The sequence below is a fragment of the Marinobacter sp. genome (assembly GCF_040882185.1).
Lineage (GTDB): Bacteria > Pseudomonadota > Gammaproteobacteria > Pseudomonadales > Oleiphilaceae > Marinobacter.
Genome location: NZ_JBBEBW010000013.1, coordinates 1 through 57671 on the forward strand (window position 1 = coordinate 1; position 57671 = coordinate 57671).

Genomic DNA, 57671 nt, shown 5'->3' on the forward strand with positions numbered 1-57671 from the left:
TGAGCCACTGTGCAGTAAACATAGGAACTCGAGTCAAGTTTTGGCGAGAGCTGCTTGATCAAATCCTGGAGAAACTGTGTTCGCTTCATGTTTGGGTGTCCTGTGGCCGAATGTCGGGGGCATCTGCTGGGGGAGTTTCAAATTAACCTTCAGAAGGATAACCAATTGCGGACAATGTCGTCACTCCACTTAACATGATAAGCAAACAAAGATTGCAGGCAGGGCCCTAAGAATTTTTCCACCCGAGGTGAAGGGAGGTTTCATCAGACTCACCCCCCCTGGTGTCCATCACAGAAAAATCCACCTCGTCCATAGATTCAGCCAAATAGTCCAACATTGCCCTTACCGCCGGAAGCAATCCACGACGTGAAGGATAAACCGCATGGAGAATTCCGCCTCTGGGCTGCCAACCGGGCAAAACATTGATTAAGCGCCCTTCAATCAGGTCCCGGCCACCAACGATCAGCGGCATCCGTACTACTCCAAGCCCTTCAAATGCAGCTTGCCTTAGAGTGAAAACATCGTCAGTCACCAGCCTCGGTGAGTGTTGCACCTGGGCCACCGAGCTATCGGGGCCGTCCAGGCACCATACGTGTTTCCCGTCTGCTTGCTCAAAATCGAGGCTGGGTAAATTGGCCAGCTCGGAAGGACTTTCTGGCTTGGCTCGGTTATCAAAGAAATCTCTCGATGCCATCAGGCGTTGTGGACTCCGGGACAACACCTTCATCGTAAGTCCGCTGTCCTCCAGGGGCGGAAACCGGACCCGCAAGGCGATGTCGAAACGCTCCTTAAGTACATCGACGCGTCGACTGGTCGCGTCAATTTCGACTTTTACCTCCGGGTATTGGGCCATAAACCGAACGAGCAACTGACCGACGTGAAAGTAAATTAAACCGGGTGGACAACTTACCCGCACCACTCCCCTTGGCTCCGCGCGCGAACGATCAATCACTTCCTGCGCTGCCTCAGCTTCGGTCAGCATGGCAACGCAATGATGGTAAAATTCCTGTCCTAACTCGGTCACGGTGAATCTTCTGGTAGAGCGATTAACGAGCCGTGTGTCCAGACGATCTTCAAGCACCGCAAGCCTGCGGCTCAGCTTCGATTTGGGCACTCCTAGTGCCCTGCCCGCCGGTGCGAAACCACCATGATTGACCACTTGCACGAAGTAATAAAGATCGTTCAGGTCCTGCATTGTTTATCGTCCTGAAAATAGAACTCTGAGTATAAGTTTCACAATCTACCGGTGCCATAAAGTTCTGGCTATGCTGATGTTGTATCGTCGAAACGTTGCTCAAATGCTGCCGTTGCTGGCATGGCCTTTTTGTCATGAATAAGGCCCGAAGATATCCAGCAAGCCATCTTTGACTTCCAGAACGGAAAGTTCAGCACCCGGAATTCCCAGCCGCTAAACTTACTGGTAGGCCCCGGCCGTCGCAGCCGGATGCCTCAACATCAACGTGAAAAGGAAAATTGACATGGCTTTTAAATACAATCGCTTGGACAAGGATAATGTGGCACTACTAATGGTAGATCATCAGTCCGGACTGCTATCCCTGGTACGAGATTTCTCACCAGATGATTTCAAGAACAACGTGCTGGCTCTGGCGGATATCGCCAAGTTCTTCAACATCCCGACAATCCTGACCACTAGCTTTGAGGACGGTCCAAATGGGCCGATGGTACCGAAGCTGAAGGAAATGTTTCCCGATGCACCGTATTTCGCTCGCCCGGGTCAGATCAACGCCTGGGATAACGAGGACTTCCTGAAAGCAGTCAAGGCGACCGGCAAAAAACAGTTGCTGATCGCCGGTGTAGTGACCGACGTCTGTGTAGCCTTCCCCACGCTATCCGCTCTGGAAGAAGGCTACGAAGTCTTCGTAGTAGCCGATGCCTCCGGTACCTTCAACCAGACCACCCGTGACGCCGCATGGAGCCGTATGGAACAGGCCGGTGCTCAGTTGATGAACTGGTTCAGTGTCGGCTGTGAACTGCATCGCGACTGGCGCAATGACATTGAGGGATTCGGTGGTATCCTGGCCAAGCACCTGCCCCACTACGCAAACCTGATTCAAAGCTACAGCGCCCGAGAAGGCTAGTTTTTAATCATCCTGCCTACGACACTGTGGGCAGGACATGACTACGAATGTGCAGTCGTTCCAATTCTCTGCTGATGTGTAAGGTGACGCTACATTGAGCCCCGATTTAGCGCTGAATCAGCTTATTCTGCTGCAAACTAACCGTTCCAAGCTTACTATGTGCTTCTCAGTTTCCGGACAAACCCAACTTATCGACTTACAGTTCCAGCAATTTAGTAGTTTTTTGGTTGTCCATCCTTCAGGGTCGCCATCGAATCGGGTGACTTTGTTTGAGCAGACCATCCTCATCCCAATCTTCCCAGCCAGTAAACGGAATGGGAGATTCCTCAAAAAGCGTGGTTAGCCGGGCCGCCCAAATAGCTTTTTTCTCCTCAATCTGTTTTCGGAATACAGCCTCTTTCTGATACAGAATACCTCCACCCTGAATGCCATAACTAACCTGGGGTGCCAGTACATCGAACCCCACATAATAAAGCGAGGAGTGAATCGGCCACAGCCATTCCACTATATTTCCCGCGCGGCCAAAAGGCATAAATGCTTGTTCTGGCGAGCCAGTTGTAACGGAACATATCGCCTTTTTGCCCCGGAAATGGCCTCTGTTGTATCGCCGACTGCCGGAATAGAGCCCTCCATAAACTAACACCCGGTCAAACCAGCCTTTCAATATCGCCGGTTGAGCATGCCACCACAACGGGAACTGGAAGATCACCAGGTCTGCCCATTCAAGACGGGCGATCTCATGCTGAACCTCAGTTGGCAGTGCCCCGCGTTCATAATGCGCGCGTTGTTCGGTCAAGGGTGCAAAGTAATCAGCGTCGACCCTATCGGCATAGTTACCAGCACGTTCAACCGCTACACACCAAACCCCTCTGGAGAGGACCTTGCTGCAGTCGCAAGAAGGGTAGAAGCTGATATTCTGGGTGCAGAACGCCGACTGGCATGTCAAGACCTGAAACTTTCCGGAAACATTCGGCTGACGACCACTGATACCCTGTTTACCGGCCTGCTGGCCTGATTTTCGATGATATTCGTGAATCCGGTACCGCGGGCACGGCGAAGACCCCGGTAGAAAGTCCTTCCATCTTATCCACCGATGAGACTGCCAGATTTAGTGATCCCGTCCTTATCAAGAAACCGTATGCTGATTCAGGGCAATACAGTTAAATAAACCACGGTTGCTGCTCTTCGGGCAGCGCTCATAGTGGATTTCATTCTGCCGTGGACCGGATTATCCCCAACTGCTTGTTAACCGCATCGCGAATCTCCCGGTACCTATCAGGATGATTGATCAATGTATCCAGAGTGTCCTCAGGGAAAATCTCTTTCTTCTTTTGCTTTGCTTTCTCATTGGAAAAAATAGCTGGCAATAACTTTTCCAGGCAGCGCAACATCACCTCGGGCGATACCGAAGCCCCAGGGGATGCTCCCAGCAATGTGCCGTAAGTTTTATCTTTGGAAACGAGAATTTCCGTGCCCATCTGCAAATCTCCGTCTTTGATGATTTGCACTCGCTGGCCGGCCTCAATTGGTTTCCAGTCAAACTTTTTACTCAGGCCCGGAGCAAAGCTCTCAAGCTCTTCAAGCATGCTCTTTTCGCCTTTAAAGGTCTCCGAAACCAGATATTTGACCAACGGGAAATGCTCAAGGGCGACGTTCAGCAAGCCCGGGATGTCATGCAGACGGATCGATCTGAGATAATCAAAGAAGCTTCGGCCTTTCTCAAGGACAGGTTTAAAGGATGCGAAAGGACCGAACAGTAAGTAGTGCTTACCATCCACAACCCGTAAATCAAGATGCGGCACGGACATGGGAGGTGCGCCCACTTTGGCTTTGCCATAGGTTTTAGCCCGGTAATCCCCAGCCTGTTCTTTAGTGATGGGAGCCTGCAGAAAACGACCGCCCACAGGAAAGCCAGTGAAGCGCTTCCGAAACGGCAAATGGCTTTTTTTCAAAAGTGGAAATGCGCCCCCACCAGCCCCTACGAAAAGCACATCGGCTTTATGCTGAACTGCGGTCCCTCTGCTATCGGCCTCGATAATCCATCGCCCGCTCGGGCTCCTGTGCACGCGCTTTACATGGGTGCCATATTCAATTTTTACACCCAGGTCTTGTACGGCATAGGCCGCCATTTGCTCCGTTAAAGCACCGAAGTTTACGTCCGTGCCTGTTTCGATGACGGTGGCCGCCATTTTTTCATCGCGCGGGCGCCCTTCCATGGTGTAGGGAATCCAACTTTTTATCTCATCAAAGTCTTCCGAGTAACGCATGTGCTCGAAAAAATGATGAGCCGACATTTCCCTGAATCGCAGTTGCAATTCTTCGATGGCAGATTCGGAAACAATCGTGCAGTGCTTGGTCTGGTTTATGAACGTTTTCGGGTCTTTGATGGTTCCTTTTTTAATTAAATAAGCCCAGAACTGTTTAGCAACATTGAACTGAGCATGGATTTTCAGAGCTTTTTCAACCGATATGACTTCTTCATCCACCGGGGTGTAGTTCAGCTCACAGTTCGCCTCGTGGCCCGTACCGGCATTCCAGAACGCCGAGGAGTTTCCGGCCCCGGCACCTTCAAGTCTCTCTAAGATGGTGATGTCCAATTCCGGAGCGATCTCTTTTGCCAATGTGGCAAAAGTAGTCCCCATGATCCCTGCGCCTATGATAATTACGTTCATAAAGTCTGCTCGCCAAACTGAATTTCAATTAGGGTAGTAAGCAAAGTTTTCTCGATCGAAGGTATCATGCTTACGGTATAGCCTGAACATCTGGCTAGCGCTGATTTACGGCCATATGATTCAGTAACGCAGCGGTTTATATTTCGATGAGTGTCCGCCCTCTCCTTATACGTACGATGTCCGCCATAATAGCCAGCGCGATCTCCGCTGGCGTTTTACTGCCAAGGTCCAGCCCTACCGGCATGTGAATCCGTTCAATTTCAGCGTCACTCAGCCCACCTGTACGACGGAGGCGGTCTGCGCGGGCCTGAGACGTTCGCCGGGAACCCATTACGCCAATGTAGCTGGCCGAGGTTTTAACGGCGGTCATCATGGCGAGGTCATCAATGCGGGGATCGTGGGTGACTGCAACGACGGCCGTGGACGGCGTGCAGGCACCGGGGGAGGCAATGTATAACGAGGGAAACTGCGGGATGAATTCGACTCCCTGCGGCAGGGTGAGGCCTCGCATTACCTCTTCCCTTGGGTCACAGAGCACTACTTGATAGCCAAGGTTGATAGCAAAATTCGCGCAGGCCTCCGCCACCGTTGAATAGCCCGCAAGAATCAGTTTCGCTACCGGGCCTATGCGAATCCGAACCACTTCTGCGCCATCTTCCCAAAGCACTTTTGGGCCGGTCGGCCCTGCCGGCTCAAGCCAGGCCCCTCCATCTATCAGGGTAACGGAGCGCAGTTGTTCATCCTGACCCGCCAAGGCACTCAAAACCTGTTGCAGATGCACCTGGTTGTCGGAATTCACGAGCAACCGTTCCACCAGGACGTCAAGAATACCGCCACATGGAAGGCGAACGTGTGCGTTGTCTGACTTTTCTCCAGGCTCGCCGTACCTCACGATCACGGCAGGCAGCTCATACTCACCGGCAACGAGGCGATCCAGAAAGTCGTCCTCAATACAGCCACCCGAGAGCGAGCCCATATGATCACCATTTGACGTGGCGACCATGAGTGAACCTGGCTCTCTTGGCGATGAGCCGAAGGTGGACAGAACGGTGCAAAGCCAGACGGTCTTGCCATCCGCAAGCCAATTGACGGCCTGCTCGATTACCCGGTAATCCAGACTCTGCATGGTCATCAGCTCAACTGGTTGCCAATGGGCAGGCGTCGTATCCGCTTGCCTGTCGCGGCAAACACCGCATTGCACAATGCTGGCGCAACCGGCGGCAGGCCGGGTTCACCCACACCCCCCATCGGTGCATCTTTGCCACTATTGACCAGATGCACATGAACTTCCCGGGGCGCATTGACCATACGGGGAATCTGGTAGCGATCAAAGTTGGTTTGCTCGGTATCGCCATCTTTGAAAGAAACTTCACTGTGCAGGGCAATACCGATGCCCATAACGCAGGCACCTTCAAGCTGCGAGCGAATTCGCTCCGGATTAACGGTTTGACCGCAATCGAAGGCGATGTCGGCCCGGTGAACGATGACCTCACCGCTGTCGTCTACCTCCACATCCAGCACAATAGCGGTGTAGGAAACAAAGCTGTGATGCATGGCCAACCCCAAACCCCGGCCCTTAGCACTTTCCTTGCCCCAGTCGGCTTCCTTGGTGGCTCTTTCCACCACGGCCCGCATACGGCCAATGTCGATGGGGTAGATGTCGGGATTCTCACCGTAATTCCAACCGTCTTCGAACTTCTCGGGATTGATCTGACGTGGCTCGCCCAGCAACTCCAGCAGGTAATCCCTGTGGTCCTTGCCGGCCGCCTCGGCCATTTCCGCAGCGAAACTCTGGATGGCGTATGCGTGGGGCAGATTGTAAACCGCCCGGAACCAGCCAATTCGGGTATGGGCAGCAGCCTTCGGGTTTTCCAGGCGGATCGAAGGAATGTCGAATGGCATGGTGTTGAAACCCATGCCCAGTTCAAAATCACCCTTGTGTTTCGGATCTTCAGCGAACAGCGAGCCGATGCTCGGCGACAGGGTCCGGTGCAGCCAGCCGGTGGCCTTGCCGTCACTGTCGAGAGCGGCGTCCAGCCTGTCTACGGACACCGCATGGAAGTAGGTGTGCCGGATATCATCCTCACGTGTCCACTGGACTCGTACCGGACGACCTTCAAACTCTTTCGCCAGCCGGGCTGCCTCGATCACGAAATCCGGTTTTGACTTGCGACCGAAACCGCCGCCGAGCAGAGTCTGATGCACGGTTACATTTTCAAGGTCTATTCCCAATACAGCGGCAATACCGTCACGGGCGGCCCGTGGATGCTGGACCGGCGCCCAGGCTTCGGCTTTGCCATTTTTTATCCGGACCACAGCAACCGGCGGTTCCATTGGAGCCTGGGCCATATGGGGCATGTAGTAAGTGGCGGTGACCCTTTGGTCGGCGTTTTCCAGCGCCTTGTCAACATCGCCGGATTCGCGGACGGTCTTGCCGGACGATTCCGCTCGTTGTTCCAGCGTCTGGCGGTATGCTTCCGAGGTATAGGAAGCATTGTCACCGGCGGCTTCAAGATCCCAGTTGATGGACAGCGCCTCACGGCCACGAATGGCCGCCCAGGTGTTTTCCGCCACCACGGCCACACCCCCAAGAGGATTGAAACCGGCAGGCATGTCCGTGCCCTCCGTTTGGAGAATCTTCACCACCCCGGGAACGTTTTTCGCTTTGGTGTCATCCAGGCTTTTCACCCGGGCACCCAGCACTGGAGGTCGGGCAATCACGGCGTACAGCATATCGTCCATTTGTACGTCAGCGCCAAACCGGGCCTTGCCGGTGACGATGTCCTCGCCATCGATGGCGGGTGGACGGCTGTTGTCATTCTTCAGCTCACCGTTGACCAGGCCGGTTTCACGGCCGATGTAGCGCAGTTGACTGTCATCCTTCAAGGTCAGGTTTTCACGGGCCGGTACATCAAGCACGCGGGCCGCAGCGGCCAGCTCGCCAAAGCCGAGCGTGCGGTCACTGCCCTTATGCACTACCTCTTGTACGCGGGTCTCTACCTCCTCGACAGGTACGCCCCACTGATTGGCAGCCGCCTGCTCCAGCATCTGTCGGGCACCGGCAGCGGCACGGCGCATCGGCTCGTACCAGTGACGCATACTGCGCGATCCGTCCGTATTCTGGTTGCCGTACTTGTCTTGGTCGGCCTCAGCCTGTTCGACCCGAACCCGGTCCCAGTCCGCGCCGAGCTCGTCGGCAGCCACCAACGCCAGGCTGGTTCGTATGCCCTGCCCCATTTCCGCCCGATGGTTGATCACCGTAACGGTGCCATTTCCATCAATGCTGATGAAGACATTGGGATTATCAACCCAACCCCCGGGCATGGCTTCGGCGCCGTACTTGACCTCCTCGGCAAACGCCAGGTCCCAGCGTGCTGCAACGACCAGGGCACTACCGACGGCCAGCCCTTTGAGAAAACGCCGACGACTTACGTTGGCTAGCAAAAGGGAATCATGGGATTTGCTCATGACTGCTCCTCCGTGTCGGAAACCTGCTCGATAGCGGCAAAAATACGGTTGTAGGTACCGCACCGACACAAATTACCGTTCATGGCGTCACGAATTTCAGAGGCATCGGGTTTGCTATTCTGCTTCAACAGTGCCGTGGCTGTCATGATCTGGCCACCCTGGCAGTAGCCGCATTGGGCCACGCCCAACTCCAGCCAGGCCTGCTGGACCCGTTTTCCTACCTTATCGTCTGACATCGCCTCAATGGTGGTGATTTCCCGGCCCACGGCACCGGAAACCGGAGTTACACAGGAGCGCATGGCCGTTCCATCCAGATGCACCGTGCAGGCACCGCACTGGGCAATACCGCAGCCAAACTTGGTGCCAGTCAGTTTCACAACATCCCGCAAAGCCCAAAGCAGAGGCATATCGTCTGGTACATCCAATTCGTGAGCTTGTCCGTTTATCGTCAGGTTAATCATTGAACTCTCTCATTATCGTTTTGTTGGGCCGGCACCGTAGCTGGCCAAATATATCGAGCTTAATCCTGTTGAGACTTTACGACCACTGAGTTTTACGGATCAACTGCTACCTGAATCTGATAATTCCTGATTTCACTTAATGATCCCTTTCCTCAGGTCACTACAAGTCGGAATCCAAGGGCTCCAGCGCCAGCGCGTTCTTCAACTGCTGGTATTGATCGCGATACACTAGTGCTCCAAGGGCCATGACGGCTTTGGTAGTCATACGATGAAACTTTTCCTGAATGACATCGGGGATGGTGGTTTTCAGTCTAACGTTCGCCATTTCGATCACGACAGCGCCCATCACCAGAAGGGCGTCTAACCGGGCTGACTCTTCGCCCTCATCGGCTATTTTGCGGGCCAGGCTCTTCGCGTCCCGCACAATCGTTTGCTCACTCCGATTCAGAATCCGGTCATCAAACTGCATGAGTGACCCGTAGCGTTTACTGCGCTTGATATGGAACGCCTCCTTCACTGCCGGGTCCTGCCCATCCTCCGGCGCGGTGGTGAGACTGAGACCATGGAGGCGGAAATCGATCTCCCCTTTTTCGCGCTTCTGTTCAAACACTTTCTGAATATCAACCCGGGCAAGCTCCGAAGTCGCTTTGAGCGCTTCCGCAGTGACGGCATCGAATGTCTCTTTTTCGAGGACGTCGAGTACCCGACGCATATCGTGGATGGCCAGCATGATGTCTCGCCAAAGTTGGGGCGGTGCGTGCTCGGGATCGTCAGTGAACCGGCGCTGAATACTTCGGGCGGTGAAAAAAGCCTTTTCGATATCGTGGGGGTCGAGTTCAGGATGCTGGGCGGCCCACTGGACGCCGAATTCGTCCAGTTCTGCAATGAGACTTGGGGTTAGAATAAGAAGATAATACTTTAATCCCAAAGGGATCTCATCGGCCACGAATGACACCTCCGGAATCTGCCTGTTTCTGGATCCAGTGTAGCCTTGCCCCGGCAGGTTCGCGACCGCTGAACCACCCGTCTTTGACAAATCGCTAATAACTCTCCCCTGCCGCAGGGTATACGATGGCGTGCTACATTAAACAGTAACGTAAATACGTTTTACCCTCAGGGACCGTACCGCATGCCTTACGCCCGAATCACTGGCACTGGCTCTTACCTGCCAGACAATATCGTTACCAACAAAGATCTCGAGAAAATGGTCGATACCAACGACCAGTGGATCCGTGAGCGTACGGGAATCGAGCAGCGCCATATCGCCGTTGACGGCCAGACCTGTGTTGACCTTGCTGAGCAAGCTGCGCGGCTTGCTATAGAGGCCGCAGGCATCGAACCCCAGGAGATTGACCTGATCGTTTTCGCCACATCCACTCCGGATAAGATCTTTCCCAGTTCCGCGTGCATCCTGCAAGCCCGGCTTGGGATCCACGGATCTCCGGCATTTGATATCCAGGCAGTATGCAGTGGTTTTGTGTATGCGCTTTCAGTGGCCGACAAATTCATTAAAACTGGCAGCAGCAAAAAGGCACTGGTGATCGGTGCGGAGGTATTCTCCCGCATTATCAACTGGGAAGATCGAGGAACTTGCGTATTGTTTGGCGACGGCGCCGGCGCCGTTATCCTTGAGGCCAACGAGGAAACTGGCATTCTCTCAACGCACATCCACGCTGACGGCCAGTACGAAGACCTCCTGCGAGTACCCTACGGAATTGCAGACGGCTATGATCAGGTCAAGGCGGGTAATGCCTTTGTTGAGATGAAGGGTAATGAAGTTTTCAAGATTGCCGTGAACACACTCGGGAAAATCGTCGATGAGACACTTGCAGCCAACAATATGCAGAAGTCCGATATCGACTGGCTTGTGCCTCACCAGGCAAACCTCCGCATTATCTCAGCAACGGCAAAGAAACTCGGCATGCCGATGGATCGGGTTGTAGTAACGGTGAACAAACACGGCAACACCTCGGCTGCCTCGATACCGCTCGCCCTGGACGTTGCAGTGCGAGATGGCCGTATTCAAAAGAATGAAGTGCTATTGCTGGAGGCATTTGGTGGAGGGTTTACCTGGGGTTCAGCATTGATTCGTTATTGATCAGGGAAAATCCAGCGCGGCACCAGATCGGATTTTCGCTATTGTAGGAGCGCTTTCAACCGCGATTTGAAACTTGCGGTAGTGACCCCGCCAGAATCGTGACTGAAGTCACTCCTACAACAGCTCAGAAACCTCTGTCTTGGATTTTTCAGCCCATAATGCTCAATCGGGTTTTTGAGTTGGTGCCTGCAACACTTTCAAGACCCGTAATATTCAACAAAGTAATACCTGGGCGGGACAAATCAACATGCCCCTCATCCCGAAACTGACCCAGCACTCGGCTCACATGGACAACGCTTAAGCCCAATGCATCAGCTATTACCGCCTGAGGCAAGCGCACCACATTTGGGGCCTGATGAGTCGGTTCACGAATATCCTGTATCTTGCCAGCTTTGCGTTTGGGGCGACGTTGACCTGTGCGCTTGGAACGTTCTATTCGATGGCGAATCTCCAGCAAAAAATGCGCTGTACGCTGGCGTGCACAGTAGCGTGCCAATCCGACAAGTCGCTCTGTCAGATTTACCTGTTCGCGGGAAATCATATTAATAAACAACCGTGACAGCACCGGCGACTGACAGAACACCTGAGTGACTTCTGTTTTGTTGTAAGCGGTAAGCACGCTTTCCGACAGAGTAGTCAGTCCGGAGCCGTGCTCTGAACGCGATAGTTCATCCAAGGCCACAATCTCGCCTGGAAAATAAATATCAATAATCTGACGACTGCCATCTTCCAGATGACGATGAGTAAAGCACACCCCTTCTTCGACCATGTAAAAGTGCTCGGACGGGTCTTCCTCCCGAAACACGATACTGTTTTTTGGGTAGCGCGAGCTGCAACGATCCAACGCATTCACGATAAGTAGTTCGCGTTCCGATAGGCGCGCAACGTAATCAAATAAGTCCGACTGCGAGTGCTGCGTTTCCTTATCCATCGTGTTCTCCTCTGCTCTTCTATGCACGAATGTGCTGTTGCTACTTCTTCGTGTTGTTTTGCTTCTAATACCAAACTGACGAAATAGCGGAGGTAACACTATTGCGGATACTACGATCAGGGTTTTCGAAACATTACAGTGGGAACATTAGTGCTAGTTCATTGTTATTTATGAAAAATATTACTGTAGCCTTTAGCTATATGAGCACTCAGAAAGCAAAACATTAATAAATCGTAGTGAAATAAACCGAAGATTCTGCGTTTGAAAAGGAAAATAAACCTGAATAGCAGAGTTTGGTGTGATTATTGGCAGCAGCCTGGGAAGGCCATTAGGTAGGTCCAACGGATCAGCGTTTACGGCACTTGCTTCAAGCTCCGCCAACGCAAGTTCACGAGGAAATGGTTCTGTAGAGGTAAGAAGAGAGATAAGAGGTCTTATCCGTTACCTTTCTCATATTCGGCATCAGCGCAAGAGATACACAAGGTGGCGTATGGCAAAGCTTTGAGCCTAGCTGGATTAATCGCCGCTCCGCACCTTTCGCATTCCTCCCCTGAACCTTCCTCGATGCGCTCCAGAGCGCGATTGACCTTGACCAACTCGGCCCGAACCTCATTTTCAAGGCCATCGACTACTTCATCATTTTGTCGCTCAACCGCCTGCTCGCTGAAATCGGGGTTCAGAGCACCGTCTTCACGATGTTGATGGGCCTGAAACCGCTTCAGCCGCTCCGCAAGGTCACGCCTCAGCTCTTCCAAAGCAGATCTTCTGTCAGACATACAAACCCCCACCCAACGAATCGGATTCTCTTACTCTATACTTTCCATCGGAAATAAGATTGCCCCAGATGAGGCGTGCCTATGTCACATGACCTGTACCGTAACACCGTGGTCTTTCCAACCATTGTGGCCATAGCCCCGTTCATTGTCAGTGCGCCCTTCGGGCTGGGCATCACCATCAACATCGGTGGCCCTACTGACGATTCGGTATTCGCCAGCGTTCAAATCAGCGGCCAGTACGAAGGGTCGCCAGGCGTAGGGGCCCAGATCCGGCCCCAGAAAGCGAGCTTGCTTCCAATTGCTACCACCGTCTGTCGAAACTTCGACTTTTTCAAGCGCTTTAACGCCACCAAAAGCAACGCCGTAGATCATAGCGCGCCCGGTGGAAGCGTTCTCAAGCGGCGCGGTTACCCAGGATTTGACGTTCATTTCCCACATCGACGGCTGGTCTGGTGAGCCCGACACGCCGACATCCCTGACACGGTAACCTGATACCTGAATCTTGGCGTCAGTCTGGCTTTCAGTGAAGGCGAGGTTCTTGATGTATTTGACGTTATTGACCCCGTAGAACCCGGGTATCACGAGACGTAATGGGCCACCATGAGCCAAGGGTATGGCTTCATCGTTAAGTTCCCAGGCCAGCAAAGCAGTTTCCAGCGCACTGACAGGAACCGAACGCTCAACCATGACGGATTTTGGCTCCAGTCCATCCGGGATTTTTTCACCGCCAGTGCCAGTGATGTACTTCATGCCGTCCGCCATTCCCCCGAGTTCGCTGACAACGTCTTTCAATGGAACGCCTGTCCACACGGCGCACCCTGCGGCACCGACTCCCCATTGCGTACCGCTCGCTCCATGGGGGAAAAACGCCCGGCCATTGCCTGAGCATTGTAAAACCGAAGCGACCGTTTCCGCGCCCAGCCGTTTTAATTCAGCCACTGTCAGAGTGCGAGGGTTTTGGACGCCCTCAATATTCACTTCCCAGGCATCCGGATCACTGGTGATTTCCTCACTTGGGGCGGAAAGATTATTGCGAACAAAAAGCCGGTCACTCGGGGTCACCACACCGCTACCGATAGCGCCCCGCTCGGTCTCCATGGTGTTTGCACTGTGAACAATCAGCGCGCTGGCTTCCTTCCAGCGGGTGTACTCCGGTAGTGTTTTCGCCTCTGCCGCTTTCGCAATGGGAGTAAATCCCAGCAGTGACACCGCAGCCATAGCACCTGCACTTCCCACCAGCAGGTTGCGACGGCTTTGATTTATCTCGTTATTCGACGTATTTGTAAGGGGTGATGCTTGAGCTTTGTGATCCACGGCACTTCTCCTTTTTATTATAGAAATGAGCGCGCAACGACGGTTCTGAGAACAGAGCCGGTATATCCTTATAGCTTATAGCTCTTGATCAATTTTTGGTCAACCACCGCCGCCCATGTTGCTGAACAGGCTGGTGAGAATTGCCAGGCCGACGATCCAGCCGATGGCCGCGGGCCAGAAATTGACTGACTGAGGCTTTTCTTCTGAGTGTTCTTCCTCGCCACCCTGTTTGGAAACGCTTTGTCTGGGTTCATCAAAAACGCTCGACGGTTTTGCGTCGCGCAATGAGTGCCAGCCAAACCAGTCAGCTAAAAAATGAGCCACCTCAGGTGGGAAGGCGCCATTTTCGGCCATCGGTCGGACTTCTTTCTCGAGAGCTTCATCGATCTGTTGCCGAATCGCAGTCTGGTCAGAGGGAGGTTCGGCGAGGATGGCTTTCCAGACCTGCACATCTTTTGTCCGGTAGGTGTCATTGAGCAGGGCCCGGATCTGAATGACCGTCTCCCGGACTACCCTGTGGTCATTCTCGCTCAGTGGGCGATCCTCTGTATCAGGATTTAACGCCTCAGTATCCATCTCCGCCAGCGGGGGGTGAACCGGTTCATTATCAATCGGTTTCTCTACAGATGACGGATTGGTAGCCTGACCGGTGTCGGATAAAGCCTGCCGGTAGGCTTTATCCAATAAAGACTGTTCGCCCTTAGAAGCGAACTTCTGCTGCCGTTCATACGCTTCGTCTATGACGGCTCTATCCCGGGTTGGTTCAATTCCGAGTACGTCCCAACAGTTCATTCGATTTCACTCCGTATCTGACTTGGGCATCCCTGCCCGGAAAATTCAGGGTCAGAGGCTTACAACGTCTTTAAGATTAAGCTAAGTTAATCATGCCAACCCTGACCACATTATAAAACCTGAACCATGCCTATAGCGCCTTTTATCTCGTTACGACCTGTTCATCGGGCTCTGATCACTCTCCTGTTCCCCACTTTAGTCGCCGGGCCCGTATGCGGGGATGAGTTGGATCAAAATTTCAGCCAGGACTACTCCTTTATCTTCGATTCACCCGTTCCCGAAGTACTCACAACCACTCGGCTCCGACAGCCCAAGTCGAAGGTGCCTGGCAGTACCACTATCATCCAGGGCGATCTTATTCGCGATCTGGGCATACTGAACCTGGTGGAGGTGTTCCGGCTGGTACCCGGTATGACGGTCGCTTATGTTGGCAGCAATAAGCCGGTGACCAGCTACCACGGCACTGTCGCTTTCGATCAACGGCGTCTACAAGTTCAGATTGACGGCCGCACTGCCTACCAGCCAAGTCTCGCTGGTGTGGAGTGGAACACCATGCCGGTTGCCCTCGAAGCGATTGAGCGCATTGAAATCAGCCGTGGACCGAACTCCGCTGCGTACGGTATTAACGCGTTTCTCGGAACCATTAACATTATTACCCGCTCCCCTGTTGACAGTCAGGGAGTGCAATTACACAGTTCCTTCGGTCGTGGCGGTCACAAAAATCTCTATGGGTCTGTAGCTGATACCCAGGACGATTTCAGTTGGCGATTATCGTACCAGCGGCGCGAAGACGACGGATTTGACGAGCAATCTGCTGATGTCAACAACACCAGTGAACCGCCTCCCTTCAACAATGGCTACGAGTTCAACCATTTCAACTACGCTGCGACGCAGGAATACGGATCCAATCACTCCCTCGAGCTGCGAGCGGGCGTAACCGATGGTATTGATGAGGAGGATAAGTTGCGGATGGGTGAGGAGTTCGGAGCCCAGACCGACCCCAATATTATTGTCGATGACTACTACCTTCAGGCCCGCTGGAACACAACGCTATCAGAGTCCCACTTTTTTCATGTCCAGACCGCCTACCAGAACTACAATCGGCGCCAACGTTGGCGAACCTGTGCGGATCTGACGGCAATCGCAGGTGCCCCTCCCGGCACCCCGGATTTATGTGCCCATACCAATCAGGATATGGAAGAATCCCGGCTGGAATTTGAAGTGCAGGACACCGTGGCGTTGTCACCAAGCACCAGGCTGGTCTCCGGTGCGGGTTACCGGGAGGATCGATTCGAATCCGATACCTTCTTCAACGGTAACGGTAGCACCTACCAGGCTCGGCTTTTTGCCAACCTTGAGTACACGCCAATTAACTGGTTGACGTTCAATATTGGCGGTAACCTGGAGAAAACCTCCAGTCTGGATGACACCTTCTTTTCACCGAGGCTCGCTGCAAACTTTCAGCTCGCAAAAAACCACACCTTACGTTTCGTGTTTTCCGAGGCGGTAAGAACACCCGATGCATTCGAGCAAAGCGCAGACTGGGGCTATCGCGCAACAAATATCGAACCAGCAGCTTTGTATGGAGGCTTCGAAGGACAGCGCGTTGGACCTCAATTCCAGGCCCCGGGAACGCTCAGGGAAGAACATATTATTTCCAGAGAAATCAGCTACTTTGGGCAATATCGCCTGGCAGGTGGGCTATTATCTACGGAGATCAAATATTTTTACGACCACTTAAGAGATGTGATCAGCGGGTATCTGATCATCGATGAATGGGACCTCGACAATAATGTTGCTCTGGACCAGCAGGGTTTTGAAATAGAAGCGTCCATTGAATTCCCCACGAGTCAGTTCCGGGCCACGTATGCTTACATGGATCAGGACGGCGAATACCGGGGTGCTCCCAAAGCCACCGCCGGAGAGGAAGAAGATTTCATCCAGCTTGAGAGCCGGCTTACGGTCAGACATTCGGGCAGCCTTGCCTGGATTCAGCGTTACGGCTATGACATTTCTTCAGCCGTCGCTTACTATTTCGCGGATGAATTCAAAACCGGTCCCTTCGAACGGCTGGATTTAAGATTGGTAAAAAGTGTGTACACGCCTAGACTGAGCTATGAGGTAGCGGTTGTTTTTCAACACTATATGAACAGCAATCCGATCCTGAGCAGGAATAATATAATCAGGGATAGAAACCAGTTTTTCATTGAAGCTGGGCTCCGGTTTTAATGGCGCCCAAGGCGCTTCTGCAAAAGCTGGACGTCAAACCAGGGCCGGTATGATTGAAACGCTGACCGAGATCACCCTAAAGACGAAAGCATACTGGCTCATCCGGCTGGCCAAACTGTTTGTGTGCGTATTGCTATTCAGCCCCCTGCCCGCGCTGTCCCAGAATGCCAGCAACAGTGCCTACTCCGGATTGCCGAAAACATCCATCCTGGTCGCCGGCTCCGGTAATACCGCGTTCAACGCGCATTTTATGAACCTGCTTAACCGTGGGCTCGGCGACAGTGCTGACATCAGTACTTATACCGAAGATCGCATCCTCGCCACGCCAAATGCACTCGTTATTACTCTTGGCTCGAATGCTTTGAGCCAGGTGCAGCAGCAACGTCCGAGACCGGCGATTCTGGCACTGATGATCAGTGAGGCCCTGTTTGCAGGCTATCTCCACCGAACCGGCGCTCCCAGTTCAGCCATTTATAACCACCTGCCACTGCTACAACAGGCTCTGCTTGGTCACCTGATCTTGCCCCAGGCATCTCGTATTGCCCTGCTAGCCCGGCCCGGCACCGAGGCGAGCTACGATTCACTGATCGAATCGTTGTCACACTTCGATCTGGAAGTAAGAGTATTTACCGTCGAGAGTAATGATGTATTGATCGCTACCCTCTCCCGCGCGCTGACTTATGGTGACTTTCTATTGGCCACACCGGATGAAATGATCTTCAACCCGAGAACCATCAAACACATATTGTTGACTACCTATCGTAGAAACAGAATCATTATTGGGCCGAATCGCGCATTTGTCGGAGCTGGCGCATTAGCTTCTACCTTCGTTCCGCTTCATGGTGTTGTTGCCAAGGTTCATGAGCAGTTAGAAGCTTACAGCGCCACCGGAAAATTACTGCCGCCAGCCTACCCCCGGAATTTCGCTGTTGAGGTCAACGCTCAGGTTGCCCGTTCCCTGAACATCCCCGTGCCCGCACCAGACATCCTTGAAGCCCGTTTAAAAGAGCAGCTCAGTGAATTGGCGAAAGGACTTACCCATGACGCCGACTAACCGGAGTCGCCGTTCTCTCAGTCGCCAGCTACTTTGGCTGGGCGCTCTGCCGGCAATCGTGATGTTCCTGGTGCTGATGACATTTTTCACCTCAGCCAGACTGGATGACGCGAGGAAGGACATCTACAGCAGTAGTCAGGTGCTTGCGGACAACCTCGGGCCGGCGGTTGAATACGCCGTGGTCTCAGGTAATGAGCAGGCACTGGACCAGATTCTCCAACAATCCATACGTCGCAGCGATGTGGAATGGATACGAGTGCTGGATGTTATGGGCACACAAGTGGGTTTTGTCTCCAGGACTAACGGCGAGAGCCCAATTGAAGAGCATGATGGGATACAGATATTCGAATCTGCAATACTGCAGCAACCTTTAAGTATGCAGAGTGAGGATCGTATTGCCTGGTTTGAGCCCGACTACAACTTAGGGTCTGGTGCATTGCGCGCTGGAACCGTGGAGGTTGGTGTATCGGATCGACGTCTCGAAACCCGGCGCAGTGATATTATCTGGAGTTCCCTGGGGTTAGGCATAGCCTTGTTGATTTTCACTCTGCTGGTGGTCAACCAGATGCTTGCCCGCGTCATAGAGCCCGTCATAGGACTCTCAGAACGTGTGAAGGAATTAATGAAGCGGGAATATCACCCGTCCCAGATAAGCCACCGCGGCACCTCCGCGGAATTTGTGGAGCTGGAACAGAACCTGAATGCCCTGTCTGCCCATCTGGCCAACCTGAAGGTCTCCCAGGCCCAGACACTTTCGATTTCGGAGAGTGCACGGGAACGGGCTGAGACTGCCAACCTGGCCAAATCGGAATTCCTGGCGGTGATGAGTCACGAACTTCGCACGCCCCTGAACGGCGTGCTGGCAATGCTTGAACTGGTTTCCGAAGAACCGATGACAGGGCGGCAACGGGATTACCTGGTCACTGCACGACGCTCAACTGAGGATCTCTTCACCGTAATAAGCGACATCCTGGATTTCTCCCGGTTGGATCGCGGCATGCTGGTACTGGATTTTCATGAGTTTGACCTCAGGGAGTTGGTCGCAAACTGTACCGCGACTTTCCGACACTCGGCTGACCAGCAAGGGCTCACGCTGACTGCGTGTTTTGAGGGCGTCTGGCCGACACCGACAGCCTTCGTTCGCGGAGATGCACCCCGTCTAAGACAGGTGATCGCGTGCCTGCTGGACAACGCTATCAAATTTACCGATGAAGGCGACGTTACCGTCACCAGTGAGTGGCTGACATTGGAAGATGGCTACATGATTCTGAACTGCGAAGTGAAGGATTCAGGTGCCGGCATCCCCAGCGAAAGAATGAAAGAGATGTTCGACAGCTTCGAGCAGTTGGACAACTCCCACTCCCGTCAACCTGGTGGCACCGGCATTGGCCTGGCACTCGTCCAGCGCCTGGTGGAATTGATGGGCGGCCATATACGTGTTGAGACTGACCTTGGGATTGGTTCGGCATTCAGGTTTGAGCTACCGTTCGAAATCGTCGAGCCGATCAACGCCCCACCGGCCAGAGCCCCTGCCACCCTGCTGCCCAATCCCGAAGCCGCCTCCGCCAGCCGTTTATCCACTCGGGCCCTGGTGGTGGAGGACAATCCGGTGAACCAACGTGTAGCCACGGCACTGCTGACGCGCCTTGGTTTTGAAACAGACGCTGTCGATAACGGCCAACAGGCACTCGAGCGTGTACGCGCCAGTCATGATAACTACGAGGTCATACTGATGGATTGTCATATGCCCATCATGGACGGGTATGAGACGACGCGCTCAATCCGTGAGTGGGAGGCCACCGCCGGGCTCAGGAGCACGCCGATCATCGCGTTAACCGCAGATGCTCTACCTGGCACCGAGGCCGCTTGCCACGAAGCGGGAATGAACGATTATCTGGCAAAGCCGGTCAGAAAGGAAAATTTGCGCAAGGTCCTGAGCCGGTGGTTACACCTTTAACTTGCTACCGGCTCTCGCATGGTCACAAATTCTTCTGCTGATGTCGGATGAATACCGATGGTACTGTCGAAATCCGCTTTGGTTGCACCAGCCTTCATAGCAACGGCGATTCCCTGAAGGATCTCACCGGCATCAGGGCCAACCATATGGGCACCCAGAACTTTGTCAGTTTCATCTTCAACAATCAGCTTCATAAGGCTGCGCTCATCACGGCCACTCATGGTGTGCTTCATGGGTTTGAACTCTGACCGGTAGATTCGGAGTTTGCCATGGGACTGGCGAGCTTCTGTCTCCGTCAGGCCAACGGTACCAATACTGGGTTGGCAGAATACGGCGGTTGGAATGCAGCTATAATCCATTTCGCCGTTGCCGTCACCAAACAGTCTGCGCGACAGCACCATGCCTTGGGCCAGCGCAACCGGCGTCAGTTGGGGTGTTCCGATCACATCCCCAAGGGCATAAATGGACGGAACGGTCGTCTGGAAATGGTCATCTACCTCAATGTGTCCGGAGGCATTCATCTGTACCCCCAACTCCTCAAGACCGAGCCCGTCTACTAAAGCACGGCGGCCTGTCGCTGCCATCACGAGTCCAGTGGTCATGGAGGTGCCGTCAGAGAGTGCCACCTGATAATGCGCACCGTCGGTATGAACCGATTCAATCGTGACACCGAACTTCAGATCAATACCTTTTTTACGCAATTCCGTAGCGGTAAATTGCCGCACATCATCGTCGAATCCTCGCAGAAACAGATCGCCCCGGTAGATCAGGGTCGTCTCGACACCCAGCCCCGCAAGGATCCCTGCAAACTCCACCGCAATGTAGCCCCCACCCCAAACTACTGCCTGGCGTGGCAGTTGAGGAAGATAAAACATTTCGTTGGAGCTAAGAATACACTCTTTGCCCGGAAGATCGGGCGTCACCGGCCAGCCTCCCGTTGCAATGGTTATATTCACAGCTGTAAAAGCTTGATCACCCACCACTACAGTGTGAGCGTCACGACAGGTTGCTGTACCTTCAATAATGGTGACGCCGGCGTTCTCAAGCAATCGCTGATAGATTCCGTTCAAGCGTTCTATTTCGGTATTCTTGTTAGCGACCAAGGTGGGCCAGTCAAAGGAGACCCCGTCTTTTGGTACCTTCCAACCATAACCGGCGGCATCTTCGATATCTTCGTGAACATGGGAGCCGTAGACAAACAGCTTCTTGGGCACACAGCCAACGTTAACGCAGGTGCCTCCCAGGTAGCGGGACTCGATAATCGCCACGCGGGCACCTCGCTGGGCAGACATTCTCGCCAGACGAACACCGCCGGAACCGGCACCTACAACGATCAGGTCGAAATCAAAGTTCTCTGACACTTTTTCTCCTCACATTAATGTTTTGATCGCCTCTCAGGCTGAGCTCACCTTGCTTATAACGGGGTCAACTTCACGGAACAATACATAATCCTCATTAGCACCAAGCTGAATTTTACCAAGGCTGCGAAAACCCATGGATTCATAGAACGGCAGGTAGCGGCTGTTGCCGGTATCCAGAACCAGCCCTGAGCCCCGGGCATTCTCGGCGCATAACCGCTCAACAGCCTCCAGAATCATACGACCGAGACCCCGATTCTGGTATTTTGGATGCACACCCATCAGCGGCAGTTGATGCGCCAGGGGTTGCGGCAACAACGCGTTGATCTGCAGATGGTAATCAAGATAACGGCGGGTCGAAGAGAAACCCGTGGTTAACACCATACGAATACGCCAGCTCAACTGTTCAGTGAGATTGAGGCGGAGGTCCGGATCGCCTATAAAGGCCACCGCCACGAGTGTATCTTTCAACATGATCCCAACGGCCTCCTGCCGAAGATCAAAGTAGAGGTTGATCAGCTCACGGATGGTCGCGCGGACTCTCTGGTCATAGCCTGGGCGACGATGGTCAAAAAGATAGTGGAACGTTGGCTCGTGCCTGTAAGCCTGATACAGGATGGACTTGGCTTCACTGATAGCGGTGTTGTCCAACCTGACGACGACAGGTTCCGCCTCGTTATTCTTGTTGGTATTTACGTATGCCATGACTGTGCTCCACTACTGACTCTTTTCTGGGTTCAAACCAGAATTATTAGATTTCCAATGTCAGTCTTACCGACACGTGTCCCGGTGAATTACCACGGTCCAGCGCAGCCTGATCGATAGCAATACCGTATTCACTATTTAATGTTTCGAGCCAAAGAGCGACCTGGCTGAATGGCGCATTTTCAAGCCATACCCGTATACCATTCTCACCGCTAGGCTCAAAGCGCTGCAAAGCCAACCCGGCTTCACCAGCGGAGCGGGTCACCGTCGACATTAATGCCCGGCCGTCAGTAATGGAGGAAGGCGCACTGGATTCTGTACCAGATGCGGCGATCAGTTGGATGGTGCTTCTGTTGGCCTCCATCCAGGACACCAGTTCGGCTGCATTTTCCCGTGCGTCGGTGGCGTCGTCATGAAACGTTGAAACTGGTCGCCAAATCGCAAAGTAGACGATGAACAGAATAACCGCGACGGTCAAAGCGACGAGCGCTTTCTGATCCCGGCGTGGTAACTGGTCATATTGCGCTATGAGTTTCTGAACCGACGGGTGCTCAGTGAGTTTGGCCATCCTGTCAGCCCCCTGAAATCGTAAGGCGGCCCCGGGCACCGCTGGATTCGTTAACGACTGAGCCAATTTCAGCGTTCAGTCCGCTTCCGGAAATGCCGTTACGAAGAGCGCTCAACTTGGCGAAACTGTCTGCCCTTAAATCAACCACTAGCTGCCCCCTCGATCGGCTATAGTTCACCGTATTGAATTCAACGTTTTCATTACCCGGCAAGATCGAATACTGGTGCCCTGCCTGCTTCATTAGCGCCAGGAAATCCGCGTTGGGGCCCTGTTGCTGGGCAATCCTCAACTGGCCCTCCAACACCCGGCGGACATTACCTGCGTGAGTCTGGCGGTCATTGGGAAACGCTTGCCGATACATTGTCATAGCCTGGTTACGGAGTTCTTCGGCCTGCTGGTTCTGGTACATTCCCAGCCCTGCTTCCACGCCCACCTGCAGTAAAAACCATAGACACGCCACCGCGATGGCCGGTCGCCAGATACGCAAAGCACTGTTGCCGTCTCCGCCCAGAACGTAATGGCCCTGACAGAGATTGATGGGCGAACAGAGGTGGTGATGGTGGGCGTGAGCCAGCAACTCCAGTGGCATAAGCTCCAGAGTTTGCGAACTGACAGCCAGGCGACCCGAACTCTGCAGGTTTTTCATTACCGGAGCCTGGGCCAGCAAGTCTTCTCGCGTGCCGTAGGCCGCGACCCGAACCTCAGTTACAACTTCATCTACCGGCGGCATGGCGAGTGTGTCGGCAAACATCATCAGATTCCCGACCTGCATTTTCAGCCACTCGCCACGCTGGCTTGATAGCAGTGCGCTGTCACCGTCCAGACATATTGCCCAATCATGTTCGCTGACGGGTAACAGCGACGCATCCGGATAGATGGCTTCCAGTCGGGCGTGGTACCAGCCAGTGAATAGCTCCGACCATAGCCCCATCCGCTGATGGTCAATAGCGGCGACCCTGAATCCTTGGTCCTCGCGGTTACCAAGAGCCAGGTGGACTGTGCTGATATCCTGCGCAAGCTGCTCTTCGACGGCAAACGGCAACGCCTGGCGAACAAATCTCGCCTGTTTGGCGGGGATATCCGCAAAACAGAAAAGCGCCTCTTCTCCAGGGATCAGTCCTATCAGACGAACATGCTCCAGGGCATTCTGGGCCAGCGTCTGTTCGATATGCTCACGGATATCATGGGTTCCCTGGGCCTGGGCATCACCACTGGCATCAATCAGAACCCAGTTGAATACCTGGCTCTCAGGCTCTGTAGTCAAGTCCGCAAACGGAGGTACCGGGCGGACATAAAGGCGGTATGACATAACATTAACGTCCTTGGTTCAGGAACCCTCAGAAACGCCAAAACGTTCTTTGGTGATTCGGTTCTTCTGGCCGGTATCCCGGCCCACAGTTGACAACTCACCCGTCGGGCTGCGAAACACGGTGCTAACGAGGTTAACCGATCGGTCATCGTAAGTAATTCGTGAGGCAACCTCAAAAAAACGGGTTTGAAGCCCCAATCCCTGAGGCTTTAGCCCCAGCCCGGCAAATTCAGGTAAGGCCAGAAAATTCTGGATATTCTCGAATCTTCCTTCTTGTCGCTGCAACAACACCGATTTGATTTGGGCTTCTGTCAGCTCAGCGTGCAGCGCCTGCAATACTGGCCCGGATGCCATATTAACATTGATACCAAGGCCCGCCACCGGCAGAGCTGCCACGTGAGGTGCGAGTGCTTGATACTCCTCCTCGGTAATGCCTTCCAGTAGCCTGAGCTCCGTGACACTTTGAAACGGCTGATTGGCCGCCCGATAAGGTGGATCCTGCATCAGATATTGGCCATCTTCAGCGCCGTATGCATTGACCGTCTCTTCGTTGGCATCAATCCAGTCTACCAGTACATTAACGTTGAGATTGGTCAGGCCGAGGACAATAAAGAGTCGCTCAAGCCGGTCCCGGGTTACCTCATTAACCAAACCGGATGAGTCCACCAGATCATTGAGATTAATGCGCCCACCCAGGTCGTCGACCTGAATTTCAACAACGCCCTCATCCAATGGCAGCAAGGCAGAATATCGGGCCCAGAATTCATCCGGGCTATCGACGAACAGGTTGTTTTCCTTGTCTTCCTCAAAATCCCTGAACAGTATCTGCTTTGCGAAGGCCTCGGCTCCCAACGCAATGCTGTAGCCCTGGTTCTGTGCGAGGTAGTGGCCGGCCTTGTAAACCCGGACGCTCTGATGTTTGGTCATACCTGTTGCGAGCATCACGATCAGCGCCATGGCGAGTAACACCATGATCAGGGCAACACCACGTTGTTTTGAGCTGCTTACAGGCCCTGTCATTGAGGTACCTCCAGATTCTCGGGTTGCCCCGTAGATGTATCCGGACTGCTCTCCCCGGTCTCCTCTTCCAGTTCCTCTGCTGGCGTTTCGAGATTCTGATTGGATTGGGCTACCGCGCCTTGCGCTTCATCCAGGTCAAAATCAGGCAGTGTGAAAAGTCGTGTCAGCTCTCCAAATCGCTCGTGAGTGAGCGATATCTCGATGCCCAGGGGCAGAGGCAGCCGCGGCACTCCCGATTGACCATTGCTTGTCGGGTCAGCCATGTTTGCAGGCGGCCACTCGTCCACCCAATTACGTTCCCGATCCATAAAACGGATTTCAAACTCAGTGATGTCTGCCAACAACGACTGATCACGGCTCTCCTCTTCCTGCCCCTGGTCCACCATCACCCAGTAACGGCGTCGCAGTTCTTCACCGGTGTATTCGTAGGCACTGCGCTGCAGCTCACTGCGGCGGGAACCAAGGGGATTACGCCAGCCCTGGCGGGTCATGACCAGTTCGTAGGCATCATCGCGACTGCTCAGTGCAGGAGCAAAATCACCGTAGATATTCCGCACAGGGCGGTTGACCACCTGGGTTATATCCCGGCTCATCAGCAGGAAGGCCTTCTGTACTCCATCGAAGTCTGTTGCCACTTCATCGACCCTGTCGCGAGAGCTGATTACACTCGATATTACCTGCCACACCCCAAGACCGATGACAGCGGTGATTGTGACGGCAATCAATACCTCCATTAACGTGAAGCCGGACTGAGAACCCAGTGCGCGTTGAGGCATCATCGGCCCAGTTCTCCGATAAAACCGGACAGCGTGTGGACCGGCCGGGCTTCATCGCCGAGTCCCATAAAACGTTCAACCGTGACCTCTACACGGCGAATAGTCGGCTCCTCGGTGCCACTCACCTCTGAGATAACGCGCCAGCGATACTCGCCATACTCGAGTTCGCTGGCGTTCTCCCCAACCCCCGGAAATTCCTCGCTAAGTCGCAATTCGTTCATGCGGTTCTCGGCAATCCAGGCGGCCAGAGTTTTATCACGGATGCGCTCATAACTGTTGATGTACTGGCTCCCAACCTCGGAAGCGGCGGTGGCAATCAGCCCGAACACCAATAAAGCAATGAGGACTTCAATCAACGTAAAACCGGCAGAACGTCGACGAGGAAAGTGATTGCAACGGCTCACAGGACTTCCTGCTCCTGTCCAGGGCCGACCCATTCAATCCCGTCCAGCCCATCAGACTGCAGCCGATGCAAAGCGTCCCGTTGCTGTCCAATGGAAAATTCCAGTTCGAAAGGCGTGGTTTCACCACTTGAGAAAAATACAATGCTGGGCCTGAGCTCATCTTCGCTACTGGCCAGTCTGGGCACATCACTTTCTATGAAAGGGGTTATCTCTGCCCAATCCGGCATCGGGCGTGGCCGAAAAAGACGCTCGGACTGGCCCGCCCAGCGTCCCTCCAGATCGTTAAAGACCACAAATCGGTAGGCCTCATCGTCGAGAATCAAACCCAGTTCCTGATTATTGAGAATCGCCTGTTCCGAGGCGGTCTGCATGAGCAGGTACATCTCACGGACGGTATTCTCCAACTCCCGTTGTTGCGTGCCGCCTCCGAGATTGACGATAGCAAGCGCGGCCAGCAGACCCACCACAATGAGTACCACTAAAATCTCGATCAGGGTAAAGCCTGATATTGGGCGCCGGAACTGCACTGCGAACTAGCCCTCGGAATCCCAGACGCTGATATCCGCGGCATCCTCATCACCGCCTTCCTGACCATCGGAGCCGTAGGAATAAAGATCATAAGGACCGTTGGAGCCCGGGCTGATGTATTCATAACCACGGCCCCAGGGATCTTCCGGTACGCTTTTCAGATAACCGTCCGGATTCCAGTTCCGCGGCTCAGGGCTACCGCCGGGCTTGGAAACCAGCGCCTCAAGACCCTGCTGGGTGGAGGGATAATGGCTGTTGTCGAGTCGGTACAGATCGAGCGCATTGGCTATGTTGCTCATCTGGGTCTTGGCTACCGTGACCCGGGCCTGGTCACTGCGGCCCATGATGTTCGGTGCCACGATGGCGACCAGAAGGCCGAGAATTACCATGACCACCATAATTTCGATCAGGGTAAAGCCACGTTGTATTGTTGCGTGTTTCATCATCTTGACTCTCTGTTTTCCTTGCGATTGAAATTGGAACGTCCTAGCCCACCAGGTTACTCATATTCAATATGGGTAGCATGATGGCCAACACGATGATCAGTACAACGACACCCATGATCAGTAGCATCATGGGCTCGAACAGGCCGACAATGGCCGCAATTTTCGCCTGGAGGGTATTTTCCTGCATCCTGGCTGTGCGCTCGAGCATGCTGTCCAGCTCTCCGCTGGCCTCACCGCTTGCGATCATATGCAACATCATGGGCGGAAAATACCCGGTATGGTCGAGCGACCGATGCAGGCTGCCCCCTTCACTCACCCGCTGGGCAGCCCCCCGGAGCTCCTGACGCAAAAAGTCGTTTGAAAGCACTTCACCCGCAATGCGCATGGCCTCAACCAGAGGCACGCCACTGGTCGTCAGTATGCTCAGGGTACTGGCATAGCGCGCGGTATTCACACCCCTGACCATGCCTGAAAACAGTGGCATGTTCAGTAACATGCGATGGAATCGCAACCGGTTTGATTCTTTGCGCAAAGACAACCGGAAAAAAACGACGGCCAAAACAATGCTAATTAGCAGGTAGAGACCGTAACTTCCGAGAAATTCTGACATCACCAGCATGCCCTGGGTCAGCGCTGGCAACTCCTGTCCCTGTTTGACGAACACCTCAATGATATCCGGAACCACATAAGTGAGCAGGAAGACTACGATCGCAATCGCCACGAAACTCAAAATGATCGGGTAGATCGCGGCGAGCTGGATTTTTTGCCGCGCCTCCTGCCTGCTTTCGGTGTAATCCGCCAGCCGGTTCAACACCAGATCAAGGTGACCCGCATGCTCGCCCGCCGCTACGGTTGACCGGTAGAGCCTGGGAAAAGCCCGGGGAAATTCGCCGAGGCTATCAGCCAAGGTATAGCCCTCCATGACCTTGGCGCGAATGGCAATCAGCATACCTTTAATACGGGGCTTCTCAGATTGTTGGGCGGTGGCAGACAGAGCTTGTTCAATGGGAATACCTGCCTGTATCAGGGTCGCAATCTGGCGTGTCATCAAGGCCAGATCTGCCGCACTGAGAGTGCCACGACTGCTGAGCGGGCTGGCCTTGGTGCGCTTTTCGGCGGCGGGCTCGACCGCTAGCGGCGCCAGGCCTTTTTCTCTCAATTGCTGCCTGACAGCGCGAGGGCTGTCTGCTTCCAGCACGCCGTGTTTCTGTTTGCCGCGCGCGTCCAGAGCCTTGTAGTCAAATGCGGGCATTGCTTAGCTCCGGTGGGTCACTCTGAGAACTTCTTCCATGGTAGTGACGCCCTCCAGAATTTTGGTTACGCCGTCCGAGTGTATGCTGGGGCCGGATTTTCGGGCTTCGTGTTCTAGCTCGAGCTCACCGGCGCGTCTGTGAATTAACGCGCTCAGTTCTTCTGATACTTCCACCACCTCATAGATACCGATACGTCCCCGATACCCGAGCTGGTTGCAGGCCTCACAGCCGGTGGCACGATAAATTATCGGTGGCGCACCGGCGTCCTGCTGGAGGAATTCGCACTGCTCTTCAGATGGCGTGTAGGGTTCTTTGCAGTCATGGCAAAGAACACGCACCAGGCGTTGCGCAACGATGCCCACCAGGCTTGATGAAATCAGGAACGGCTCGATCCCCATGTCCATCAAACGCGTAATCGCACCAACAGCGGTGTTGGTGTGTAACGTGGACAGTACCAGGTGCCCGGTCAGACTGGCCTGAACCGCGATCTCAGCGGTCTCTAGATCACGGATCTCACCAATCATTACCACGTCCGGATCCTGTCGCAGGATAGCTCGCAGGCCCCGTGCAAACGTCATTTCTACTTTCGGGTTGACCTGCATCTGGCCGATCCCGGGAAGGTTGTATTCAATAGGGTCCTCCACGGTAAGAATGTTGCGGCTGCGGTCGTTTATTTCCTGCAAACCGGCATACAGAGAGGTGGACTTACCTGAACCGGTCGGGCCGGTGACCAGAAGAATGCCGTAGGGTCGTTGAATCATCTTGCGCAGGCTTTTTAGATCCCGAGGCGCCATACCCAACGACTCAAGGCGAATATTGCCTGCCTGTTTGTCCAGCAGCCGGAGCACGATGCGCTCGCCATTGGATGACGGCATGGTGGACACCCGAATGTCGACTTCCCGCCCCGCAACCCGCAACGAAATGCGCCCATCCTGAGGGACGCGCTTTTCCGCGATATCCAACTTGGCCATGACTTTGATCCGGGATACCAGCAACGGTGCCAGCGCCCGTTTCGGTTGTACTACTTCCCGTAAAACGCCATCCACCCGGAATCGCACCACGAGACGCTTCTCATAGGTTTCAATATGAACGTCCGACGCGGAAGATTTGACCGCTTCAGTGAGGATGGCGTTGATCAGACGGATTATCGGTGCATCGTCTTCCTGCTCCAGCAGGTCCTCTGTTTCCGGAACCGAATCCGCCAGCGAAGCGAGGTCCATGTCATCGCCAATGCCTTCGACCATCTGCATGGCTTCGGCAGAGTCATTCTGGTACGCCGCGTTCAGGGCTTCGTCGAAAGCACCCGGATCAATCGGCGAAAAACGCGCACGGCCGCCACTGACACGATTGGCTTCTGCCAACGCCGAGTGAACTGCGCCAGGCCGGACCAACACAATCGGCTCACCGCGATCATCCCTGGTCAGTATGACACCGTTGCGTTTGGCAAATGTAAAAGGTAGACGGCCCAGCGGGGCATCCTGCTGCTGGAGATCAGATTCTGGGTTCAACGTAATCCTCGTCCGTTTTTAGCCTTCGGGGCTTCATTATTCAGCACTTTCCCAGAGGCTACCACAGCAACGCAAAAAAAGACTGGCAAACCATCAATTCTCCATAACATGCCCACAAACCTGCACTTAAACCTGCTACATTGTGACTGAAACTACGGACAGATTAAGGAACCCAATGTCTGTGAATATCACCAGGCTTCCCCTGATTGCGGCTATTTTAATTGCCCTTACGATGGCTGTAGCACTTGCATGGCAGGGCTATGACTTCTGGGTTCAGGAACAGCAACGGGCGGCCAGCGCGCGTGCTGAAAATGTTCAGAGTATCGCGGCAGAACGGCCACGGCCCGACGTGAATCTTGCATCACTGAATTTGTTTGGCACCGCCAACAGCGCTACAGAATCGTCAGAAATAGATACCGAAAATTTGCCGGAAACAAACCTGCGCATTTTTCTGCGGGGCGTCTTGGCCGCCGACGGTGAATTTCCAGCCAGCGCACTGATTGAGGATTCCAACAGTAAAACCGAAGCCTACATCGTCGGCAATGAAATCCCCGGCGGGGCAACTCTTCGGTCGGTTCGTCCAAACCGGGTCATCCTTGAGCGTAGCGGGAAGCTTGAGAATCTGTACTTCCCTGAAATCGATGATCAGGCTGGCCTGGCTATCGCCCAAAGTCAGATTGCCGAGGCCACGGCGAACCAATCGGACGATACCTATAACACTCAGCCCGTCAGCACCACTTCACCGCCATCTTCCCAGCCAGCTTCAGATCAACGTCGGGAAGAAATCAGACAGCGGCTTGAACAGTTGCGTGAACGTCTGAGAAATAACAGCAACTGAGTCGCCTGCCATGGCCGCCGGGAAGTTACGTTCGGCCTACGTGGTTGTCTTCGTGTTTATCCTGTGCGCCTCCGTTACCGCTCCTGCGCTTGAACTCACAAACAAACTGTTGGAGTACGTTCAGGAGGAGTTTGGAGAGCAGGCGCGGAACCGGCTCGATCAGTGGCAACAGCTATACGACATAGCCAGCCCAGCTTCGACAGAGCGCAAGCTGACACTGGTGAACTCTTTTTTTAACCAGGTTCGGTTTATCAGTGACATCCAGCATTGGGGCGAAGGAGACTACTGGGCTACCCCCGTGGAGCTACTGGCAACCAATGGTGGGGATTGCGAAGACTTCTCAGTCGCCAAATACCTGACCCTGAAAGCGATGGGGGTACCGGATGAGCAACTCAAGATTACCTACGTCAAAGCAGTGGAATTGAACCAGGCTCATATGGTTCTGGCCTGGTACCCGACGCCGGGTGCGGATCCATTAATCCTTGACAACCTGATCGACGAGATCAAACCCGCCTCCCAGCGCCCGGACCTTGAACCGGTCTACAGCTTTAACGGTGAGGGCTTGTGGCTGAATCAGGGTAGAGATTACAGCCGAATTGGAAACCCGAGCAGGCTCAGTCGCTGGATGGACCTTAACGAGCGACTGGTGGATTCTTTGCGCTAGCGTCCGGCTGGCTATCCGTCAATAAATGAACGAACCCATCCCGGTACATTGTCGGCGAGCAGGAACCATTCGCCTTGCTGAAATACCGCCATACGCTTAAAAGGCTGGTCGGCACTGGAGTTATCAACCAAATGCAGTTCATCCACCAGGCCAACGGCGTCCTGGACGAGGTTAACAGTACGTGGAATGCGCCCTCTTAACTTATCCTCTGGCACATGGTGACCTCCGGAGGCTACCCGACTATATACCCTTGCGACATTCAATTCCGGTGCGAAAAGATGGAAATAAAAGACTTTAACAACATATCCTAAAGCCTTGGCTGCACCCAAAAAATCCAGTTTTGAAGGATGGGAGAACACGGTTTCAAAGCAAAACGTCTGCCGCTCTTCCAGCAAACGATAACGCTCCTTCTCTGCAATCAGAGCAGCTTCATAACTGTGTTGTTCGGCCTGACCTGGCCACAGACTGCGGGCGATATTATCGGCATTAACCAAAGGAATACGGTGGCTTGCCAGAAAGGTTTCATAGAAGGTGCTCTTCCCTGAGCCGTTGCCACCGACCAGTAACCATAGCTCAGGCGGCATCGTCCCTGTCATAGAGTTTCTCGAAAGTCCCGTTTACGAAGCGGCCGACGGCCCGGCTCCCGTTTGGATAAAGTGCTTCCAGGTAACCGTCATGGGTAGAAGAGGCCTGATAGACAGTTCTGTTGCGCTTGATGCTCTTTCCTAGCTGACCAGAATCACGGGCCTGATCCACTTCTGCCCAAAGAGAATCGGAGTCCAAAGGTTTCGATTCCACCCGTTCGAGTTTTACCCTCTTCAGCCCCTGGCTGAGAGCGACCAGGTCTTCAGCGCTCACCTCCCTGGCAATACTGCGACCGATCTCGGCCCACAGTTCGATTTGCTTGGGAACTGACCGCCGCTGCACCTGGCCTTCCGCTGACGCATGGCGCACCAGGATTTCATCAAGACGGACGGGAATAGACATAGAGCCTCCGTTTGCCACATATTCTTCATATCGTAGCGCTCTGCACTGTTTGTTGCAAATTGCTTCAGGAGCGATTTTAACCGCGATCAGGCGCCCAGGCCTACATAAAATTCGCGACTGAAGTCGATTCCAGGGGAATTGGGTTAGTCCAGCAACAGCCGCCCCAGTCCGGAGGTGCGGGTAACCTGACGTGTAACAGCCTGATCAAAAACGCTGTTATCCGGCAAAAGCAGGCTGAACCAGTGCCTTGCCCGGGTTATGCCGGTGTAGACCAGTTCCCGGGTCAGAACCGGGTTGAGTTTGTCAGGCATTACCAGACAGGTATGGGCAAATTCCGAGCCCTGGGATTTGTGAACCGTCATGGCATAGACGGTTTCCACGCCCTGCAGCCGACTGGGCAGTATCCAGTGGATACCGCCGCTTCCATCGCCAGCGGGAAAAGCCACTCGCAAAACCTCGCGCTCAGGCTCGATAACCTCCCTGCCATCCAACCAATGGCGGGCTGGCAGCGCCAGGGTAATACCAATATCGCCATTCATCAGGCCCAGGCTGTAGTCATTCCGGGTAACGAGCACCGGGCGGCCCGGATACCAACCCTCAATGGTACTGATTAATTTGGCGCGTTTGAGAGCATTGGCAATGTTCTCATTGAGCCCTTCCACGCCAAACGGACCCCGACGCAATGCACACAACACCTGGAACTGACCATAAGCTTCCAGGGTGGTTCGGGCCCAGTCATCGAAGTGGCTCAATGGCTCAGTCGCTCCGGGGCGGGTCTGCGCCATCTGTTTGAGGTAGTAGCCATAGCCAACCGGAGACTCGATTTCCTTACTTCCGATTCGACGACCCAAGCCGCTATCAGAAAAATGTTGCGCCCCGCCTTGCACCGCGTGTTGGCTAATGCCCGGTGTCGGGTTTTTGCGGTCTATGCTGAGCCGAACAATATCCTGGTAACCCCCGGCGAATACGGTGCGAACGGCGCTGGCTGCAATTTCGCTGGCACCGGCAGGCTGATTGACGGCGGCGGCCAATTGACCGATACCACTGGCAGCATCAAAGCGGTAGCTGGTGCGCAGCAGGGTAATCACCTGGTCCAACGGTCGGCCCTGTTCCCCCCGTAGTTGCGGCGGTATCGCCACGCCACTGACTGTTTCCAGCCATTGCGCAGTAGCATCCGTGTAGCGACCCTCAAAAGCACGTTGACAAAGCTCGCCCATTACCGCGCCGGCGTCCACCGAGGCCAACTGGTCTTTGTCGCCCAGCAGAATCAGCCTCGCCCCGTTGGGTAGCGCCTCCAGAACTCGCGCCATCATCTCGATATCCACCATAGAGGCTTCATCAATCACCAATACGTCAACGACCAGCAAGTTATCACGATCATGACGGAAACGGCGGGAGCCTGGAATGCTGCCCAATAGCCGATGCAAAGTCGTAACGTCGGTAGGAATCGCCCGTCGGCACTGATCGCCCTCCGGCAGTCCGCTCAGGTCCAGTCCGGCCACGGCCCCGGCAATGGATTCATTAAGTCTTGCGGCAGCCTTTCCGGTCGGCGCTGCCAGTCGAATACGTAACGCCCGGGGTTGATCGCCGGTGTTCAGGGCAACACTTTGCAGCGCCGCCAGCAGTTTCACGACGGTCGTTGTTTTACCAGTGCCCGGTCCGCCGGTGATAATGCTGAAACCGTGGCGTGCAGAGTTGGCACAAGCTACGCGCTGCCAGTCCGGGTCATAGTCACGGCGCCGGGCGGAGGGAAATAACGCAGCGAGTGCCCCTGCAAGCGCTTTTGCAGGGGCACTTTCAGCATCAGCCATCGCCGCGGGGTGTTCCATTCGGCGGCTTAAGCGGGCGTAAATAGATTGCTCGTATTGCCAGTAGCGGCGCAGGTAAAGCCGCAAACCATCCCGTACCAGCGGCGTGTTACCGGCAGCCTCCGAATCTGTTCCGTCGGCTACCAGTAACGGATGTTCGAGGACCGTCTGCCAGGTCGTCAGCGGCACGTCCGCCAGCAACTCTGAAGGCAGCAGGGCGTGGTCGCGGACGACCTGATCCTCCGGTGGCAGTGACAACGTGTCATCCAGCCCTTCCTGCCGCGTGGTCTGCAGGTCCAGGCAAACATGCCCCCGGCCAAGCTGGTGGGACGCCAGCGACGCGGCCAGTAACAGAAGTGGGGGCGCAGGCTGCCCCGCAGCGCGAGTTTCCCGGTCGAAGAAACGCACCAGAGCGGCGTCCAGGGAGCGCAACCAGCCCAGTTCAACCCACTGATCCAACAACCGAAGGAGGTCTGGGGTTTCCTTTAGCACGGATTGCGGTGTCAAGACCGCGGCGCCCTCCACTGCTGCATTATCCAGAGACACGTCATCGGGAAGCAGGTCATCAAACAGGTCTCTCACTGGATCACCTCCGGCTTTGCGTAGGCGGCATTTCTGAACAGTTGGTCCAGCGCTTCGATAAGTTCCTTGCCTGGCCGGTCAAGATGTACACCGGCACTATCAGATCCATTACCCCGAAGAAACAGGTAAACCGCTCCGCCTACATGGAGGTCGTAATCGTAATCGGGCAAGCGCGATTTTAGTAGCCGGTGGAGCGCAAGCAAGTAAAGCGCGTACTGCAGGTCATAGCGCTTCTCGCTGACGACCCGGGCCATGGCCTCTGGGGTATAGTCCGCGTCCGTTGGTCCGATATAGTTGGATTTGTAATCCGCCACGTAATAGCGCCCCCCGTGCTCGAATACCAGGTCAATGAAGCCTTTCAACATGCCGTTGAGGGTTATGTCATCGGCCGCAGGACGGACGGTATTTTCAAGATGTTCGAACTCCCGCAAGGTGTGGCGGGTGACAAGACCATCCAGCTCAAAGGCACTCACCTGACTGCTGGCGAACCAGAATTCGAGTTCAGGGATGGCCTGGGTAAGAGCGGCAAGGGCAACCCGGGGCTGGTCCCCATCCGGCTGAACTGGCAAGGGCAACTCTCGCTGCACAAAATCTTCTGTCCAGTGTGCCAGAGGTTGAGCCCACGCCTCCCAGCCCCTGGCGGCGCATCGCTTCTCAAGCATGGCAACAAAATCCTGCTGGCGCCCTGATGACAGATCAAAGCCCACCCGGTTTCGCCATTCCAGAATGCCGTGCAGGAAGGTGCCCGGGCCTGCCCCCCGATGAAAACCGTGAATACGGCGCTCGGTGCTTGCCGGGCGCTTTAGTACCGGCTGCTCCGGCATCCGGCCAGCCTCACCCTCCTCATTCCGGCGCTCGGCGGCCGGGGTTTCGGCTTCCAGTGTCCCCAAAGGCAGGCTGGTCGGTATCGGAGCAGTGCTGTAGCGAATCGCGGAATAGCTGGCGATCCACCAGTCTTCCCGTGCCTTGCGTTCCGGACGGCGGGCTTCGCCGAGACGAGCAACGATCGGCGGTGTGTAACGCTCAGTCGTCGCCATTGGCAACGGCGTGAGCGTCATGAACGACGAGCCTGCAACCATTTGTTGAAGGCCTTCCGTTACAGAAGACTGGCCGTCAAGGCCCACCAGATAGCCCAGAGCGCTGCGCTGCTCGTCGCCACCGATATCACAGGCGCCGACCCAGGTAGCGTAACGCGCCCTGGTCAGAGCCACGTAGAGTTTACGGATATCCTCGCCCAGGCGTTCCCGATCCGCCCGGGCCAACGTCTCTTCGTCGGGATCGAAAGTAACTTGCAATTGGCCCCGTTCGTCGTGCCAGGAGACGGTTTTATCTTTCTTGGTAGCGGGGCGACAGCTGGTGGCAAATGGCAGGAACACCAACGGGTACTCCAATCCCTTGGATTTGTGCACCGTCACCACCTGCACAAGATCAGCGTCGCTTTCCAGCCTCACCTGCATGGCTTGACTGCTTTGGCTGGCGTCTGAAATCATCTCGGCGAGGCGGCGAGTCAGTGCCTGCTCACCATCCACCTGCTGGCTTTCCTGCTGAAGTAATTCGGCAATATGCAATACATCGGTCAGCGCCCGCTCGCCGCCGTCCTGGTGCAACAACCGCGCAGGCACGTCGAACTCGGTCAGAATGTGGCGGACCATCGCCAGCACGCCCTGGGTCTGCCAGATCTCGCGAAAGGCCCGAAAACGCTCGATCTCATCTTCCCAGGCCAGCTCATTGCGGTGCAGATTGTCCAATCGCTGCCAACTCAGGCTCAACGTGCCGGTGGCCAGGGCCGTACGAACCAGACGGTCTCGCTCCGGCTCGGCGCAGGCGGCCAACCAGTGCTCCAGATCGGTAGCCCGCAAGGTTTGCAATACAGAACTCTGATCAGAAAGGTATACGCTTTTCACACCCCGGTTGCTGAGCGCCGTCCGTATTGCCCGTGCTTCAGCACCTTTATTCACCAATACGGCAATATCGGAGGATTTCAGCGATTGCAAGTTGTCGGCCTGGTCCCTGAAACCCGCTTTGCGCTGGACCCCAAGGTTCAGCAAGCGGACGATCTCGCTGGCGCAGGCTTCAGCAACGCCAGTCACCACTTCATCTTTTTTATCGTTGTTGCTGTATGTCCAGAAACTCATGGCAGGGAGTTCGGCACCGTTGCCGCTGTCATCGATGGAAAGTGTCTCTTTCCTGCCTTTAGCGTCTACCTCAACAAACGGTAACGGGTTTTCACTACCCGTCCCGGTGTGTTCGGCGCGGCGGAACAGGAATGCACCCTCTGGCCGGGTTTTGTCGCCGTGACTGAACACCTGATTGGCCGCCTTCACCATGGCATGGGAGGAACGGAAATTCCTGGGAAGGGTGACATGGCGCCCTGCGGTGTCTTCCCGGGCCTGCAGATAGGTGAAAATATCCGCTCCCCGAAAAGCGTAGATTGCCTGCTTGGGGTCGCCAATCATCAAGAAGCCGGTTTCCGGTCGGTTATCCGCAACCTTATAAATGCTATCGAATATCTGGTACTGGACCGGGTCGGTGTCCTGAAACTCGTCAATCATGGCCATTGGGAACTGTTGTCGGATGGTGTCAGCAAGATGCGCTCCACCATCCCCCTGCAGCGCAGTATCCAGTCGGGTCAGCAAATCGTCAAAACCAAACTCGGCACGGCGCCGCTTCTCCTGTTCCAGTCGTTGGGCCACCCATCGTGTAGCATGCACCAGCAAAGCCTGTTCCGGCACCGGGACCAGGCGCTGATGGTTCAGCTCGGTGACGGCACCGATCAACGGATGATCTGCTGGCGTCGGCTCGGCTTTCCATGCCTCTTCGATACCAGCGGCGGATAACCTGCCCCACGCGGCGTCAGTCAGCGGTGGCGGTTGGATGGAGTCGGTTTCGGCCCATTCCAACAAGGTGTCCAGCCAGCCCTGAAGAGTCGGCAGCCGGAGCTTGCGGCCGTCAAAGGCTTTCTTTACCTGAGCTTGCTGACAGATCGCCATGAAATCCGCCACCTGGACAAACAAGGCTTGACGAATGCGTTCAAACACCTGCCGTCGCTCGGCCACCAGTTGGTTGAGCAGTGCAGATGGCGACTCCCTTCCATTGGCCAGACTGGCTTGCAGTTTAAGCAATGGCTTGAGTTTCGCTTGCAGGTCGTCAGGGGATTGAACCGCACTCAGGTACGCTTCAACCGTATCCTCATGCAGGGGCGTGACGAACGTGCGCCAATAATCCCGTACCACCTGCCCCAGTAATTCACTCTGGTCGGTCTCCAGGTTCTGGTTGAACAGGCCGCCGCTGTCAAAAGCATGTTCCTTGAGCATGCGGTTACACCAGCCGTGGATGGTATGTACAGCCGCTTCATCCATGGATTCCGCTGCCAACTGTAACAGCCGCGACTTTGCTGGCCATTGTTCAGGGGAATACTCGTCCCGTAACTGCAATAACGGGTCCTGCTCGGCGGTCGCACCATCTGTCGCACTGCTGGCCTCAGGATTAACTGATTCCGGCTCAACGCGAAAGGCCGCCGCAGCTTCTGTCAGACGCTTGCGGATGCGATCCCTGAGTTCCTTGGTCGCCGCTTCAGTAAAGGTAACCACCAGAATATCCCTGGGCGTCAACAGGCGACCGGTGTTAGCGATCTCGCCGTGGCCAAGCACCAGCCGCACATAGAGCAAGGCAATGGTGAAGGTTTTACCCGTGCCAGCACTCGCCTCAATCAATCGGCTGCCATGTAATGGTAACGTCAGGGGGTCAAGGCTCTGACTGTTCGCCATGCTATTTGTCCTCCGGCTTTATATTCAGCCATAAAGGCTTATAGAGCTGTCCGACCCAGTGCACAAAGTGGCAGTCCGCCACCAGGGTGTCGAAATTCGGGTAGGCTCGCTGCAAACCCGGGTTCTCATCTCCCTCGCCGGTGAATTGATAACCGCTTTCATACGCGGCCCGAGCTTTTCCCAGAGCCTTGTCTTCACCGCCTTTGCGGAGCGCATCCAGAAATGCAAACGCCGTTTTAGGCGCCACCGGCAAGGGTACTTTCATGGCCTCGACCCAGGTGGCCATTATCTGCTCAAGATAGGCGTTTGCTTCGTTCCGGGCATAAGGATGGAATGACACGTCTCCGGCCTTGCTCAAGACATGGGTGGTAATGGGCTGCTCGTCCATGGCGTTGGCGGCCAGGTGCGCGATCCAGGGTCGCAGGAAATTGGTCCATTTGTACTGGTTTTTGGCGGTCGTCAGACCACTGCTTTGCAGAAAGACCAGCGCTCTGTCACCGGTTTCATTTTGGCGCAGGTTCCCGAGCCAGTCTTCCAGACGTAACGACTGCTTCCCAAAGTCGTTCTCGATCGCCACCAGTTGCAGCTCCAGCGCCTTGGGATAGGAAATGAGGATCTGGCGATAACGCTCAGAAAGCTCCGGCAAATCCTTTTTCAGACGCCGTTGCTGAAGTTTCCCCAACCCGCCTTGGGCCAACGCTCCTCTGGCCGATTGCCGGAGTATCCAGGCATCCAGCCGGGCATTGAGCTCCCCTTCCCCGACCGACTCTGTTCCGGCTATAACATGGCGTATCAACTCATCGTTCAGGGTCCAGTTTTCAAGGCCATCCAGCACGAACGGCTCGTCATCTTCGGTGCCAGCCATGGGCTTATCAAAATACACCCCAAGGCGTTGTCGGAAGAAGGTGTCCACCGGGCTGCGCAGAAAGCTGGCGAGAACAGCCAGCGTCAACGGCTCGTCAAACAGCCCTTCTGGCAGATCTGTCAAGGCGTCCGGCCCGGCCACGTTCGCTTCCTGCTCATCCCCTGCACCGTGAGCTTGCCGCCATTCTCGGGCAAAAGTGAACAGTCGCGGGTCATCGGACGCCCCGAAATAGGCAGGGCTGAACGGCTGCAACGGGTGGTTTGTGGTCAGGCGATGGGCAAGCTGATCGTTTTCACCAGCTTGCTCAATCGGCCTTATGGTATCGAGATGGTCCCGTAACTGAGCCACGAGTACGGAAGGCGGGCGTTCAGAATTATCGTTAACACTTTTCCCTACCCAACTGATATAAAACTTTTTTCTTGCAGACAACAAAGCTTCCAAGAAGAGATAACGATCATCTTCCCTACGGGATCGATCACCCGGCCGGTAATCCCGGGCCATCAGGTCGAAATCCATGGGCGGTTGGCTGCGAGGGTAATCACCATCGTTCATCCCTAGCAGGCAGATATGACGGAAGGGTATTGCCCTCATCGGCATCAAGGTGGCGCAATTGACCTTGCCTGCCAGAAAACGCTGGCTAAGGCCGCCCTGATCGAGCTCGCCGAGCCAGACCTCCCGCACGATGGTCAGTGGCAGTTCGGTTTCCGACAGGCCACCATCCCGACAGGCCGCGACCCAGTCCTCCACCACTTGATCCAGCCGGCTGATCACCAGATTGTCGGCCAACTCACTCGCACTGATAAAGTCCCGCTTCAGCTCGTTCAAAGCCTGAACCCACTGATCCGGCGTCTTGCGCTCGGTGAGAATCTGCCAGTGCCGGTCGAGGCGTCTTACCAACTCCTCCAGCGCACCGGCCAGACGACTCTCAAGGCCGCCTATGTCACTATAGGGTTCAATTCCCTGCCAGGCCTCGCCCTCACCGACGGAGTACCCCAGCAACATACGCTGAAGACCAAAGAGCCAGGTGTTCTGATGCATGTCTGCAGGCAGCTTCAGTGCCTCTCGCTGTTCTGCATCCAGCCCCCAGCGAATATTGGCACCCTGAATCCAGTCGTGAAGTTGGGGCAAGTCTTCCTGCTTCAAGCCAAAGCGCTCCCGTATCGCCGGTACATCCAGCAGATCCAGTAAATCACTGACTGCGATGCGGGATTCCGGCAGACTCAACAGCATCTCAAGGGCCACCAGAACCGGCACCTGGTGGCGCTGGCCCTGATCCGAAATGGTGTAAGGAATGTAGCGATCATCATTATATTCGACCTGACCAAACACGGCCTGGATGTGGGGGGCGTAGGCGTTGATGTCGGGCACCATGACAATGATGTCCTGGGGTTTCAGGTCCGGGTCAGCACTAAAAGCTGCCAGCAACTGATCATGCAGTATTTCAACCTCCCGCTGGGCACTGTGGGCGATATGGTAAGCAACCGACGAATCCCCCTGGTAATCGGCTGGCTGGGTCTCGCGGGCTTCGTTGACAGGTCGCAGCTCAAGAATATCGTCCTGTAACGTTTGCAGTAGCGTTGGCTTGGCATCAGGTTCAAACGGCGGTTCGAAAATATCGATACGATCAAACCAGCCCGCGTAACCGGCCTGGTTGTCGTATTCATCCAGCAGACGGATGTAATCCCGGCCCTGTTTGCCCCAGGCCGCCAACAAAGGGTTTGCGTGCAGGTGCAGGTTGTTTTCATCCAGCACATCCGGTATCGAATCCCGCTGTTTACCCCGGCGGTTGATGGCCCGCAGCAGTTCCCGGTCCTCGACAATGTCTGCCCAGTAGTAGCGGCAGGGGTTGTGGACGCACAGTAATACCTGGGCACTTAGGCCGAGGCGGCTCAGAACCTCCAGGGTCTGCTGGGGCAGTGACGACACACCAAAGACTATCAGGCGCTTTGGCAATCCTGCCGGGCGAGTGCCTGCCGTCAGGCTGGCGGATTTCTCCATAAAGCGGTTATGGACATCTGCACGACTGGCGCTGCGCGGAGTTTCACCGATGTCGGTGTGAATCAAACGCCAGAGTTCCGGCTGCCAACACTGGTCAGCAGTGAGTCCCAGTGCCTGGCCGTTTCGCACCAGAATGTGGTCCCTACCCTCAGCCCATTCATCCAGCCAGTCGGCCCGATACACCTGATATTGATCGAACAGATCCGCAATGCGCTCAGCCAGTTGGTAGAGTCGGCGGTCGCCCTCCTCGCCGTCGAGAAAACGGGCCAGGGGCGCGAACACAGGCTGGTCCTTGATGGTGGGTAGCATACGCAGCAGGCGCCAGGTCAGCCGGTCCTTGTCATAGGGAGATTCTGTAGCTACTGCCTCTTCGCCCAGTACGCCGCGGTATACCTGCCACAGGAAGCGGGACGGCAAGGAAAAGGTCATGCCAGCGGCGATGCCAACACCGGGTTGCACGGGGTCATTGTCATCCCGGGCCAGGGCCAGCTTGAGCCATTGTGCAATACCGTTGGAGTGCACCAGGAAAACTTCGTCATCCAGTGGCGCCAGCGGAAAACGGCGAATCACCTCTACCGTCAATGCCCTTAAGTCCTCAAGCCGGTTGGCGTGAATAACCTGAAATCCGGTGGGTAGTGACTCGGTACTGGCAGGGCTGGAATGGCCGTCGCCCATGGGTTCTCCTTTTGATACTGCTTCAGGTGCTGTCGATATATGTCAGCCCGCTTGTCTTAATCCGATACTGTAACAGGCTAAAACACCGCTACAATCGTTTCGACACCAAACCCCCTCCAAGAGCCTTGAAAAGATCAACCGAGGCCAATAGCCGGTCAAGCCTTGCCCGGGTAATTTGCTCTCGGGCGTCAAACAGGCTGCGCTGGGTTTCCAGCAAAGTGAGCAGGTCATCGCTACCTTCCCGGTAGCGAATCTCCGTCAGCCGAAGGGTTTGTTCTGCTTGCTCGCGAATGACCACCAAGCGACGCTCCTGCTCTTCAAACAACGTGACCCGATCAAGGGCATCGCCGGTTTCCCGGAATGCTGTAAGCAAGTTACCACGGTAGGTTTGCAACAGGGCGACCCGGCGTGATTGCGAAAGTGCCGTGGCGTTCTCCTGTTGGCCGCCATCAAACAGCGTTTGGCTCAGGCTCAGCAATCCGGTCACCGCACGGGTTGGGTCTGCCAGACTGAGAAATCCGTCTGAGGAAAGTCGTGCAGCTGCCCCCAAAGAAAGTCGTGGCAACAAAGCTGCGCGGGTTTGACGGATATCGGCATTCGCCGCCTGCAGTCGAGCTTCGTCTGCCGCCAGATCAGGCCGCTGCGTTATGATATTTGCTGGCAGTCCGGGATCAATCGACGGCACCGTGATGGCATTGAATTGGGCTGCCGGAGTTTCGCCCCCGTAAGGAAAGTCACCGGTCAGAACCCGCAAAGCCGCCAGGTTCTGACGAATCTGATATTCCAGTGGCGGTATGGCGTTACGACGAACCAGTAAAGCAGTCTGTTGCCGCGCCAGCTCCGAGCGATCCGCCACGCCATTGCGGTAGCGTGCGTCCACCAGCTGCAGGGTACGCTCGGCGGTTTCCAGATTCTGGCGGGCGATATCCAGGCGCTGGCGGGTTTCGAGCAATTGAAACCAGATCGTTGCGACCGACCCGGCGAGCGTGAGCCGGGCAGCTTCAAAATCAAACCGGGTAGCCTGCAAACTGGCCAGGGCAGACGCTTCAGTAGCGGCCAGGCGTCCCCAAAGATCCACCTCATAATCAAGGCTCAACGAGGCACTCGTGCTGGACCCGGTTACCATCGTGCTACTGCCAGCCACTTGCTGCGCCTGACGACCAGTACTGGCGGCCGCACTGAACGAGGGCAACAGACCGGCACTGGCGTTTTTCAGGGCAATATCGGCCTGAATGACGCTCTGGGCCGTTGCCGCCAGATCCGGGTTGGCGTCATAGGCCCTTACAATCAAAGCGGACAATTCCGCATCCTCGAAGGCGAGCCACCATGTGTCTGCAATACCTTCATTTTCCACATTAATATTCTTGGCTTCATGCTCCCACTGAGCCGGAATCACAACGGGCACGTCCAGCGGTTCGTTGTCCACAGTGGCGCAACCAACCATCGAAGTAGCAAGGCACGCTGATATCGGCCATCTGGAAGGTATTGTATTGGTGGATAACCTCATAGCAAACTTACTCCGACGCCAGCGCATGCACTGGGTCCAGATTGGCAGCTTTCCGGGCGGGCAGGAATCCGAACAGCAGACCGGTGGTAAAAGCACAACTGAACGCCAGCACCATTGGCAATAGCGTGACATACACCGGAGTGCCAAAGGCGCCAACTATCTGGGTGGCCACGATACCCAGAACCACGCCGATTAAACCGCCGATAGCGGACACTAACCAGGCTTCGGTCAGAAACTGCTGCAGGATATTCCAGGCCCGGGCACCGGTAGCCATACGAATACCAATTTCACGGGTGCGTTCAGTGACGTTCACCAGCATGATATTCATTACGCCCACTCCTCCGACAAGCAGAGAAATGGCGGCTACGGAGCCCAGAAGCCAAGTCAGGGTATTTTGGGTTTCCGAGACCGTATCAATCAGGGAGGCCATGTTCCGGATCTGAAAATCCTCCAGCCCATGTCGCTGCAACAGCGTGGAATGCACCTGGTCCTGAACTCCATCCATGTTCTCAACATCCGCTACCGCCACCGTGATATTACGGAGGTGTTGCTGGCCGAAGATACGAAGGCTACCCGTGGTATAGGGCACAAACACTACATCGTCCTGATCCTGCCCCCAAGGTGACGCGCCCCGTTGGGCCATTACTCCGATCACCTGAAACAATACGTTGTTGACCATCAGGTATTCCCCCAGTGGACTCTGATCCGGAAACAGGGATTGGGCGGCCGTTTCTCCAAGTACCGCGACCGAGGCATATTCGCCTTCATCATCAGCCGTGAAGAAGGTACCTTCTTTCAATGGCCACTGCCGAGCGAGAGGAAATTGAAACGAAGTGGCATTGATTTCTGCCTGGTGATTCCGATTGCCATAACGCAGTACCTGACTGCCTGTAAGTTCAGGTATTGCAGCAAGAACACCCGGTATATTATTGATAGCTTTGAAGTCATCCGGCACTAACGTAGTAACGCTCCAGCGCCCTCCCCGCTGGTCCGGCCCCCCCGGCCGCACCAGCAGCAGATCACTGCCCATGGAACTGATACGGTCCACCACATCCTTTTTAGCACCCTCACCGATTGCCAACATGGTGATAACAGACGCCACCCCGATCACGATACCGAGCAATGTCAGGGCTGTCCGGAACAGATTCGTATGCAGCGAACGGACTGCACTTTTTACAGCTTCCTGCCAATCAGTCCAGGGCGAAGAACCACGGTTCCGGGAAAAGGCAGGGGCTGGAGCACCATCTTCAGGTAAAGCATTCGCTTCGCCCGCCGTGTCACTCGTTATCAGACCATCACCAATGGTGATTTGCCGGTCAGCGACGTTGGCTACATCAGCATCGTGAGTGATCAGGATAACGGTGTGGCCCTGTCGGGAGAGATCGACCAACAAGCGCATGACATCCTTACTGCTTTCACTGTCCAGAGCGCCAGTGGGCTCGTCCGCAAGAATAATCTGGCCACCGTTCATCAACGCCCGGGCAATGGAAACACGCTGTTGCTGGCCTCCGGATAATTGGGACGGCCGGTTGTTCAGGCGATTCTCAAGGCCCAGCCCACAAAGCAACTGCTCTGCTCGCACCCGTCGCTCTACTGCTGGCAAGCCAGCATAAATGGCAGGTATTTCGACATTCTCCCGGGCACTGATACCTGGCAAAAGATTGTAGCTCTGAAATACAAACCCGAAGGCTTCCCGCCTCAGCCTGGCAAGGTCATCATTAGCCAGTTTCGAGACGTCACGACCGCTGAACAGATACTGACCGGCTGAGGCTACATCCAGGCAGCCCAGTATGTTCATCAGGGTGGATTTACCGGAACCGGACGGCCCCATAATAGCCACGAACTCGCCGGGATGAATGGTCAGATCGACTCCCTTGAGCACGGGCACAATGAGTTCGCCCTCGCCAAAATGACGAGTAATATCCCGGAGCTCAATAATCGGGGTTTGCACGCTCAACGCAGTAACCCCCGCATTGAAACCCGACGGTCAGCGACCCGGCTGGAGAGGTCCGACGTGGCCAGCAGGATCTCGTCGCCTTCTTCGAGACCGGACAAAATTTCAGCCTGAATACGATTGCTGACACCTATATCTACTGCCCGCTGTTCGAACTCCCCTGCGGCGTTGCGAACTGACACCTGGCCGCGATTGACAGCGGTCGCTGGTACCAGGAGGGCATCACTGATTTCCTCCACCACAAAAAACACCTGGGCCGTCATGCTGGGCAGCAACAGGCCATCGGCATTCGCAACATTAAACAACGCATTGTAAAGCACGACGTTATTCTCGATAGTCGGTGTCGGTTCAATATATTCCAGTTCACCGTAACGCTGGCTATCGGGATTGCCCAGGGTAGTGAAGTAGGCTTTCATGCCCGAGCGGACCTTGCTGATGTCCGCCTCTGATACCTGCGCCCGCACCCGCATAGTTGCCAGATCAGCAATACGCATTAACAGCGGCGCCTGCTGGGAAGAGTTCAAGGTTTGCCCTTCGCGAGCATCAATAGACACCACAGTGCCGTCCATCGGTGCATAGATCCTGGCGTAGTCGAGGTTTGCTTCCTCTGCCCGCAGCGTGGATGAAGTCTGCTCGATTTGTGCTTCCAGCATCGCCAGTTGGGCCTGGGCCGAGGCCAGGCTGGCCTCGGCACTTTGAAGGGCCTCGCGAGTGGTTGCATCTTCTCGCATCAGATTGCTCTGGCGTTGGAACTGCAATCCCGCCAGCTTCAGTTGGGCTTTCCGGTCCTGCAACTGCGCCCGCTGGTTCTTGAGTTGGGCTCGGGTAGCATCTACCCGGGCCAGATAGATTGTCGGGTCAATTTCTGCCAGCAAATCCCCCGTTTTTACCCGCTGCCCGATACGCACAGGTATTGAGTCGAGCTGACCAGACACCTGAGCCCCCATATCCACAAAGTCACTGGGCTCCAGCACACCAGTCGCGGTGACCAGCACCTGCAGGTCGCCACGGGTAACCATGACGGTGTTGAGTGCAGGCTTGTCGTGACCAACGTTCGCCACATAGGCGTATATGCCACCACTCGCTACAAGCAAAGCCATAACCACGACCCACAGCAACCAGCGTCGACGGGGACTTCCTGAGGAAACTGCCATTCACCGTACTCCAGAATCGTCAATGATGAGCGAAGATTAGGGAAGCTGGAAAGACAAAACCATAGCCGGATGGAGGGTTTGCTTAATCTTTACTGTGGTGGGCGGCTTCAGCTGGCCTTCCGGGAATACTTTGGCGCACTGGGCTTGTTCCGGCACTATCCCCTGCCAGCCCTGGTAAAGACTTCACAGTAAAAGCTACCTCTTTAGCGGTAAATTTGACCAGATGTGAGACCGCTGGCTCACAAGCTGCAAAGCCATTCCTCATGAAGTGCCTGCCAGGCTCTGACCAAAAATACGCAACTAATTGATTTAAAAATCAAATAACGAGCGTGTCAACAGCCCGTTACCAAACTTTCATAATGCGCTGATTGGCTCGGTCTTCGCACTCGGTAGTAAAGGGTAGTCAGAAAACATCCGCAGATGTCCTGTAAGTGTCACTGACCCACGCATCACAGCGGAGGCATTTATGAATCTAAAAGACATAATGAATCCCATGGGTGACATCGCCCAGTACCTGCCAGGCGGTTTCCTCGAGCAGCCCGCGCATTGGTTCGCCCGGGGCCAGCCAGCCCTGCTGCCTGGTTTCGGTCCGGGCTTGGAAACGCAGCTTTTGCCAAGGACCTTCGCAACCTGAAATCCCATCTGGAAGCGGGAGAAATCGGATTTATTAACTGATCGCGAAGGCATTTACCCGAGCAAGAGGGATGCTTCACCTCCACGAGGCCAAATCTGATGGATCAGGCAGAAAACGTTGATTGCACATATCACGTACACTCATCCTACAATCTGGAGCCCGTGGGCCGTCCCAGCCAGCAAGACGTCATTCCGATATCGGCACTAGGCCCGGTACTCATAGCGTCTCCCCATCCAGACGACGAGACTTTGGGTTGCGGCGGCCTCATTGCCCGCTGTGCCGAAATAACATGTCCTGTTTCCGTGTTGTCAATGACCAACGGAGAGGGTTCGCACCCGGGTGACAAAGCATGGGAGGAGAACCTTGGCAACATCCGTAAACTCGAGCAACACAGCGCTTTGGAAACCTTGGGGTTAAAGAAACCGGACATTATCTCACTTGCGCTTTCCGACGGCGGGCTGGAGCAACTGAAAGGTGAAATGTACAAGCGTGTTGTCGCGGTGATTCAAGATGTTATGCAGTCACGCCGAATCCGAACCGTATTTGTGCCCGCGATTGACGATTGCCACGCTGACCATCGTCAAACTGCCCATTTTCTTTTCGAGGCTGTGTCAAAGTTTCCTAAGATGCATTTTTTTAGCTACCAGATCTGGCCACCTGCAGTACGATCTGCTCAGGTGACCGCCAGTGAGATGAGTTACTGCCTTAACATTTCAGACATTGTTTGCGTAAAGCGCCGCGCTATTCACCAACATCAATCGCAATTGAACCCAATCAATACGGCCCACGCTGAGGGCTTTCGTATGCCCCCAAAACTCATTAAAGAAAAACTGAAAGCTTACGAATCCTATGCTCTGGTTCGTGATTTACCGGCATGGTGCAGTCAATGAAATGCCAATGCCGACAACTATCCGAGAACCCTAAAACCGAGGAGGCAGTCTATGGAAAGGCTTCAATTGGATAGCGCCCGAGCTCCAGAGGGCGATACACGGAACCTGTTGGAGGGGAACTATTCCTGGGAAAGAGGCAGCGGCGATGGCTACATGGGCAATAGTTACATGAGCAATAGTCACGTGAAAAACAGCTACGAGGAAGATAGCCACGTTGGAAATCGCAGCATCATCATGCACATTGCGCTTCAGGGCTGCCTCAGGTCTGGCTCCATCCCGTACGGCCTGACCGCCGACACGGGCGGCCATATTCGCTATTTACTCGAACTGGTAGAAGCCCTCGCCCAACGCCCCGAAGTCAGCCACCAGATTATTGTAACGCGTGCTTTCGACGCGCCCCATCTGGGTGAGGAATACAAATGTCTGGAAGAGGCCATGAGCGAAAACGTCACACTTTGGCGATGCCAGGGCGCCTCCTCAGCCTACTTGTCAAAAGAGGAGTTGTGGCGAGAACTACCCCACCTCGTCAGGGACCTCATCGTCAGGATGAAGCAGACAAGACTGCAGCCGAACCTCATACACGCTCATTATGCGGATGCGGGGGTAATGGCACTGCGTTTAAAAGCAGCGCTGGGAATTCCGTATGTCTTTACCGCTCATTCCCTTGGCGCCACCAAGGCGTTGCATAAGGCCTTAGACGCCCCGGTGGATAGAGTACTCAAACGCCGAATCCGCCTGGAAGAAATCGCGATCAAAGGTGCGGACCGACTGATAGCTAGCTCGGAGCATGAGACCCTCGTTCAATACGGGCTGTACAGGCAGCATGACATCCGTAAGGCCCAGGTAAACCCTCCCGGCTGCGATTTACAGATTTTCCGCACCCCGGCCCCTGCGAACGCAGCCAAAGAGGTTGACGCTGAACTGAGGCGTTTTCTGCGCCAACCCGATCGCCCTTGCCTGCTGGCTATCGCCCGTCCGGTGGAGAAGAAAAATCTTTACGCCCTGGTCAAAGCCTATGGCGAGAACCCCAGGCTTCGGGAGCGAGCCAACCTGGTGATTTATGCGGGCACGCGCAGTCAGATCCAGTCTGGAGAGCCCGAAGCCCAGCAGGTCTGGCAGCACCTCTTGGAGCTGATAGACGACTACGATCTTTACGGCGACGTCGCTTATCCCAAGCATCATGAGCTCCGTCATGTGCCGGCAATTTATCAATGGGCCGCCCGTCGCCGTGGAGTCTTCGTTAATCCGGCCCTCAATGAACCATTCGGCCTGACCCTGCTGGAAGCGGCTGCGGCAGGCCTGCCTGTGGTCGCCACGCGGGAGGGCGGTCCGGTGGATATCGTCGGCCGGTGCCAGAACGGGCACCTGGTTTCGCCCACTGACCTTAACGCTATCGCTGAGGCGTGCCATCACCTGCTGACCGACGACCTGGACTGGAAACGTTACAGTTCCCGTGGCAGCCAGAATGTAAATTTTTACACATGGTCGCGGCATGCGCGCCAGTATATCCAGGATGCGGGCCTGGCGCTCCCGGAGCAATCAGCAGCCCGTCACCAAAGACCGGTAACACAACTTATGGCGACCGATATGGATGCCACGTTGCTGGGCCATTGGGAGGGTCTGGCGAACCTCAGGGATTGGCTCGCCCAAAACCTGCACTACCTGTTTGTGGTAGCGACCGGGCGGGCGGTGGAAGAAGCTATGGGTGAGATGGCGGCCTGGTCGGCCCCCCTGCCCGACTTCCTGATTGCGGATGTGGGCTCTTCTATTTATAGAATTAGCCCTCACGGTGAACCCCAACTGATAGCAGATTGGCATCGGCGTCTCGATGAAGGCTGGCAGCGCGAGGCATGTCGGCGACTACTCGAAAAGGAAAAAGCCCTGACGCCGCAACCCGAATCCACCCAGTTCGCTTACAAGCTCAGCTATTTTCTGGACGACTCCCGGAACAGAGCGCCGGGTTCGACCAGCAAGCACATCGTAGAGCGTATCGAGCGAACCCTGTTATTGGCGGGACTGACTGCCCGGGTCGTGCATTCCCATGACAATCTCATCGATATACTTCCAGCAGGTGGTGGTAAAGCGCGAGCCGTCGAGTTCATCTGTGAGGAGTTCGGTCTGGGTCGTCACCAGGTGGTGGCAGCGGGTGATTCCGGTAACGATATCGATCTTCTGAAATATGCGGCCCTTGGCATCGCGGTGGCTAATCACACCGTTGAGCTTGAAGCCCTACGCAGGTGCAAGAACATCTACTGGGCCAAGACTGAGTGTGCGGCTGGCCTCCTCGAAGGTCTGCGCTACTGGCACAGTCTCAACAGCCATGTGCACCCGATCCATGTCTCTGATACTGCCGTTCACGCCCAATCAAAACCTGTTCATACCCCCCTATCCCGCCCGAGCCCGGCTCTGACAAGCGGCGCTCGCAAAATCGAAGCAGGAGCCTGACATGTCTTCGCAACATTTTCCAACCAATGAAGTGGAACTGTCTCAACGGCCCATTGGGTATTTCGTACATCATCATGGACACGGACATGCCAAGCGTTGCCAGGCCATTGTCCATCAGCTGCACCCACGACCGGTGACCATTTTCTGCGCCAAACCGGACATATTGTCGAACTTGCCGGAAAACGCCGAGGTTATCCGTATACCGGATTTTCATGGCAAACAGGCACGCTCCGAACAACTGCATAAGGAACCCACTTGCCTGGCCCTCGATTGCGCGCCGGTGGGCGTGTCGGCCATCAGGGGAACCGCTGGCATTATCGCCGACTGGCTAGCCCGTAAAGATCCCGCCCTGTTTGTGGTGGATGTTTCGGCGGAGCTCGCATTGCTGGGTCGAATATGCAGCGTGCCAGTGGTTAAAATCCGCATGCACGGTGACCGCCAGGACGAGGCCCATCAGGCGGCCTACTCGGCCTGCGCAGCAATGCTTGCACCATACAGCGAAATATTGGAGCAGGACGACTGGCCAGACCATCTGCGCAAGCGAACTTTCTACACCGGTGGTTTGATAGATACCCGGGAAAATATCCCCGGCAAGGCAAATGCCCGACAGAAGCTAGGCCTGCCAGACACGCAACAGATCTTCGTGGTGGTCGCCGGTAATGGCGGCGTCGGCATTCCGATAGCACCCGTCACCCTTGCGGCACGGGCCTATCCGGAGGCACTTTGGCTGACGGTCGGAAAAACCGTACGTTACGGTCATGAGACCGATTTCTCGAATCTCGTCGATGTGGGCTGGGTCGATAACGTCAACGATTACCTGGCCGCGGCCGACATGGTGGTGGCAACGCCGGGAGATACCCTGACCCACGAAATCGCACGGATCGGACGACCGCTCATCTGTATTCCTGAATGGTGCTATTACGACGAGCAAACCTGCAAGGCCCAGGCCCTCGCGGCACAGAACCTTGCCGTCTACTCGCCAACCTGGCCTGGCAGTTTCGCGCAATGGCGAACGTTGGTAGACAAAGCGTATCAGTGTGATGTTGCCAAGCAATCCCAACTGGTAGACAACGACGCGGCCAGTCGCGCCGCCAAATGCCTCGAAGACCTGATACAGAAACTCTGGCACAACAGCGCCCCGGACGAGCTCGGTGATGGAGCGTACACCGATATGAACCAGGCGATACCGGCCTCGGTTGCATTGGGCTATGAGGACATCAAGGAGCCGTTATCGGATGCGGACTAATCCCGGAGAGAGTTTATGACGGACGCTAACAACCATCCCGCCGCAAGCATACTGACTCTGGTGCGTGGACGACAGGCTCATCTTGACGCGCTGATCGGTGGCCTGACGAAGCAAACCTGTCTGAACATCGAGTTGGTCATCGCGAGCATGCAACCCCAGCCCCCAACGGTACCCGCCACTATGCCCTTTCCCGTGCGCATTATTCATGTACCTGGTGCGAAACTGCCGTTAGCCGCTGCCAGAAACGCCGCTGCGTCGCAGGCTCGCTCGGAGCGGCTTATATTTCTGGATGTTGACTGCATTCCGTCACCCACTCTGGTGGAGAGCTACGTCAAGCAACTCAATGCTTCCGGCCGCTGCCTCTTGGGCGAGGTCCGTTATTTACCTGGCACGTTACCGCAATGCAAAACGGATATCCCGTTCAGCGATCTGGCAGCGCACGCCAAGCCGCATCCTGCGCGCCCCTGTCTGCAAGGGGAAGGCTGGTTTCTGGAGCCGGAGCCTCGTGCCCTATGGGGGCTGTCGTTCGCCCTGACGCAGCTCCAGTATCAGGCCTCAGGCGGCATGGACGAGGACTACCTCGGTTACGGTGGCGAAGAAACTGATTTCGCGGAGCAACTGGCTGCAACCGGCGTCAGACTGGCTTGGTGCGGAAACGCCATGGCCCTGCACCAGCACCACACAATGTATTCGCCCCCGCTGGACAAGTTCGATGACATCCTCAGCAACGCCATTCGTTTTCACGGCAAATGGGGCAGTTGGTGTATGGAGTACTGGCTGGACTATTTTGTTGATTATGGTCTGATCAAGTGGTCTCCTGACGCAGCTTCCACCAAGGTAATCAGGCAACCCACGCAAGCCGAAATTGAGGCCTGCCTTCAACCGCCGGAGGTCGCATTCGCATGACACCTCAGAAATACGGCTCGTCGCCAGAGTTCTTCGAGACTCTTTACCGAAAAGCCGAAGATCCTTGGAATTTCCGCAACTCCGACTACGAACGCCATCGTTACGCCGCCATTGTAGATAACGTCAGTGACCGACAATTCCGGTCAGCGTTCGAGGCTGGTTGCGCCATTGGTGAACTTACAGCGCTGCTCGCGCCTTTCTGTGACTCTCTGGATGCGATGGATTGTTCACTAACAGCCGTGGACACCGCTCGTTATCGGTGCCGTTATTATCCCCATGTCCATGTTCGTCAGGGCACCTTACCGAATGATTTGCCCTCAAAAATGTATGACCTCATCGTATTTTCAGAGCTAGGCTACTACTTCACCCGGGAAGACCTGGCCGTACTGAGCACCCAGCTCTGGTCAAAACTGAAACCAGGCGGGCGCCTGATTGCCTGCCACTGGCTGGGACACTCTGAGGATCACCAACTCCACGGGGCGGAGGTGCACGAGATCATGTGTCGGGTACTGCAGGACTGCGGGGACTTGAAACCCCCTGCCCGGGGCTACACCCTACAGCGCTGGAGTAAGGGGAACGATGAGCACTGACGATCACAAGCTGACCCATTTACTGGCAGACCTTCCAGAGAGCCCGACCGCCGGTGACTACCGGCTCGTTGCCCAAAACCTCCTGCCCTACATACATGAGCACGTACCCCCTATGGGGGAAGGCCATAGCATCACCCGCTTACGCTTTCTTACTATGGTTGCACGTCGTGATCTCAGTCTTGCGCGGCTGATCGAAGGTCACCTGGACGCAACCCAGATTTTACGGGAAGCGCAGAAGCCTGCAGACAGCACCAAGCTTTACGCCATTTGGGCTTCGGGAGGCCCGTCGGACTCCACGGTTATTACCGGTGAGCCAGCGGTGGCCAAGCTGAACGGCAGTAAATCCTTTTGCAGTGGATCGGATATCGTTGATCGCGCATTGCTGTACGTGTATGAGAGTAACCAGTTGATTGACGTCGATATGCGAACAGCAGCGGCTCGCAATTACTTGCAGTTCGAGGAAGGACAATGGAAGTCGGCGGCGTTTTCGGAGACCCATACCTGGACCGTGGCATTCGATGACCTGCCTATCACACCGGATAATCACGTAGGTGGGTACAAGTGGTACTTCGATCGCCCGGGTTTTTGCCTCGGTGCCTTGGCGCCAGCGGCGTGTTGGGCGGGTGGGGCCATGGGGCTGGTGGACGCTGTGCGCGATAGAACGCTGAAGGACGGCCATGCCAGGGCTCACCTCGGAGCCATGGTTACGTCTGGCTGCAGCATGCAATCGTTACTCAAATGGGGCGCTGAACAGATCGATGCCGACCCCGACAATACCTCCGGCAGCATGTTCCCAACGGCGCTGGTGATCAGACACCACATTGAGCGCAACTGTACCGATATTCTTGACCGTTTCGGCCGTACTTTGGGCCCACGCCCCTTTGTCTTTGAGACTGACAACGCTCGCAGGATAGCTGAACTCAACGTGTATATACGTCAGTGTCACGCTGAGCGAGACCTGGAGGAACTAGGGAGCTACCTGGAACAGCATCACCAGTTCCTATCCGGCTGGTGATAGATGGCCGCATTGATTGAAAATCAGGCCATCCTGAGGCCCGGAATAAGGACGTTCGTTTTAGGGCGCAGCCCGATCCCGTACAGGCGGAGAAGTCCATTTTACAGCAATTTTTTTGGCGATTGATTCAGTCCCTCCCTAGGAAGTGCGTGCATTTTGGTCTAATCTTCAACATGATAAGTCGACTTTCGGCAATTATGTCCAGCATCATCGAGTTTCTAAGTACCAAAATACGGTGAGGAGGCATTAGGTGGCCCAAAAAGGGCTTTTAGATTTCCGATTTCCAACTGCAAGGTATAGCTATTATTTATTTGGTTGCTGAGAGGTTATTCGGAGGTACAGATAATGCCAAATAAGCAGGAACTGGTATTGCCTCATTCGTCCGCCAATGCAAATGGACGCTCGCTGACTGCTATCAAGCAAAGCGAACAGAAGTTCTACGAGTTGATCGAGAGCCTTCCTATGGTCGCAGTGCAGGGCTATAACAGAAAGCGCGAGGTTATCTATTGGAACGAGGCGAGCAGACGCCTTTACGGCTATACCCGGGAGGAGGCTCAGGGGGAGTTACTGGAAGACCTGATTATCCCTGACCATATGCGCGAAGACGTAGTAAGAGCACACCAGCATTGGTTAGATAAGAATATCAGTATTCCTGCCAACGAAATTGAGCTGAAACATAAGGACGGCCATCTTGTTCCTGTTTATTCCAGTCATGTGATGATTAAACTGGATACCGAAGAATGCGAAATGTTCTGTATTGATATCAGCTTACAGGAGCAGAAAAAGGCCAGGGAAGAGTTATACAAGAAGGCAAGTTTCGACGATTTAACTCAACTGCCTAACAGGAGGTTGATGGAAGCCGAATTGTCGTCCCGCTTGAAAGAATCAGATCGAATGATGCGGCCGATGGCTGTGGTATTTATTGATCTGGACAATTTCAAACTGATCAATGACACCCTGGGTCACCATTATGGCGATAAGCTGCTAAAAGCGGTTGCTAAAAGCCTGAAAGCAGAAATTCGGAGTAACGACCTGCTGAGCCGGTTTGGGGGTGATGAGTTTGTGTTGTTGTTGTTTGATTTCGCAGGTGTCGAGCGCATCCATGAACTCCTTCGACGTTTGATCAGTAGGCTTGATCAGGGTTTTGTGCTGGATGGTGACTGTTATCAGGTGACAGCCAGTTTCGGTATCAGCCTGTTTCCAGATGATGGAACGACGGCAGGTGAGCTGATGGGTAATGCCGATGCCGCCATGTATCAGGCTAAAGAAAAAGGTAAAAACACTATCTGTTTTTATTCCTCAGACATTAATGATCGATTGGTGCACTATCAGGAAATGACTACTCTCCTGAGGCGCGCCATTGTCGCCGACAGTCTGCAACTGTATTTCCAGCCGCAAATTGATTTGAAAAATGGAAATGTCACTTCCTGTGAAGCGCTGTTGCGATGCTTCGATGAAACGTCTCAGGCGATTTCTCCCGCTGTCTTTATTCCAGTAGCAGAAAAGTCGGGGCTGATTAATCGCATAGGGGATTGGGTCATTGAAGCTGCTTGCAAGCAGCTTAAGGCCTGGCAGGGTACGGCACTTGAAAAGATACGGGTTGATATTAATTTATCCGGCAAGCAACTGGGTAATCAGTATCTGGCGGATCATATTCTGAAGACTCTGCAGAAGTATGACCTGACTCCGGATCAACTAGGGCTGGAACTGACAGAAAATGAAGTGTTTGGTGGCGATGAGGGGCAAATAAGGCAACTGGAAAGACTGAAACAGGCTGGGGTGCATATTTCCATCGACGACTTCGGTACCGGTTATTCGTCTCTGGTTTATTTGCGTAAGTTGCCAGTTTCGGGCCTTAAAATTGATAGCAGCTTCCTGCACCACGCTATGGAAAATGACAGTGATATGGCGATTATGCAGGCCATTATTACAGTCGGACACCGTCTTGGTTTGAGTGTGGTAGTTGAAGGCGTGGAAACCGCTGAGCAGAACGATCTGGTCAGAGATTTAGGCTGCGATCAGGCCCAAGGTTTCCTGTACGCAAGACCAATGCTAGCGGATCAGATGCCAACGTTTCTGGCTCATTTCGGATCAAATAATTGAAACTTACTTGTTATTGCGAAAGAAAGGGCTCGCTTCCGCAGTGTTTTTACACAAGAAGTGATTTGAAACTGGCGACGAAAAGGTTCTGATACAAGGAAAAATAATGGAGGCGCGGGCCTCCAGGAACCGGGATCGCGACAGCAGCGCGAGCACCGCTATGGCAGAGCCCAGCGATGATACCCGAATGTTGATTGCTACGGCGGCCGGCTCCTGAAGGCTATTTGGCGTGACGGTTCGACTATCAGAAAGCGGACGTGATGCTGGCTGACCTTCTGCCGGCGGGGCAGCAACGGCAGGCAGCAGGGCGCAAGAGCTATTTTATGATTTTTATAATTTATGGTAACTTGTGATTCAGTTTTTTACCGCGATGCTTTGTTCGCAATCTCTTTGTCAGCCCTATAAATGCGCAGATCAGGTCTGTAAGTTCTGGTTTTCGCGCGCTGATCAACTATTGAGTTCACCTTCAAGCGATCTTTACGCAACGGAGATCAAGACAGAATGGGCCATGACACCCCAGCTCAGGGCGCACTCGATCAGAGCACGCTTGACCAAGACCATGAAAACCGTCGACAAGCGGCGGTTGATCGCTACGATATTCTCGATACGCCGCCGGACGGCGCATTTGACCGTATCACCGCCATTGCGTCACGCCTTTTCGACGTGCCGATTGCGATTGTCAGCATCGTCGACCATGACCGTATCTGGTTCAAATCCCACCACGGCCTCGATGCGCAGCAGATCGGGCGCGACCCTGGTTTGTGCGCCTCCGCCATTCTTCACGACGAGCCATGGGTCGTCACCGATGCGAAGTGTGATCCACGTGCGTTGAACAATCCCTTGGTTGCGGGTGAATTCGGTCTGCAATTTTACGCGGGCGCACCGCTGACTACGCATGACGGTTTCAACCTGGGAACCCTCTGTGTCATCGATCAACAGCCACGGGTGGCATCCGATGCCGAGCTGGCAACCCTTCAGGATCTGGCCGCCATTGTAATGGATGAGTTGGAGCTACGGCGGGCGGCCATTCGCGCCGTTGGGGATCTGCAACTCGCGGTCGAGGAAATAGACCAGCAGAAAGAACTGGCACAGGTCACGCTGGAATCGATTGGCGACGCCGTCATCACCACGGACGCGGCGGCCCTTGTCACTTACCTGAATCCGGTTGCCGAGAAGCTCACGGGCTGGAAGCTATCCGAGGCTCGCGACAAGCCCATACAGCGCGTGTTTCACATTCTCAACGAAAACACCCGCCTGCCCGCGGCCAACCCGGTGGAGCGGGCCCTGCGTGAAGGTACGATTGTCGGATTGGCGAATCAC

General features: G+C 54.9%; 47 protein-coding genes (1 of these 47 running past the window's edge). 17 read left to right on the plus strand and 30 right to left on the minus strand.

All coding sequences use genetic code 11. The features are described 5' to 3' along the window. Positions 1-226: 226 nt before the first annotated feature. Positions 227-1195, minus strand: a complete 969-nt coding sequence (locus WEB64_RS08035; RefSeq protein ID WP_368059787.1) for a LysR substrate-binding domain-containing protein — start codon at positions 1193-1195, stop codon at positions 227-229. Positions 1196-1478: 283 nt separating this feature from the next. Between WEB64_RS08035 and ycaC the strand changes: the two genes are divergently transcribed. Next, the gene (gene ycaC / locus WEB64_RS08040) at positions 1479-2099 is read left to right on the plus strand and encodes an isochorismate family cysteine hydrolase YcaC (RefSeq protein WP_368059785.1); all 621 of its coding nucleotides are present in this window, start codon (positions 1479-1481) and stop codon (positions 2097-2099) included. Positions 2100-2337: 238 nt separating this feature from the next. On the opposite strand, the gene WEB64_RS08045 is transcribed toward ycaC, so the two are convergent. Continuing rightward, entirely contained in the window at positions 2338-2895 is a 558-nt protein-coding gene (locus WEB64_RS08045; RefSeq protein ID WP_368059809.1) for an NAD(P)H-dependent oxidoreductase, read from the minus strand. Here WEB64_RS08045 and WEB64_RS08050 point away from each other — a divergent pair. Further along, entirely contained in the window at positions 2779-3114 is a 336-nt protein-coding gene (locus WEB64_RS08050) for a hypothetical protein (RefSeq protein ID WP_368059811.1), read from the plus strand. The genes WEB64_RS08045 and WEB64_RS08050 overlap by 117 nt on opposite strands. A gap of 193 nt (positions 3115-3307) precedes the next feature. On the opposite strand, the gene WEB64_RS08055 is transcribed toward WEB64_RS08050, so the two are convergent. The 5 genes from WEB64_RS08055 to WEB64_RS08075 form a co-directional block, all read right to left on the minus strand. Continuing rightward, positions 3308-4771 (minus strand): malate:quinone oxidoreductase, encoded by a 1464-nt coding sequence (locus WEB64_RS08055; protein ID WP_368059783.1) that lies wholly within the window; start codon positions 4769-4771, stop codon positions 3308-3310. Positions 4772-4907: 136 nt separating this feature from the next. Next, positions 4908-5897, minus strand: a complete 990-nt coding sequence (locus WEB64_RS08060; protein ID WP_368059807.1) for an XdhC family protein — start codon at positions 5895-5897, stop codon at positions 4908-4910. A gap of 5 nt (positions 5898-5902) precedes the next feature. Continuing rightward, positions 5903-8239 (minus strand): molybdopterin cofactor-binding domain-containing protein, encoded by a 2337-nt coding sequence (locus WEB64_RS08065; protein WP_368059781.1) that lies wholly within the window; start codon positions 8237-8239, stop codon positions 5903-5905. Then, positions 8236-8700: a (2Fe-2S)-binding protein gene (locus WEB64_RS08070; protein ID WP_368059779.1), complete on the minus strand. Its 465-nt coding sequence runs from the start codon at positions 8698-8700 to the stop codon at positions 8236-8238. The genes WEB64_RS08065 and WEB64_RS08070 overlap by 4 nt, the downstream gene beginning before the upstream one ends. A 160-nt stretch (positions 8701-8860) precedes the next feature. Beyond that, on the minus strand, positions 8861-9646 hold the full coding sequence (locus WEB64_RS08075; RefSeq protein ID WP_368059777.1) for a hypothetical protein: 786 nt from the start codon (positions 9644-9646) through the stop codon (positions 8861-8863). 183 nt (positions 9647-9829) lie between these two features. Here WEB64_RS08075 and WEB64_RS08080 point away from each other — a divergent pair, with 183 nt between their 5' ends. Then, entirely contained in the window at positions 9830-10798 is a 969-nt protein-coding gene (locus WEB64_RS08080; RefSeq protein WP_368059775.1) for a beta-ketoacyl-ACP synthase III, read from the plus strand. Positions 10799-10946: 148 nt separating this feature from the next. On the opposite strand, the gene WEB64_RS08085 is transcribed toward WEB64_RS08080, so the two are convergent. The 4 genes from WEB64_RS08085 to WEB64_RS08100 form a co-directional block, all read right to left on the minus strand. Next, on the minus strand, positions 10947-11729 hold the full coding sequence (locus WEB64_RS08085) for a Crp/Fnr family transcriptional regulator (RefSeq protein ID WP_368059773.1): 783 nt from the start codon (positions 11727-11729) through the stop codon (positions 10947-10949). Positions 11730-12163: 434 nt separating this feature from the next. Further along, entirely contained in the window at positions 12164-12505 is a 342-nt protein-coding gene (locus WEB64_RS08090; protein ID WP_368059771.1) for a TraR/DksA family transcriptional regulator, read from the minus strand. Positions 12506-12589: 84 nt separating this feature from the next. Next, positions 12590-13819 (minus strand): sulfite oxidase, encoded by a 1230-nt coding sequence (locus tag WEB64_RS08095; RefSeq protein WP_368059769.1) that lies wholly within the window; start codon positions 13817-13819, stop codon positions 12590-12592. 99 nt (positions 13820-13918) lie between these two features. Next, positions 13919-14611 carry a J domain-containing protein gene (locus WEB64_RS08100; RefSeq protein ID WP_368059767.1) on the minus strand — a complete coding sequence of 231 codons (693 nt, stop codon included), beginning with the start codon at positions 14609-14611 and terminating at the stop codon, positions 13919-13921. A 225-nt stretch (positions 14612-14836) separates the two neighbouring features. Here WEB64_RS08100 and WEB64_RS08105 point away from each other — a divergent pair, with 225 nt between their 5' ends. The 3 genes from WEB64_RS08105 to WEB64_RS08115 are packed head-to-tail and all read left to right on the plus strand — an operon-like array spanning position 14837 to position 19851. Further along, positions 14837-16840 (plus strand): TonB-dependent receptor plug domain-containing protein, encoded by a 2004-nt coding sequence (locus tag WEB64_RS08105; protein WP_368059765.1) that lies wholly within the window; start codon positions 14837-14839, stop codon positions 16838-16840. Between the two features lie 49 nt (positions 16841-16889). After that, positions 16890-17894, plus strand: coding sequence for an ABC transporter substrate-binding protein (locus WEB64_RS08110; RefSeq protein WP_368059763.1), 1005 nt, complete (start codon positions 16890-16892; stop codon positions 17892-17894). Next, the gene (locus tag WEB64_RS08115; protein ID WP_368059761.1) at positions 17881-19851 is read left to right on the plus strand and encodes an ATP-binding protein; all 1971 of its coding nucleotides are present in this window, start codon (positions 17881-17883) and stop codon (positions 19849-19851) included. Before WEB64_RS08110 ends, WEB64_RS08115 begins: the two co-directional genes overlap by 14 nt. Here the strand turns inward: WEB64_RS08115 and gorA are convergent. Genes gorA through gspE form a run of 11 tightly spaced genes read right to left on the minus strand, consistent with a single transcriptional unit; the run spans position 19848 to position 29726 of the window. Continuing rightward, positions 19848-21212 carry a glutathione-disulfide reductase gene (gene gorA / locus WEB64_RS08120; protein ID WP_368059759.1) on the minus strand — a complete coding sequence of 455 codons (1365 nt, stop codon included), beginning with the start codon at positions 21210-21212 and terminating at the stop codon, positions 19848-19850. The genes WEB64_RS08115 and gorA overlap by 4 nt on opposite strands. Before the next feature lie 33 nt (positions 21213-21245). Beyond that, positions 21246-21914, minus strand: coding sequence for a GNAT family N-acetyltransferase (locus WEB64_RS08125; RefSeq protein WP_368059757.1), 669 nt, complete (start codon positions 21912-21914; stop codon positions 21246-21248). A 46-nt stretch (positions 21915-21960) separates the two neighbouring features. After that, the gene (gene gspM, locus WEB64_RS08130) at positions 21961-22482 is read right to left on the minus strand and encodes a type II secretion system protein GspM (protein WP_368059755.1); all 522 of its coding nucleotides are present in this window, start codon (positions 22480-22482) and stop codon (positions 21961-21963) included. A 4-nt stretch (positions 22483-22486) separates the two neighbouring features. Continuing rightward, complete coding sequence (gspL, locus tag WEB64_RS08135) at positions 22487-23791, minus strand: type II secretion system protein GspL (protein ID WP_368059753.1); 1305 nt, start codon at positions 23789-23791, stop codon at positions 22487-22489. An 18-nt stretch (positions 23792-23809) separates the two neighbouring features. Then, complete coding sequence (gene gspK / locus WEB64_RS08140) at positions 23810-24811, minus strand: type II secretion system minor pseudopilin GspK (RefSeq protein ID WP_368059751.1); 1002 nt, start codon at positions 24809-24811, stop codon at positions 23810-23812. Next, entirely contained in the window at positions 24808-25590 is a 783-nt protein-coding gene (gspJ, locus tag WEB64_RS08145) for a type II secretion system minor pseudopilin GspJ (protein WP_368059749.1), read from the minus strand. Before gspJ ends, gspK begins: the two co-directional genes overlap by 4 nt. Next, positions 25587-25991, minus strand: a complete 405-nt coding sequence (gspI, locus tag WEB64_RS08150; protein WP_368059747.1) for a type II secretion system minor pseudopilin GspI — start codon at positions 25989-25991, stop codon at positions 25587-25589. The genes gspJ and gspI overlap by 4 nt, the downstream gene beginning before the upstream one ends. After that, a complete protein-coding gene (gene gspH, locus WEB64_RS08155; RefSeq protein ID WP_368059745.1) occupies positions 25988-26518 on the minus strand; it encodes a type II secretion system minor pseudopilin GspH in 531 nt (176 codons plus the stop codon). Before gspH ends, gspI begins: the two co-directional genes overlap by 4 nt. A gap of 6 nt (positions 26519-26524) precedes the next feature. Then, complete coding sequence (gene gspG, locus WEB64_RS08160; RefSeq protein ID WP_368059743.1) at positions 26525-26965, minus strand: type II secretion system major pseudopilin GspG; 441 nt, start codon at positions 26963-26965, stop codon at positions 26525-26527. Between the two features lie 40 nt (positions 26966-27005). Then, positions 27006-28217: a type II secretion system inner membrane protein GspF gene (gspF, locus tag WEB64_RS08165; RefSeq protein ID WP_368059741.1), complete on the minus strand. Its 1212-nt coding sequence runs from the start codon at positions 28215-28217 to the stop codon at positions 27006-27008. 3 nt (positions 28218-28220) lie between these two features. Continuing rightward, on the minus strand, positions 28221-29726 hold the full coding sequence (gene gspE, locus WEB64_RS08170; RefSeq protein WP_368059739.1) for a type II secretion system ATPase GspE: 1506 nt from the start codon (positions 29724-29726) through the stop codon (positions 28221-28223). A gap of 175 nt (positions 29727-29901) precedes the next feature. Between gspE and WEB64_RS08175 the strand changes: the two genes are divergently transcribed. Both WEB64_RS08175 and WEB64_RS08180 read left to right on the plus strand, forming a co-directional pair. Beyond that, positions 29902-30564, plus strand: a complete 663-nt coding sequence (locus WEB64_RS08175; protein WP_368059737.1) for a type II secretion system protein N — start codon at positions 29902-29904, stop codon at positions 30562-30564. A gap of 10 nt (positions 30565-30574) precedes the next feature. Then, positions 30575-31228, plus strand: a complete 654-nt coding sequence (locus WEB64_RS08180; protein ID WP_368059735.1) for a transglutaminase-like cysteine peptidase — start codon at positions 30575-30577, stop codon at positions 31226-31228. A gap of 11 nt (positions 31229-31239) precedes the next feature. On the opposite strand, the gene WEB64_RS08185 is transcribed toward WEB64_RS08180, so the two are convergent. The 8 genes from WEB64_RS08185 to WEB64_RS08220 form a co-directional block, all read right to left on the minus strand. Further along, positions 31240-31824, minus strand: a complete 585-nt coding sequence (locus tag WEB64_RS08185; RefSeq protein ID WP_368059733.1) for an AAA family ATPase — start codon at positions 31822-31824, stop codon at positions 31240-31242. After that, the gene (locus WEB64_RS08190) at positions 31802-32215 is read right to left on the minus strand and encodes a hypothetical protein (protein ID WP_368059731.1); all 414 of its coding nucleotides are present in this window, start codon (positions 32213-32215) and stop codon (positions 31802-31804) included. The genes WEB64_RS08185 and WEB64_RS08190 overlap by 23 nt, the downstream gene beginning before the upstream one ends. Before the next feature lie 143 nt (positions 32216-32358). Beyond that, positions 32359-34605 carry an exodeoxyribonuclease V subunit alpha gene (gene recD, locus WEB64_RS08195; protein WP_368059729.1) on the minus strand — a complete coding sequence of 749 codons (2247 nt, stop codon included), beginning with the start codon at positions 34603-34605 and terminating at the stop codon, positions 32359-32361. Beyond that, positions 34602-38372, minus strand: a complete 3771-nt coding sequence (recB, locus tag WEB64_RS08200) for an exodeoxyribonuclease V subunit beta (RefSeq protein WP_368059727.1) — start codon at positions 38370-38372, stop codon at positions 34602-34604. The genes recD and recB overlap by 4 nt, the downstream gene beginning before the upstream one ends. 1 nt (position 38373) lies before the next feature. Continuing rightward, positions 38374-41910 (minus strand): exodeoxyribonuclease V subunit gamma, encoded by a 3537-nt coding sequence (recC, locus tag WEB64_RS08205; protein ID WP_368059725.1) that lies wholly within the window; start codon positions 41908-41910, stop codon positions 38374-38376. Positions 41911-41998: 88 nt separating this feature from the next. After that, complete coding sequence (locus WEB64_RS08210) at positions 41999-43444, minus strand: efflux transporter outer membrane subunit (RefSeq protein WP_368065554.1); 1446 nt, start codon at positions 43442-43444, stop codon at positions 41999-42001. Next, positions 43425-45368: a MacB family efflux pump subunit gene (locus WEB64_RS08215; protein ID WP_368059803.1), complete on the minus strand. Its 1944-nt coding sequence runs from the start codon at positions 45366-45368 to the stop codon at positions 43425-43427. Before WEB64_RS08215 ends, WEB64_RS08210 begins: the two co-directional genes overlap by 20 nt. A 2-nt stretch (positions 45369-45370) precedes the next feature. Beyond that, the gene (locus tag WEB64_RS08220) at positions 45371-46525 is read right to left on the minus strand and encodes an efflux RND transporter periplasmic adaptor subunit (RefSeq protein WP_368059723.1); all 1155 of its coding nucleotides are present in this window, start codon (positions 46523-46525) and stop codon (positions 45371-45373) included. 466 nt (positions 46526-46991) lie between these two features. On the opposite strand from WEB64_RS08220, the gene WEB64_RS08225 reads away from it, so the two are divergent. The 9 genes from WEB64_RS08225 to WEB64_RS08265 all read left to right on the plus strand — a co-directional run. Beyond that, a complete protein-coding gene (locus WEB64_RS08225) occupies positions 46992-47159 on the plus strand; it encodes a hypothetical protein (RefSeq protein WP_368059721.1) in 168 nt (55 codons plus the stop codon). Positions 47160-47257: 98 nt separating this feature from the next. After that, the gene (locus WEB64_RS08230) at positions 47258-48049 is read left to right on the plus strand and encodes a PIG-L deacetylase family protein (RefSeq protein ID WP_368059719.1); all 792 of its coding nucleotides are present in this window, start codon (positions 47258-47260) and stop codon (positions 48047-48049) included. Positions 48050-48100: 51 nt separating this feature from the next. Beyond that, the gene (locus WEB64_RS08235) at positions 48101-50494 is read left to right on the plus strand and encodes an HAD-IIB family hydrolase (protein ID WP_368059717.1); all 2394 of its coding nucleotides are present in this window, start codon (positions 48101-48103) and stop codon (positions 50492-50494) included. A 1-nt stretch (position 50495) separates the two neighbouring features. Continuing rightward, positions 50496-51740: a hypothetical protein gene (locus WEB64_RS08240; RefSeq protein ID WP_368059715.1), complete on the plus strand. Its 1245-nt coding sequence runs from the start codon at positions 50496-50498 to the stop codon at positions 51738-51740. 15 nt (positions 51741-51755) lie between these two features. Then, on the plus strand, positions 51756-52646 hold the full coding sequence (locus WEB64_RS08245; RefSeq protein WP_368059713.1) for a glycosyltransferase family 2 protein: 891 nt from the start codon (positions 51756-51758) through the stop codon (positions 52644-52646). After that, a complete protein-coding gene (locus tag WEB64_RS08250) occupies positions 52643-53236 on the plus strand; it encodes an SAM-dependent methyltransferase (RefSeq protein ID WP_368059711.1) in 594 nt (197 codons plus the stop codon). Before WEB64_RS08245 ends, WEB64_RS08250 begins: the two co-directional genes overlap by 4 nt. After that, positions 53226-54251, plus strand: coding sequence for a hypothetical protein (locus tag WEB64_RS08255; RefSeq protein WP_368059709.1), 1026 nt, complete (start codon positions 53226-53228; stop codon positions 54249-54251). The genes WEB64_RS08250 and WEB64_RS08255 overlap by 11 nt, the downstream gene beginning before the upstream one ends. 345 nt (positions 54252-54596) lie before the next feature. Further along, positions 54597-56354 (plus strand): putative bifunctional diguanylate cyclase/phosphodiesterase, encoded by a 1758-nt coding sequence (locus tag WEB64_RS08260; RefSeq protein ID WP_368059707.1) that lies wholly within the window; start codon positions 54597-54599, stop codon positions 56352-56354. A gap of 498 nt (positions 56355-56852) precedes the next feature. Further along, positions 56853-57671: the 5' end (the start) of an EAL domain-containing protein gene (locus tag WEB64_RS08265; protein WP_368059705.1), read on the plus strand. Its footprint extends 1515 nt past the window's final position; the window shows 819 of its 2334 coding nt (coding positions 1-819); its start codon is at positions 56853-56855; its stop codon lies off the right edge, out of view.

What these genes read in the sequence shown, in the direction of transcription:
- WEB64_RS08085 (WP_368059773.1), bottom strand. Translation starts at nt 11,729, where the DNA reads ATGGATAAGGAAACGCAGCACTCGCAGTCGGACTTATTTGATTACGTT.
- WEB64_RS08070 (WP_368059779.1), bottom strand. Translation starts at nt 8,700, where the DNA reads ATGATTAACCTGACGATAAACGGACAAGCTCACGAATTGGATGTACCA.
- WEB64_RS08050 (WP_368059811.1), top strand. Translation starts at nt 2,779, where the DNA reads ATGCCACCACAACGGGAACTGGAAGATCACCAGGTCTGCCCATTCAAG.
- WEB64_RS08250 (WP_368059711.1), top strand. Translation starts at nt 52,643, where the DNA reads ATGACACCTCAGAAATACGGCTCGTCGCCAGAGTTCTTCGAGACTCTT.
- WEB64_RS08065 (WP_368059781.1), bottom strand. Translation starts at nt 8,239, where the DNA reads ATGAGCAAATCCCATGATTCCCTTTTGCTAGCCAACGTAAGTCGTCGG.
- WEB64_RS08185 (WP_368059733.1), bottom strand. Translation starts at nt 31,824, where the DNA reads ATGACAGGGACGATGCCGCCTGAGCTATGGTTACTGGTCGGTGGCAAC.
- WEB64_RS08210 (WP_368065554.1), bottom strand. Translation starts at nt 43,444, where the DNA reads ATGCGCTGGCGTCGGAGTAAGTTTGCTATGAGGTTATCCACCAATACA.
- WEB64_RS08125 (WP_368059757.1), bottom strand. Translation starts at nt 21,914, where the DNA reads ATGGCATACGTAAATACCAACAAGAATAACGAGGCGGAACCTGTCGTC.
- gspL (WP_368059753.1), bottom strand. Translation starts at nt 23,791, where the DNA reads ATGTCATACCGCCTTTATGTCCGCCCGGTACCTCCGTTTGCGGACTTG.
- WEB64_RS08245 (WP_368059713.1), top strand. Translation starts at nt 51,756, where the DNA reads ATGACGGACGCTAACAACCATCCCGCCGCAAGCATACTGACTCTGGTG.
- WEB64_RS08225 (WP_368059721.1), top strand. Translation starts at nt 46,992, where the DNA reads ATGAATCTAAAAGACATAATGAATCCCATGGGTGACATCGCCCAGTAC.
- WEB64_RS08060 (WP_368059807.1), bottom strand. Translation starts at nt 5,897, where the DNA reads ATGCAGAGTCTGGATTACCGGGTAATCGAGCAGGCCGTCAATTGGCTT.
- WEB64_RS08090 (WP_368059771.1), bottom strand. Translation starts at nt 12,505, where the DNA reads ATGTCTGACAGAAGATCTGCTTTGGAAGAGCTGAGGCGTGACCTTGCG.
- WEB64_RS08230 (WP_368059719.1), top strand. Translation starts at nt 47,258, where the DNA reads ATGGATCAGGCAGAAAACGTTGATTGCACATATCACGTACACTCATCC.
- WEB64_RS08260 (WP_368059707.1), top strand. Translation starts at nt 54,597, where the DNA reads ATGCCAAATAAGCAGGAACTGGTATTGCCTCATTCGTCCGCCAATGCA.
- recB (WP_368059727.1), bottom strand. Translation starts at nt 38,372, where the DNA reads ATGGCGAACAGTCAGAGCCTTGACCCCCTGACGTTACCATTACATGGC.
- gspK (WP_368059751.1), bottom strand. Translation starts at nt 24,811, where the DNA reads ATGACAGGGCCTGTAAGCAGCTCAAAACAACGTGGTGTTGCCCTGATC.
- WEB64_RS08055 (WP_368059783.1), bottom strand. Translation starts at nt 4,771, where the DNA reads ATGAACGTAATTATCATAGGCGCAGGGATCATGGGGACTACTTTTGCC.
- gspJ (WP_368059749.1), bottom strand. Translation starts at nt 25,590, where the DNA reads ATGATGCCTCAACGCGCACTGGGTTCTCAGTCCGGCTTCACGTTAATG.
- gspG (WP_368059743.1), bottom strand. Translation starts at nt 26,965, where the DNA reads ATGATGAAACACGCAACAATACAACGTGGCTTTACCCTGATCGAAATT.
- WEB64_RS08190 (WP_368059731.1), bottom strand. Translation starts at nt 32,215, where the DNA reads ATGTCTATTCCCGTCCGTCTTGATGAAATCCTGGTGCGCCATGCGTCA.
- WEB64_RS08115 (WP_368059761.1), top strand. Translation starts at nt 17,881, where the DNA reads ATGACGCCGACTAACCGGAGTCGCCGTTCTCTCAGTCGCCAGCTACTT.
- WEB64_RS08175 (WP_368059737.1), top strand. Translation starts at nt 29,902, where the DNA reads ATGTCTGTGAATATCACCAGGCTTCCCCTGATTGCGGCTATTTTAATT.
- WEB64_RS08240 (WP_368059715.1), top strand. Translation starts at nt 50,496, where the DNA reads ATGTCTTCGCAACATTTTCCAACCAATGAAGTGGAACTGTCTCAACGG.
- recC (WP_368059725.1), bottom strand. Translation starts at nt 41,910, where the DNA reads ATGGGCGACGGCCATTCCAGCCCTGCCAGTACCGAGTCACTACCCACC.
- WEB64_RS08100 (WP_368059767.1), bottom strand. Translation starts at nt 14,611, where the DNA reads ATGAACTGTTGGGACGTACTCGGAATTGAACCAACCCGGGATAGAGCC.
- WEB64_RS08110 (WP_368059763.1), top strand. Translation starts at nt 16,890, where the DNA reads ATGATTGAAACGCTGACCGAGATCACCCTAAAGACGAAAGCATACTGG.
- gspF (WP_368059741.1), bottom strand. Translation starts at nt 28,217, where the DNA reads ATGCCCGCATTTGACTACAAGGCTCTGGACGCGCGCGGCAAACAGAAA.
- gspM (WP_368059755.1), bottom strand. Translation starts at nt 22,482, where the DNA reads ATGGCCAAACTCACTGAGCACCCGTCGGTTCAGAAACTCATAGCGCAA.
- WEB64_RS08220 (WP_368059723.1), bottom strand. Translation starts at nt 46,525, where the DNA reads ATGGCAGTTTCCTCAGGAAGTCCCCGTCGACGCTGGTTGCTGTGGGTC.
- WEB64_RS08180 (WP_368059735.1), top strand. Translation starts at nt 30,575, where the DNA reads ATGGCCGCCGGGAAGTTACGTTCGGCCTACGTGGTTGTCTTCGTGTTT.
- WEB64_RS08035 (WP_368059787.1), bottom strand. Translation starts at nt 1,195, where the DNA reads ATGCAGGACCTGAACGATCTTTATTACTTCGTGCAAGTGGTCAATCAT.
- WEB64_RS08080 (WP_368059775.1), top strand. Translation starts at nt 9,830, where the DNA reads ATGCCTTACGCCCGAATCACTGGCACTGGCTCTTACCTGCCAGACAAT.
- WEB64_RS08255 (WP_368059709.1), top strand. Translation starts at nt 53,226, where the DNA reads ATGAGCACTGACGATCACAAGCTGACCCATTTACTGGCAGACCTTCCA.
- ycaC (WP_368059785.1), top strand. Translation starts at nt 1,479, where the DNA reads ATGGCTTTTAAATACAATCGCTTGGACAAGGATAATGTGGCACTACTA.
- WEB64_RS08235 (WP_368059717.1), top strand. Translation starts at nt 48,101, where the DNA reads ATGGAAAGGCTTCAATTGGATAGCGCCCGAGCTCCAGAGGGCGATACA.